Source organism: Sphaerisporangium sp. NPDC088356, assembly GCF_040685555.1.
GTDB lineage: Bacteria > Actinomycetota > Actinomycetes > Streptosporangiales > Streptosporangiaceae > Sphaerisporangium.
Genome location: NZ_JBFBIK010000050.1, coordinates 1 through 51,372, shown reverse-complemented (window position 1 = coordinate 51,372; position 51,372 = coordinate 1). Strand labels below are relative to the sequence as shown.

At 68.6% G+C, this 51,372-nt stretch carries 50 protein-coding genes and 7 pseudogenes; 24 read left to right on the top strand and 33 right to left on the bottom strand.

Annotation, left to right across the window (positions count from 1 at the left end; translation table 11 throughout):
- Window positions 1–278 precede the first annotated feature (278 nt).
- From AB0O34_RS19865 to AB0O34_RS19845, 5 genes are all read right to left on the bottom strand, one after another.
- A complete protein-coding gene (locus AB0O34_RS19865; protein ID WP_363917215.1) occupies window positions 279–1,835 on the bottom strand; it encodes an FAD-dependent monooxygenase in 1,557 nt (518 codons plus the stop codon).
- Window positions 1,836–1,919: 84 nt separating this feature from the next.
- Window positions 1,920–2,549: a TetR family transcriptional regulator gene (locus AB0O34_RS19860; RefSeq protein WP_363917213.1), complete on the bottom strand. Its 630-nt coding sequence runs from the start codon at window positions 2,547–2,549 to the stop codon at window positions 1,920–1,922.
- Window positions 2,550–2,837: 288 nt separating this feature from the next.
- On the bottom strand, window positions 2,838–3,659 hold the full coding sequence (locus AB0O34_RS19855; protein WP_363917211.1) for an alpha/beta hydrolase: 822 nt from the start codon (window positions 3,657–3,659) through the stop codon (window positions 2,838–2,840).
- 19 nt (window positions 3,660–3,678) lie between these two features.
- Window positions 3,679–4,248 carry a DJ-1/PfpI family protein gene (locus AB0O34_RS19850; protein ID WP_363917209.1) on the bottom strand — a complete coding sequence of 190 codons (570 nt, stop codon included), beginning with the start codon at window positions 4,246–4,248 and terminating at the stop codon, window positions 3,679–3,681.
- An 87-nt stretch (window positions 4,249–4,335) separates the two neighbouring features.
- On the bottom strand, window positions 4,336–5,079 hold the full coding sequence (locus tag AB0O34_RS19845) for a GntR family transcriptional regulator (protein ID WP_363917207.1): 744 nt from the start codon (window positions 5,077–5,079) through the stop codon (window positions 4,336–4,338).
- A gap of 441 nt (window positions 5,080–5,520) precedes the next feature.
- Between AB0O34_RS19845 and AB0O34_RS19840 the strand changes: the two genes are divergently transcribed.
- The 9 genes from AB0O34_RS19840 to AB0O34_RS19800 all read left to right on the top strand — a co-directional run bounded on the left by AB0O34_RS19840 (window position 5,521) and on the right by AB0O34_RS19800 (window position 14,363).
- A complete protein-coding gene (locus tag AB0O34_RS19840; protein WP_363917205.1) occupies window positions 5,521–6,903 on the top strand; it encodes an extracellular solute-binding protein in 1,383 nt (460 codons plus the stop codon).
- A complete protein-coding gene (locus AB0O34_RS19835) occupies window positions 6,900–7,850 on the top strand; it encodes a sugar ABC transporter permease (protein WP_363917203.1) in 951 nt (316 codons plus the stop codon). The genes AB0O34_RS19840 and AB0O34_RS19835 overlap by 4 nt, the downstream gene beginning before the upstream one ends.
- Window positions 7,850–8,761: a carbohydrate ABC transporter permease gene (locus AB0O34_RS19830; protein ID WP_363917201.1), complete on the top strand. Its 912-nt coding sequence runs from the start codon at window positions 7,850–7,852 to the stop codon at window positions 8,759–8,761. The genes AB0O34_RS19835 and AB0O34_RS19830 overlap by 1 nt, the downstream gene beginning before the upstream one ends.
- A complete protein-coding gene (locus tag AB0O34_RS19825) occupies window positions 8,761–9,828 on the top strand; it encodes an ATP-binding cassette domain-containing protein (RefSeq protein ID WP_363917199.1) in 1,068 nt (355 codons plus the stop codon). Before AB0O34_RS19830 ends, AB0O34_RS19825 begins: the two co-directional genes overlap by 1 nt.
- On the top strand, window positions 9,828–10,904 hold the full coding sequence (locus tag AB0O34_RS19820; RefSeq protein ID WP_363917197.1) for an ABC transporter ATP-binding protein: 1,077 nt from the start codon (window positions 9,828–9,830) through the stop codon (window positions 10,902–10,904). Before AB0O34_RS19825 ends, AB0O34_RS19820 begins: the two co-directional genes overlap by 1 nt.
- Before the next feature lie 35 nt (window positions 10,905–10,939).
- On the top strand, window positions 10,940–11,104 hold the full coding sequence (locus tag AB0O34_RS19815; protein WP_363917195.1) for an FAD-linked oxidase C-terminal domain-containing protein: 165 nt from the start codon (window positions 10,940–10,942) through the stop codon (window positions 11,102–11,104).
- A 76-nt stretch (window positions 11,105–11,180) separates the two neighbouring features.
- On the top strand, window positions 11,181–12,641 hold the full coding sequence (locus AB0O34_RS19810; protein ID WP_363917193.1) for an NAD-dependent succinate-semialdehyde dehydrogenase: 1,461 nt from the start codon (window positions 11,181–11,183) through the stop codon (window positions 12,639–12,641).
- The gene (locus tag AB0O34_RS19805; RefSeq protein WP_363917191.1) at window positions 12,638–13,126 is read left to right on the top strand and encodes an Ldh family oxidoreductase; all 489 of its coding nucleotides are present in this window, start codon (window positions 12,638–12,640) and stop codon (window positions 13,124–13,126) included. Before AB0O34_RS19810 ends, AB0O34_RS19805 begins: the two co-directional genes overlap by 4 nt.
- Before the next feature lies 1 nt (window position 13,127).
- Window positions 13,128–14,363: an iron-containing alcohol dehydrogenase gene (locus AB0O34_RS19800; RefSeq protein ID WP_363917189.1), complete on the top strand. Its 1,236-nt coding sequence runs from the start codon at window positions 13,128–13,130 to the stop codon at window positions 14,361–14,363.
- A gap of 234 nt (window positions 14,364–14,597) precedes the next feature.
- Here the strand turns inward: AB0O34_RS19800 and AB0O34_RS19795 are convergent, their stop codons facing one another.
- The 3 genes from AB0O34_RS19795 to AB0O34_RS19785 all read right to left on the bottom strand — a co-directional run bounded on the left by AB0O34_RS19795 (window position 14,598) and on the right by AB0O34_RS19785 (window position 17,531).
- Complete coding sequence (locus tag AB0O34_RS19795) at window positions 14,598–15,602, bottom strand: MerR family transcriptional regulator (protein ID WP_363917187.1); 1,005 nt, start codon at window positions 15,600–15,602, stop codon at window positions 14,598–14,600.
- Between the two features lie 6 nt (window positions 15,603–15,608).
- Window positions 15,609–16,271 carry a HEAT repeat domain-containing protein gene (locus tag AB0O34_RS19790; protein ID WP_363917227.1) on the bottom strand — a complete coding sequence of 221 codons (663 nt, stop codon included), beginning with the start codon at window positions 16,269–16,271 and terminating at the stop codon, window positions 15,609–15,611.
- Between the two features lie 381 nt (window positions 16,272–16,652).
- Window positions 16,653–17,531, bottom strand: a complete 879-nt coding sequence (locus AB0O34_RS19785) for a helix-turn-helix transcriptional regulator (protein WP_363917185.1) — start codon at window positions 17,529–17,531, stop codon at window positions 16,653–16,655.
- 103 nt (window positions 17,532–17,634) lie between these two features.
- Between AB0O34_RS19785 and AB0O34_RS19780 the strand changes: the two genes are divergently transcribed.
- Entirely contained in the window at window positions 17,635–18,330 is a 696-nt protein-coding gene (locus AB0O34_RS19780) for an SDR family NAD(P)-dependent oxidoreductase (protein ID WP_363917183.1), read from the top strand.
- A gap of 294 nt (window positions 18,331–18,624) precedes the next feature.
- On the opposite strand, the gene AB0O34_RS19775 is transcribed toward AB0O34_RS19780, so the two are convergent.
- The 3 genes and pseudogenes from AB0O34_RS19775 to AB0O34_RS19765 all read right to left on the bottom strand — a co-directional run.
- The gene (locus AB0O34_RS19775; protein WP_363917181.1) at window positions 18,625–19,563 is read right to left on the bottom strand and encodes an NADP-dependent oxidoreductase; all 939 of its coding nucleotides are present in this window, start codon (window positions 19,561–19,563) and stop codon (window positions 18,625–18,627) included.
- Between the two features lie 97 nt (window positions 19,564–19,660).
- On the bottom strand, window positions 19,661–20,089 hold the full coding sequence (locus AB0O34_RS19770; RefSeq protein WP_363917179.1) for a hypothetical protein: 429 nt from the start codon (window positions 20,087–20,089) through the stop codon (window positions 19,661–19,663).
- A gap of 9 nt (window positions 20,090–20,098) precedes the next feature.
- A pseudogene (locus AB0O34_RS19765) lies at window positions 20,099–20,203 on the bottom strand (helix-turn-helix domain-containing protein); the annotation flags it as partial.
- A 297-nt stretch (window positions 20,204–20,500) separates the two neighbouring features.
- Here AB0O34_RS19765 and nhaA point away from each other — a divergent pair.
- A pseudogene (gene nhaA, locus AB0O34_RS19760) lies at window positions 20,501–21,798 on the top strand (Na+/H+ antiporter NhaA).
- A gap of 114 nt (window positions 21,799–21,912) precedes the next feature.
- Window positions 21,913–22,044 carry a hypothetical protein gene (locus tag AB0O34_RS19755; RefSeq protein ID WP_363917177.1) on the top strand — a complete coding sequence of 44 codons (132 nt, stop codon included), beginning with the start codon at window positions 21,913–21,915 and terminating at the stop codon, window positions 22,042–22,044.
- A gap of 10 nt (window positions 22,045–22,054) precedes the next feature.
- Here AB0O34_RS19755 and AB0O34_RS19750 read toward each other — a convergent pair whose 3' ends face one another.
- On the bottom strand, window positions 22,055–22,708 hold the full coding sequence (locus tag AB0O34_RS19750) for a recombinase family protein (protein ID WP_363917225.1): 654 nt from the start codon (window positions 22,706–22,708) through the stop codon (window positions 22,055–22,057).
- Window positions 22,709–23,111: 403 nt separating this feature from the next.
- Here AB0O34_RS19750 and AB0O34_RS19745 point away from each other — a divergent pair, with 403 nt between their 5' ends.
- From AB0O34_RS19745 to AB0O34_RS19735, 3 genes are all read left to right on the top strand, one after another.
- Window positions 23,112–23,750: a DUF998 domain-containing protein gene (locus AB0O34_RS19745; protein ID WP_363917175.1), complete on the top strand. Its 639-nt coding sequence runs from the start codon at window positions 23,112–23,114 to the stop codon at window positions 23,748–23,750.
- 119 nt (window positions 23,751–23,869) lie between these two features.
- Window positions 23,870–25,012, top strand: coding sequence for an FAD-dependent monooxygenase (locus tag AB0O34_RS19740; RefSeq protein ID WP_363917173.1), 1,143 nt, complete (start codon window positions 23,870–23,872; stop codon window positions 25,010–25,012).
- Between the two features lie 309 nt (window positions 25,013–25,321).
- Window positions 25,322–25,510 (top strand): hypothetical protein, encoded by a 189-nt coding sequence (locus tag AB0O34_RS19735; RefSeq protein ID WP_363917171.1) that lies wholly within the window; start codon window positions 25,322–25,324, stop codon window positions 25,508–25,510.
- 44 nt (window positions 25,511–25,554) lie between these two features.
- Here AB0O34_RS19735 and AB0O34_RS19730 read toward each other — a convergent pair whose 3' ends face one another.
- From AB0O34_RS19730 to AB0O34_RS19710, 5 genes and pseudogenes are all read right to left on the bottom strand, one after another.
- Entirely contained in the window at window positions 25,555–28,446 is a 2,892-nt protein-coding gene (locus AB0O34_RS19730; protein ID WP_363917169.1) for a Tn3 family transposase, read from the bottom strand.
- A gap of 465 nt (window positions 28,447–28,911) precedes the next feature.
- Window positions 28,912–29,181 carry an aldo/keto reductase gene (locus AB0O34_RS19725; protein ID WP_363917223.1) on the bottom strand — a complete coding sequence of 90 codons (270 nt, stop codon included), beginning with the start codon at window positions 29,179–29,181 and terminating at the stop codon, window positions 28,912–28,914.
- Window positions 29,182–29,210: 29 nt separating this feature from the next.
- Window positions 29,211–29,525, bottom strand: coding sequence for a hypothetical protein (locus tag AB0O34_RS19720; protein WP_363917229.1), 315 nt, complete (start codon window positions 29,523–29,525; stop codon window positions 29,211–29,213).
- Window positions 29,526–29,535: 10 nt separating this feature from the next.
- Window positions 29,536–29,982 (bottom strand): annotated as a pseudogene (locus tag AB0O34_RS19715) (alpha/beta hydrolase); the annotation flags it as partial.
- Window positions 29,983–30,089: 107 nt separating this feature from the next.
- Window positions 30,090–30,344: a hypothetical protein gene (locus AB0O34_RS19710; RefSeq protein ID WP_363917167.1), complete on the bottom strand. Its 255-nt coding sequence runs from the start codon at window positions 30,342–30,344 to the stop codon at window positions 30,090–30,092.
- A 237-nt stretch (window positions 30,345–30,581) separates the two neighbouring features.
- Between AB0O34_RS19710 and AB0O34_RS19705 the strand changes: the two genes are divergently transcribed.
- A complete protein-coding gene (locus AB0O34_RS19705) occupies window positions 30,582–30,761 on the top strand; it encodes a hypothetical protein (RefSeq protein ID WP_363917165.1) in 180 nt (59 codons plus the stop codon).
- Here AB0O34_RS19705 and AB0O34_RS19700 read toward each other — a convergent pair.
- From AB0O34_RS19700 to AB0O34_RS19690, 3 genes are read right to left on the bottom strand one after another with little or no spacing between them, the layout of a single operon-like run.
- Complete coding sequence (locus AB0O34_RS19700) at window positions 30,730–31,056, bottom strand: DUF1048 domain-containing protein (RefSeq protein WP_363917163.1); 327 nt, start codon at window positions 31,054–31,056, stop codon at window positions 30,730–30,732. The two genes, AB0O34_RS19705 and AB0O34_RS19700, sit on opposite strands and share 32 nt — an antisense overlap.
- A gap of 1 nt (window position 31,057) precedes the next feature.
- Window positions 31,058–31,414: a DUF1048 domain-containing protein gene (locus tag AB0O34_RS19695; RefSeq protein ID WP_363917161.1), complete on the bottom strand. Its 357-nt coding sequence runs from the start codon at window positions 31,412–31,414 to the stop codon at window positions 31,058–31,060.
- On the bottom strand, window positions 31,411–31,737 hold the full coding sequence (locus AB0O34_RS19690) for a PadR family transcriptional regulator (RefSeq protein ID WP_252841205.1): 327 nt from the start codon (window positions 31,735–31,737) through the stop codon (window positions 31,411–31,413). The genes AB0O34_RS19695 and AB0O34_RS19690 overlap by 4 nt, the downstream gene beginning before the upstream one ends.
- Window positions 31,738–31,985: 248 nt before the next feature.
- Between AB0O34_RS19690 and AB0O34_RS19685 the strand changes: the two genes are divergently transcribed.
- Window positions 31,986–32,426, top strand: a complete 441-nt coding sequence (locus AB0O34_RS19685) for a WYL domain-containing protein (RefSeq protein ID WP_363917159.1) — start codon at window positions 31,986–31,988, stop codon at window positions 32,424–32,426.
- 89 nt (window positions 32,427–32,515) lie between these two features.
- Here the strand turns inward: AB0O34_RS19685 and AB0O34_RS19680 are convergent, their stop codons facing one another.
- Window positions 32,516–33,430, bottom strand: a complete 915-nt coding sequence (locus AB0O34_RS19680) for a methyltransferase domain-containing protein (RefSeq protein ID WP_363917157.1) — start codon at window positions 33,428–33,430, stop codon at window positions 32,516–32,518.
- Between the two features lie 158 nt (window positions 33,431–33,588).
- On the opposite strand from AB0O34_RS19680, the pseudogene AB0O34_RS19675 reads away from it, so the two are divergent.
- Together AB0O34_RS19675 and AB0O34_RS19670 are read left to right on the top strand one after the other, a co-directional pair.
- A pseudogene (locus tag AB0O34_RS19675) lies at window positions 33,589–33,855 on the top strand (Tn3 family transposase); the annotation flags it as partial.
- Between the two features lie 315 nt (window positions 33,856–34,170).
- The gene (locus AB0O34_RS19670) at window positions 34,171–35,178 is read left to right on the top strand and encodes an RNA polymerase subunit sigma-70 (protein WP_363917155.1); all 1,008 of its coding nucleotides are present in this window, start codon (window positions 34,171–34,173) and stop codon (window positions 35,176–35,178) included.
- A gap of 306 nt (window positions 35,179–35,484) precedes the next feature.
- Here AB0O34_RS19670 and AB0O34_RS19665 read toward each other — a convergent pair whose 3' ends face one another.
- Window positions 35,485–36,048: a dihydrofolate reductase family protein gene (locus AB0O34_RS19665; RefSeq protein ID WP_363917221.1), complete on the bottom strand. Its 564-nt coding sequence runs from the start codon at window positions 36,046–36,048 to the stop codon at window positions 35,485–35,487.
- 434 nt (window positions 36,049–36,482) lie between these two features.
- Entirely contained in the window at window positions 36,483–37,709 is a 1,227-nt protein-coding gene (locus tag AB0O34_RS19660; protein ID WP_363917153.1) for a hypothetical protein, read from the bottom strand.
- A 155-nt stretch (window positions 37,710–37,864) separates the two neighbouring features.
- Between AB0O34_RS19660 and AB0O34_RS19655 the strand changes: the two genes are divergently transcribed.
- Complete coding sequence (locus AB0O34_RS19655; protein WP_363917152.1) at window positions 37,865–38,026, top strand: hypothetical protein; 162 nt, start codon at window positions 37,865–37,867, stop codon at window positions 38,024–38,026.
- A gap of 135 nt (window positions 38,027–38,161) precedes the next feature.
- Window positions 38,162–39,199, top strand: a pseudogene (locus tag AB0O34_RS19650) (transposase); the annotation flags it as partial.
- A gap of 5 nt (window positions 39,200–39,204) precedes the next feature.
- Here AB0O34_RS19650 and AB0O34_RS19645 read toward each other — a convergent pair.
- On the bottom strand, window positions 39,205–40,116 hold the full coding sequence (locus AB0O34_RS19645; protein ID WP_363917150.1) for an SDR family oxidoreductase: 912 nt from the start codon (window positions 40,114–40,116) through the stop codon (window positions 39,205–39,207).
- 122 nt (window positions 40,117–40,238) lie between these two features.
- On the opposite strand from AB0O34_RS19645, the gene AB0O34_RS19640 reads away from it, so the two are divergent.
- Window positions 40,239–40,829, top strand: a complete 591-nt coding sequence (locus tag AB0O34_RS19640) for a TetR family transcriptional regulator (RefSeq protein WP_363917148.1) — start codon at window positions 40,239–40,241, stop codon at window positions 40,827–40,829.
- A 645-nt stretch (window positions 40,830–41,474) separates the two neighbouring features.
- On the opposite strand, the gene rox is transcribed toward AB0O34_RS19640, so the two are convergent.
- The 7 genes and pseudogenes from rox to AB0O34_RS19605 form a co-directional block, all read right to left on the bottom strand.
- Entirely contained in the window at window positions 41,475–42,899 is a 1,425-nt protein-coding gene (gene rox, locus AB0O34_RS19635) for a rifampin monooxygenase (protein WP_363917219.1), read from the bottom strand.
- Window positions 42,900–43,291: 392 nt separating this feature from the next.
- On the bottom strand, window positions 43,292–44,092 hold the full coding sequence (locus AB0O34_RS19630; protein WP_363917146.1) for a recombinase family protein: 801 nt from the start codon (window positions 44,090–44,092) through the stop codon (window positions 43,292–43,294).
- A 36-nt stretch (window positions 44,093–44,128) separates the two neighbouring features.
- Complete coding sequence (locus tag AB0O34_RS19625; RefSeq protein WP_363917144.1) at window positions 44,129–44,398, bottom strand: VOC family protein; 270 nt, start codon at window positions 44,396–44,398, stop codon at window positions 44,129–44,131.
- A gap of 112 nt (window positions 44,399–44,510) precedes the next feature.
- Window positions 44,511–44,834: an aldo/keto reductase gene (locus AB0O34_RS19620; RefSeq protein WP_363917142.1), complete on the bottom strand. Its 324-nt coding sequence runs from the start codon at window positions 44,832–44,834 to the stop codon at window positions 44,511–44,513.
- Window positions 44,830–45,621 (bottom strand): annotated as a pseudogene (locus AB0O34_RS19615) (IS256 family transposase); the annotation flags it as partial. The gene AB0O34_RS19620 and the pseudogene AB0O34_RS19615, both read right to left, overlap by 5 nt.
- Before the next feature lie 223 nt (window positions 45,622–45,844).
- Window positions 45,845–47,440 (bottom strand): MFS transporter, encoded by a 1,596-nt coding sequence (locus AB0O34_RS19610; RefSeq protein ID WP_363917140.1) that lies wholly within the window; start codon window positions 47,438–47,440, stop codon window positions 45,845–45,847.
- A gap of 105 nt (window positions 47,441–47,545) precedes the next feature.
- Window positions 47,546–48,553, bottom strand: coding sequence for an NAD(P)/FAD-dependent oxidoreductase (locus AB0O34_RS19605; RefSeq protein ID WP_363917138.1), 1,008 nt, complete (start codon window positions 48,551–48,553; stop codon window positions 47,546–47,548).
- Between the two features lie 95 nt (window positions 48,554–48,648).
- Between AB0O34_RS19605 and AB0O34_RS19600 the strand changes: the two genes are divergently transcribed.
- Together AB0O34_RS19600 and AB0O34_RS19595 are read left to right on the top strand one after the other, a co-directional pair.
- A complete protein-coding gene (locus AB0O34_RS19600) occupies window positions 48,649–49,242 on the top strand; it encodes an XRE family transcriptional regulator (RefSeq protein ID WP_363917136.1) in 594 nt (197 codons plus the stop codon).
- A gap of 127 nt (window positions 49,243–49,369) precedes the next feature.
- A complete protein-coding gene (locus AB0O34_RS19595) occupies window positions 49,370–50,239 on the top strand; it encodes a class I SAM-dependent methyltransferase (RefSeq protein ID WP_363917134.1) in 870 nt (289 codons plus the stop codon).
- Window positions 50,240–50,281: 42 nt separating this feature from the next.
- On the opposite strand, the pseudogene AB0O34_RS19590 reads toward AB0O34_RS19595, so the two are convergent.
- Both AB0O34_RS19590 and AB0O34_RS19585 read right to left on the bottom strand, forming a co-directional pair.
- Window positions 50,282–51,018 (bottom strand): annotated as a pseudogene (locus tag AB0O34_RS19590) (VOC family protein).
- Window positions 50,994–51,332 carry a hypothetical protein gene (locus tag AB0O34_RS19585; RefSeq protein WP_363917217.1) on the bottom strand — a complete coding sequence of 113 codons (339 nt, stop codon included), beginning with the start codon at window positions 51,330–51,332 and terminating at the stop codon, window positions 50,994–50,996. The pseudogene AB0O34_RS19590 and the gene AB0O34_RS19585 overlap by 25 nt, the downstream one beginning before the upstream one ends.
- Window positions 51,333–51,372: the final 40 nt, after the last annotated feature.

Here is a 51,372-nt window from a genome sequence, read left to right as displayed (position 1 = left end):
TCGCCGCGGCGTACGCGAAAGGCTGGGAGCTGGACGCGAAGACGGCCATGACCACAGCTGACCCGGCCTCGGGGATGTACGGCACCGTCAAGAGGTTGCTCGACCACCGGAGCCGCCCGCCCCACTCTGACCAGTAGCTCTTTCACTCTGCGGCCCGTCTCTGCCGTATTCCGTTGGCACCCGACGATGGCAGCCTGACCGGTGAGCGGATGGTGATCGGTCTGGCCGCCACCCTCAGCGGCCGGGCGGGCGATCCGGGCGGGGCGGGCGCGGTGTTGTCAGCCGGCCGCGCCGAACCACCGCGCCAGGGCGGCGCGCAGGGCGTCCCGTTCGTGAGAGTCCGGGCGGGGGGAGGCCGAGGCCCAGGCGACGTAGCCGTCCGGGCGCAGTAGCAGGGCGGTGGCCGGGGGAGCGGAGTCCTGGGCGCGGGCGGTGATGGCGTCCACCCGGTCGTGCCACGCGGCCGATTCCTTGGCCGGGGATGCGTCCTCGGTCAGATCCAGCAGCAGCGGCCGGGCGGTCGTGGTGAGCCCGGCGAGCCGGACGTGGCCGTTCCCGGTGTCCAGCAGCAGGTCGGGAGCCCACCTGCCGACCAGCGGGTGAGCGTCATCGGCCCCCATGTCGTAGCGGATGTCCGCGCCGGCCACCATGTCGGCGATGCGCTGGACGTTGCGCCGGTCGGCCAGCAGTTCCATGAACAGCTCGCGCAATGCGGTGACCTCGCCGCCTGGGGCGATGAGCGCGGACTGCGCCTGGGTGTGCATGACCACACGCTGAGCGGCCGGTCGTCGTTCGGTCTCGTAGCTGTCCAGCAGTCCGGGCGGGGCCCAGCCGTGGATCTCGGCGGCGATCTTCCATCCGAGGTTGACCGTGTCCTGCAGGCCCAGGTTGAGCCCGGGTCCGCCGATCGCGGAGTGGACGTGGGCCGCGTCGCCGACGAGTAGTACCCGGCGGTCGCGGAATCGGCCGGCCAGCCGGGTGTTGCCGCCGGTCAGCCGGCGCAGGAGGTGCGGGCCCGGACTTTCGGGCGGGCTGATCGGCAGGTCGGCTCCGAGCACGCGCTGCGCGCTTTCCCGCAGTTCGTCCACGGTCAGCGGCGGCCGGTCGCCGGTCTGGGCCGGGTCCCATTCGGTGGTGCTCAGCAGGGGCGGGCCGGAGGGGAACGGCGCGAACACGAACAGCCCGCGTTCGGTGCGGTGGTGCATGAACGGCGGGATGGTCCCGTAGCCGGGCACGTTGAGCCCGCCGGTGGCCGGGTCGATCAAGGCGGCCGGGACGGTGACGTGCGCGGTGCGGGAGACCGTGCTGTCGGTGGTGACGCCGGGGAAGTCGATGCCGGACAGCTTGCGCGTCAGGCTGCGCCCTCCGTCGGCGCCGACCAGGTAGCGGGTGCGCAGCCGGTAGGGGCCGGTGGTCCCGTTGACCTCGGCGGTGACCCCGTCGTCGTCCTGTGACAGTCCGGTGAGCTCGTGGCCTCGGCGGATCTCGACGCCGAGCTCGGTGGCGCGTTCCTCCAGCACCTGCTCGACGCGGCGCTGCGGCACCGGCAGTCCGTACAGGGGGTTGTCGTCCAGCGTGCTGAGATCCAGCGGCAGCGCGCCGAACACGAAAGACGGTCCTGGACGGGGTGGTTGCGGGCCGCCGCTGAGGCGTTCGTACAGTCCCCGCCGGTCGAGCATGCGCACGACCTGGCCGACCAGGCCGTTGGCCCGGTTCTCCTCGGTGCGTTCGGGCAGGCGTTCCAGCACCACCGGCCGTACTCCGGCCAAGCTCAGCTCGCAGGCCAGCATCAGCCCGTTCGGGCCGCCTCCGGCGATGACGACGTCGGCAGACATGGCAGTCCTCCTTGCGATCGGGGGAAAAGGGCATGGCGGATCGATCCGGCCACGCCGGATTTCTCGGATGTGTTGGCGGGCGGGTTACGGGACGGGAAGCCCCGCGGCGAGCTGGCGGAGGGCGTCGCTCAGCAGCGCCATGATCGGGACAGGCGGGTCGGCGCGCATCCACTGCTCCATGACCACGGCGATGGCCGCCCCGACCGCGCCCGCCACCAGCCGCGGGTACAGGTCATGGGTGACGTCGGTGCCCGTGCGCTCGGCGACCGCCGCGGCGAGCTCGGCCTCGGCGATTGCGCCGGCCTTGAAGAACTCGCCCTGCAGCGCCGGCTCGGCGAGCATCAGGCGGAGCCCGGCGACCCACTGCTGGTCGGGCGTGTGCTTCCCGTCGCCTTCCTGGCCGAGCGCGAACCGCGCCAGCGCCGCGTCGGTGATGGCCTCCCACAGCGGCTTGGACGCGGGCTGGGCGCGCAGCTCCGCCGCGATCCACCGGGCTCGATCGAGGTGCCGGGCGGCGATCGCCTCGCCCTTGCTGGAGAAGTAGTTGTTGAAGGTGCGGGGGGAGACGCCGACTTCCGCGGCGATGTCCTCCACGCGGACGTTCTCCAGCCCGCGCTCGACGGCGAGACGGATGGCCGCCCAGCTCAACGCGATGCGGGTCTCCTGCTTCTTGCGCTCCCGCAGCCCTACGCGTTCGCCGTCTTCGGTGCCCATGCCGACCACTCTACCCGTTTTTGCGTGTCACGCAAAAATTCTTATCACGCAAAATATTTTGGGCGGACGCGTCGACTAACGTGCGCGACGGGCGGCCTGCGCGACCGCTGCCCGGACACACTGGCCCGGGGAACTGCGCGCGGGCGATGGAGCGGACGATTCGAGCGATGGACCTCGGCCACTGCCTCGTCATGGCTCGGGTCTCGGGGGAGGGCGCTAGCTTCTGCGCGGATCACGCCTGCTTCATGCTGATCTGCTTGAGCACGGGCTGCGGACCTGTCGCAGCAATTAGTGACCTCGTTCCCGGCCGAGGAAGCACGACAGGAGTCGCCTGAAGTCGTGCGGGTGCTCGAGCGCCGGCACGTGCCCGCATCGGCCGAGCACGTACAGACGGACATCGGCCAGGTGTTCGAGCAGGGGCAGGGCTGCCGTCCCGAGCGGGGTGACTCGGTCCTCGGCGCCGTGGACGAGCAGCACGGGCGCGCGGACCCCTGCCAGCGTTTGCGCCGAGAGGGTGAGATCGTCGGCCCAACGTGCCCTAGGTGGAGGGAACAACGACGCGAATGCGGCCGCCCCCGCTCGCATCGCAGCTGCACGGGCGGCGACGGCCGATTCGGTCACGAGCGCTTGGTCGAGGACGAGGCGACTCAACATGTCTCGTGCCCCGAGCGGGCCGGCGGGGGCGGCCCAGACCGCGTCGAGCTCGGCGGACAGCGGCGCCCCGGGGGCGCCCATCGTCGAGACCGCCACGACACGGGTGACCTGCTCGGGACGTGCGGCCGCCAACGCCAGCGCCACGGCACCGCCCATGGAGTGACCCACCACGGCGTAGTGCTCGACACCGAGAGCATCCATCAGGCCCGCGGCCTGCTCCGTCCACAGCCGGAGCCCACCCCTGGAGCCCGCCGGGATTGGTGTACGGCCGAACCCCGCCTGGTCAGGAGCCACCAGGTGCCAGGACGTGCCCAGCGCCTGTGCCGTCGTTGCCCAGGCGCCGGATCCGGTCGTACCGGGTCCGGAGCCGTGCAGCATCAGCACCGCGGGCCCGGTGCCGCTCTCCAGGACGTGGACGGGGGAGCCGTCGACTGTGACGGTCCGAAGTGCCGTCACCGAGACAGGCCAGGTGTGCTCATGCCGATGCGGAGTTGATGGACTTCGAGAAGACCTCCATCATCGCCCTGCCGAATTGCGGCATGTCGGGCCACCCCCGGCAGGAGACGAGGTTGCCGTCCACGACGTCGGGAGCGTCGATGACCGTCGCGCCCGCGTTCTCCATGTCACCGGTGATGGGGGGGAAGCACGCCGTCTTTCGACCCTTCAGCAGCCCGTACACAGCCGGCACCTGCGCGCCGTGGCACACCAGCGCGATCGGGAGGTTGCGCGCGAAGAAGTGCTCGGTGATGCGCCTGACGTCGGCGTCGACCCGGATCCACTCGGGGGCACGTCCCCCAGGGATGATGAGGGCGTCATAGAGCTCGACGTCGACCTCGGCCCAGGGCACGTCGACCGGCAACTTTCGGCCGTTCTTCTCCACGTAGGCGTCGGAGTTGGGGTCGAACTCGTGGATGACCAGCTGAACGTCACGCATCGTCCGTGACGAGACGTCAACGTCCCAGCCGCCCTCCTGCACGCGATAGTAGGGATACATGGTGTCGAGCTCCTCGGCGGCGTCGCCGGTCAGGAGCAGCGCTCTGGGCACCTGCTTCTCCTCGCATCTGGGGCGGGTGAGGTGGATCCGATCCAATCCGATCTGGTTGAGTTAGCATTCCTCGGCCCAGCCCGCCCGTCAAGCCTTTACCGCCATTCCGTCAGCGCCCTTGACCTCGTCGAACAATCGTCGGAATCGGTCGCCGGACAGCAGGATGTGCCGACGCATGGCGTAGGCGGCGGCGTCGGGGTCACGCGCGGCGATCGCGGCCAGAACTTCTTCGTGCTCGGCCATGGCCAAGTGAGTGACCTGGGTGTCGTGGAGAAGCCGGAACAGGTGCACGTGTGTGTGCAGGCGAGCGAGCGCTTCGCGGATGACCTGGTTCTCGGCGCTCAGGGCGACGAGATCGTGAAAAGCGGCGTCGCGTAGCCCGAAGGCGCCGTAGGCCATGGGCCCGTTGCCCCCCTCCAGCTCCGCCATCTCCTCCAGCATTCGTCGCAGACCGGCCACCTGCTCCGAGGATGCGCGTTCGGCGGATCTGCGCGCCGCTGCCGGCTCGAGGAGCAGGCGGAGCTCAAGCATGTCCTCGAATCGGTGACGGGTGATTTGGGGGGGAATGCGATAGCCAGCATGGGGCACACGCACGACCAGGCCCTCGGCCTCCATGCGGTTGAGAGCGTCTCGGATCGGCGTCTGCGAGACCCCCAGCTCTCGCGCCAGGACGTCGATCGTGACGCGGGAGCCAGGCTCGATCCGTAGCGACATCAGCTGTCCGAGCAGCGTGTCGTACACCTCGTCGGCAAGCCGGCCGCGAGATCTTCCCGGCGGCGTTCCACCCGTCATGGCCCCACGGCGCCGCGCGCTCATCGCTTCGTCGTCCATCTTGACGTGAGGTCCTTTCTTACGTCTTCGGGAACCTGTTGACATCGGTCGCAACGCTGCGGGATATTGACGCCCCCATTCGGATCGTATAGGAAAGGTGGCGGATGCCAGCCATCCTTCACCCATCGCGGAACCGCCCGCCATCGCTCCGCTTCGATCAGTTGGAGCTCCTATGAGCTTGCTCTACGTCCTAATCGATTCGCCACCGGGCCGATAAGGACCGAAGGACTTCTCGACTGCTTGAAGCCCCATTACGTCGCGGCGTACTCGTGACGCCGGTCTGCGGGTCAGCCCCTGCGACAGCCGGCAACACGCCTGAACAACCCCCCAGCACCTGCTCGGCGAAGCACGCAGCAAGGCTCCAGAGGTCCCCCCCAGAAAGCAGGCAAGAAGATGCGGTATCCAAGGCGAATAGGACGACTGTCCGTTCCCGGTCGAAAGGTGCAGCTGGCGACGGCGGCCATGTTGGTGGCCACGACCGTGGCGGCGTGCGGCGGCGGCCAGGACGACGGCGCGAAGGCGAGCGCCCCCAAGGCACCGGCGACCATCCCGGAGCTCACCAAGGACCCGCTGACCCTCAGCTTCATCTGGTTCGACTGGCCCCCCGCCCACGCGCTGGAAGCCTTCGCGAACGCGGAGTACACCAAGGAGCGGTCGAACGTGACCGTCAAGGTCAAGACCGTGCCGAACGCGAACTGGCACGACGCGATGTTCACCCAGTTCGCAGCGCACAAGACCGACTTCGACATCCCGATCCTGGACTCGCAACACATCGGCGAGGCCGTGACGAACGGCAACATCCTCGACCTCACCGACTTCGTCAAGAAGAACATCGACGTCAAGGCCTACAACCCGTACCTCCTGGCGGCCTACGGCCAGTTCCCCCAGGCCGAGACCGGGAAGCGCGACGAAAACGCCAGCCTGTACGGACTGCCGCTGCTCGGCGACACCTGGACGATGATCTACCGCAAGGACCTGATCGGCGACAAGCCACCGCAGACCTGGGACGAGATGATCTCAGTCGCCGAGAAGTGCCAGGCGGACCACCCTGGCGTCAGCGGGCTGGCTTTCCACCAGGCCAACGGCTCCGACGCCGCGGCCGTAACCTACAACACGGTCAACGGCGTCTACGGCGGCAACCTCTGGGACGCCAAGACGCGCAAGATCGACGGCGTCCTCAACGACGCTGCGGGCCAGGAGGCGATGGACGTCCTGGTCAACAAGATGAAGCCGCTGACCGCCAAGGGCTCCGGCAACTGGTTCATCGACGAGGTGAACGCGGCGGTCGCCCAGGGCAAGGCATGCATCGCGTTCAACTGGATCGCCGCGAGCGGCGGCCTGCTTGACCCGAAGCAGTCGACGCTCGGCACCACGCGGGAGCAGATTCTCGACAAGCTGGGTTTTGCCCCCCTGCCGAGCCAGAAGACGAACCTGGTGCCTCTCGGCGGCATGGGGATGCACGTGTCGGCCTACTCGCCCAAGGCGAACCAGGCGGAGGCCCTGAACTTCATGAAGTGGTTCGAGCAGGCCGACATCCAGAAGAAGTGGGCAGCGGCTGGTGGCGTGCCGGCGCGTACGGACGCCCTGGAGTCGCCCGAGTTCCTCAACGCCGGGCCGTTCAACAAGGTGTACACCGACTCGGTTCCGCGGATGCGGGACATGTGGAACGTGCCCGAGTACGCGCGCCTCATCGACATTGAGAACACCAACGTGAACGCGGCTCTCAACGGCGCGAAGAAGCCGAAGGACGCGCTCGACGACATCGCCAAGGAGCAGCAGAGCGTGCTCGACTCCGGCAGCCGCAAGGGCGGCGGCGGACTGTGAGTGAGCCCGCCCCTCTGACGACCGACCACCCCGGGCAGGCGGCGTCCGCGACGCCGCCTGCACCGGGCTGGTCCCGCCGCTTGAGCGACCGCGGGCTCGCCGTGACCTTCATCTCCCCCGCGCTGCTGCTGTTGCTGGCGATGTCGGTGTTCCCGTTGCTGTGGGCGTTGTACCTGTCTTTCACCGACTACTCGGCGACCCGCGGGGGGCCGGCCCATTTCGTCGGGTTCGAGAACTACACCGCCATCCTGACTTCGGCGCAGGTCCACCTGAGGGCCTTGACGACGTTGATCTACGTGGTCGGCGCGGTCGCTTTGCAGACCGTGCTGGGTTTCGCCATCGCCTACCTGATCTCACGGCGCACGCACGGGCGAGGACTGCTGACCACTCTGTTCCTGGTTCCGATGATGCTGTCGCCGGTCGTGGTCGGGCTGTTCTGGCGATTCATGCTCGACGCGCAGTTCGGCGTGGTCAACAGCATGCTCGGCTCGCTCGGCCTGGGGCAGGTGGAGTGGCTCACCCGGCAGCGAACGGCACTGATCTCCCTGATCGTGGTCGACACCTGGCAATGGACGCCGTTCATCATGCTCATCGCACTCGCGGGCCTTACCGCGGTCCCCAAGTACTTGTACGAGGCCGCCTCGATCGACCGGGCGTCCGAGTGGTTCCGGTTCCGCACCATCACTCTGCCGCTGGTGTGGCCGCTGCTCCTCATCGCCGTGTTGTTCAGGGCCATCGAGGCCTTCCGGCTGTTCGACCTGGTCTACATCCTCACCAGCGGAGGTCCGGGGGTCTCCACCGAGACGTTGTCGTTCCACGTCTACAAGGTCGCGTTCCTGGGCTTCAACACCGGAACCGCCTCGGCGTACGGGATCCTCATGGTCCTCGTCGTCATCGTCCTTGCGCAGCTCTACCTGCGCTACTTGAACAAGCTCAAGGAGGACTGATGGCCGTCTCCGTCGACGAGGCCGTGTCCACAGGTCCTGGCCGGGATCACACGCCCCCCGCGCGCCGCTTCGGCGGCCGGGGCCGCTCCGTGCTGGAGGTCGCGCTGCTGACCGTGCTGGCCGTCGTGATGCTCTTTCCGGTGCTGTGGATGATCGAGACGTCCATCAAGGAGAACCGGGACGTCTACGCCATCCCGGCCAAGTTCTTCGACTTCAAGGTCACCTTGGACCATTTCAAGGACGTGTTCGCCGCCTCCGGCGGCGGTCGCTCGGCCTTGTCCGTCTCGTTCCTCAACTCCGTCGTGGTCGCCGGGGTCTCCACGGCGCTGGCCACCGTGCTGGGGGTCCCGGCGGCCTGGGCCTACTCACGCTTCGCCGTGAAGGCCGAGAAGGACCAGCTGTTCTTCATCCTGTCCACCCGCTTCATGCCGCCCGTGGTGGTCGTGATCCCGATCTTCCTCATGTACCGCCAAGTCGGGCTCATCGACTCCAAGCTCGGCCTGATCCTCATCTACGCCGCGTTCAACGTCCCGTTCACGATCTGGATGATGAAGGGGTTCGTCGACGAGGTGCCCGCAGAGTACGAGGATGCCGCCATGCTCGACGGCTACACCCGCCTGCAGGCGTTCTGGAAATTCACCCTTCCCCTGCTCCTGCCCGGAATCGCCGCGACGGCGGTCTTCGCACTCATCTTCTCGTGGAACGAGTTCGTGTTCGCCATCTTCCTCACCTCCAGCGACAGCGTGCGGACGGCCCCACCCGCCATCGCCGGCCTCATCGGTGGAACCACTGTGGACTGGGGTCTCGTGGCCGCCGCCTCCGTAGTGTTCGCCCTACCGGTGCTGGTCTTCGCCTACCTGGTACGCAAGCACCTCATCGCCGGTGTGACGCTCGGGGCGGTGCGACGCTGATGGCGGGCATCGAGGTGACCGCCCTGCACAAGCGCTACCCGGACGGGACGGTCGCAGTTGACCACGTGGACCTGTCCATCGGCGACGGCGAGCTGTTCGTGATGCTCGGCCCTTCGGGTTGCGGCAAGACGACCACGCTGCGGGCCATAGCCGGCCTGGAGAGGCAGACGACGGGCGACATCCGCATCGGCGACACGCTGGTCAACGACCTGCCGCCCGCCGAGCGCGACATCGCCATGGTGTTCCAGTTCTACGCTCTCTACCCGCATCTGAGAACCCGCGACAACCTGGCGTTCCCACTGCGGGCCGAGGGACTGCCCAAGGCGGAGGTGCGCGAGCGGGTCGAGGAGGCCGCCCGGCTGATGCGGCTTGGTCCGCTCCTGGACCGGCGACCGAACCGGCTGTCCGGCGGGGAGCAGCAGCGCGTCGCGCTTGCTCGCGCCCTGGTGCGACGACCGCGCGCATTCCTCATGGACGAACCTCTCACCAATCTGGACGCGGAGCTGAGGGCGGACATGCGCACGGAGATCAAGCACCTGCAGGGGGAGCTGGGGACGACGATGGTCTACGTCACCCACGACCAAGTCGAGGCGATGTCGCTCGGTCACAGAATCGCCATCCTCAACAAGGGCCGCGTCGAGCAGATCGGCACGCCGCTGGAAGTCTACGACCGTCCGGCGAGTCTTTTCTGCGCCGCGTTCATCGGCTCCCCGCCGATGAACCTGATCGAGGTGGAGGTGGCCGACGGGCAGCTGCGCAGTAAGAGCGGACTGGTCCTCACGCCACCGCCAGGCCTGCCGCGCGACCGTTCCCTGGTCGCGGGCGTCCGGCCGGAGGCGCTGGAAGTCACAGAACCAGGGGCGGAAGGTTCGGTCCCGGCCCGCGTGGTCTCGGCGGAGTGGCTGGGCGACGAGATCATCTACGTGGTCGACCACGGCGGCCAGCGCGACGTACGGGTTCGGATGCCACCGACTGTCCGTTTCGCCGCTGACGCACCGGTCGGGCTACGGCACACCGGCGGGGCCCCGGCGGTCTACGACGTGAGCACGGAAGAGCTGGTGGCCTGATGGGAACCGTGGCAGTGCACGGGCTGTGCAAGTCCTTCGGTAAAGTCCAGGCCCTGGACGGGGTGACGCTGGACGTGCCGGACGGCTCGTTCTTCGTCGTCCTCGGGCCCTCCGGGGCAGGCAAGACGACGACCCTGCGAGCGATCGCCGGCCTTGAGAAGCTTGACGCCGGGTCGGTGCACCTGGACGGGAGGGACGCGACCGGTGACGCCCCGGCCGCACGCGACCTGGCCATGGTCTTCCAGAGCTACGCCCTCTACCCGCGACACACGGCGTACGAGAACATCGCTTCGCCGCTGCGGGCACGCCGCTGTTCTTCGAGCGAGGTCGCCGCTGCCGTCGAGCAGATGTCGAGCCTGCTGCACATCGAACGTCTGCTGCAGCGTCGTCCCGCGCAGTTGTCGGGCGGTGAGATGCAGCGTGTCGCCCTGGCCCGGGCGCTGGTCCGGCGCCCGCGCGCGTTTCTCATGGACGAGCCGCTGACGAACCTCGACCTCAAGCTCCGCGTCGAGATGCGCACCGAGCTCACCCGCATCCACCGGAGCCTCGGGGGAACCTTCGTCTACGTGACCAACGACCAGGTCGAGGCCCTGTCCATGGCCGACCAGGTCGCGGTCCTCAAGGATGGGAAGGTGCAACAGGTCGGAACGCCGACCGAGGTGTACGAGCGTCCAGCCAACCAGTGGGTCGCAGGCTTCGTCGGGAGCCCGCCGATCAGCCTGCTCGCCTGCCACGCCGAGGGGGATCGTCTGGTCGGGGCGGAAGGCTGGACGCTGCCGCGGCCCCGCTGGACCACAGCTGAGGACGGTCGTCCGCTGCTGCTGGGCCTGCGCGCAGAGGACCTGTCCGTCGAGCAGCGTGGGAACGCGTCGTTGTCGGGTGAGCTCTACGGCCTTGAGCCGCTCGGTGACCGAACGGTGGTCGACGTCCGAGTGGGGACGGAGATCCTCAAGGTCAAGGCACGACCCACCCTCACCGGTACGCCGGGCGAGCGGCTGCTTGTCACGGTCGACCTGGACCGTGCGCACCTGTTCGATGCCGGCACCGGGCTGGCGCTGTCCGAGGCCGGGAGGTAACCGCGCAGGGCGGCGACGTCAACATGCGCCCGCACGTGGCAATCGGGCCTCGGCGGACCGTCACCGGTGAGCACGGCCTGACGACGCTGAAGCAGCCATGGCCCGAGAAGGCGATCGGTGGCGCGGGGCGTCGCCCTGCAGCCAGGGCCAAGGCCACGTTCGACCCGCTCGGCAACCTCGACCCCGGCGATGTCGTGTGACCCGTTCGTCAACGCGCGTGGCGCGATCGCTGAGGTCACGCTGGACATCACCAAGAACATCACAGGAGGCGACGCAATGAGTGACCCGATGAACGTCCTGGCCCCCGAGCACCGGCGGCTCCGGATTGGCGACGCCTGGCGCGACGCCGCCAGCGGAGCCACCTTTGTCGTCGAGGACCCGGCCACCGGCAAGACCATCGCCGAGGTGGCGGACGCCGACGTCGTTGACGGGCTCGCCGCTCTGGACGTGGCGAGCAAGGCAATGGCGCAGTGGGCGGCGACCCCGCCGCGAAAACGGTCAGAGTTGTTGGCCGCGACGTACCGGGCACTGACCGAGCGATCCGAGGAGGTCGCCCGGCTGATAACGCTCGAGATGGGCAAGCCGCTCGCCGAGGCTCGGGCAGAGGTGGCCTACGGCGCCGAGTTCTTCCGGTGGTTCGCCGAGGAGGCGGTGCGCGTCGAGGGGCGCTACAACACCGCTCCCGCTGGTGGATATCGCATCCTCACGGTGCCGAAGCCGGTCGGACCGTGCGTCTTCGTGACGCCCTGGAACTTTCCGTTGGCCATGGGTGCCCGCAAGATCGCTCCTGCGCTGGCGGCGGGCTGCACGACGATCACCAAGCCAGCAGCCCAGACGCCACTCACCATGCTGTTCCTGGCCCGCATCATGGAGGAGGTCGGCGTTCCCCCGGGCGTCGTCAACGTCGTGACAACCAAGCGTGCCGGCGAGGTGGTCTCAGCACTGCTAGCCGACCGCCGGACCCGCAAGCTTTCGTTCACCGGGTCGACCGAGGTCGGGCGCGTGCTGCTACGACAGGCGGCGGACAACGTGCTGCGCACCTCCATGGAACTGGGCGGCAACGCGGCCTTGATCGTGTGTGCCGACGCGGACCTGGACGTCGCGCTCGACGGTGCCATGGTGGCCAAGATGCGCAACATCGGGGAGTCCTGCATCGCGGCCAACCGAATCTACGTCGAGGAGCCGGTGCGCGAGGAGTTCACGGCGCGCTTCGCCAAGCGGATGGGCGCGCTCTCGGTGGGCCATGGTCTCGACGACGGCGTGGACGTCGGGGCGTTGATCGACGAGGCCTCGGTCACCAAGATCGACGAGCTCGTCGCCGATGCGGTCGATCGCGGCGCCCGTGTCTTGGTGGGCGGCGAGCGTCCGGATGGGCCGGGCCACTTCTACCCGCCTACGGTCCTCGTCGACGTGCCCGAAGACGCGCGGATGCTGGAGGCGGAAATCTTCGGCCCGGTGGCGCCGATCATCTCGTTCACTTCCGACGACGAGGTAATGGCGAAGGCCAACGACACCGAGCACGGCCTGGTCGGATACGTCTTCACCCGTGACCTGCAGCGGGCGCTCCGGTTCACCGAGGGGCTACAGACGGGGATGGTCGGCGTCAACCGTGGTCTGATCTCGGACCCGTCGGCTCCGTTCGGAGGCGTGAAGCAGTCCGGGATCGGCAAGGAGGGGTCGCACGAGGGCATCCTTGAGTACCTCGACGTCACCTACGCGGCGATCGACCTACCGTGACCGGCCTGCTGCTCCGGGTGCCCGCCGAGGATCACCGCGCCCTGTGCACACATGACCTGACCGGCCTCCACCCGTGGGGCGGGACCCGGGCCATGGTCGGCACGAATCCGCTGGCACCCGGGGACGCCGTCGACTCCGCCGGTGTGCGCGCCACAGACGCGGCGGCGGCGGTGGATGGGGCGATCAGCCCTTTCGGCGGTCCCAAAGGCTACGCCCTCAGGCTCATGATCGAGGTGCTGGTCGCGACCTTGACTCGTACCGCCCTTGGCGACGATGTCCGCGGGACCCTCGACCCGACCGACCCGCCCACCAAGGGCGACGTCTTCATCGCGATGGACCCGAGGGCGCCCGGGCACGACCGAGTCTGGGAGCCCGGCGCGCGCCTGCGCCACCCGGCAGCCAACCTTGCCGACGCCGTCCCGGTCTCGCAGGTGACCTGGACGTCCGCCCAGCAAATCACCGCCGACGTTCCAGAGAGGCACTGACATGCTTGAGACCGTCCGCGGACCACGCCAGCTGATAGTGGGCGAAGGGGTCGCGCAGAACATCCCACGAGTGGTGGCCGAGTGTGGCTCGCGAGTCCTCATCGTGACCGACCGGGTTCTTCTGGGGCAGCCGGGCGTGGCCGAGATCGTGGCCGCCGTGCGGGAGAAGGTCGCAGTCGTCGGGGTGTTCGCCGACGCGACTCCGGAGGTGCCACTCGCCGATGTCGCCCTGGCCGTCTCGGTCGCCGCAGAGGTGGACGCCGACGTAATCCTCGCCATCGGGGGTGGCACGGTGATCGACCTCGCCAAAATCGTCGGCGTCATCCGGCGCCACGGTGGGACGCCGCGCGACTTCTACGGCGAGTCGAAGGTGCCGGGGCCGACGATTCCTCTCGTCGCGGTCCCGACGACGTCAGGCACCGGCTCCGAGCTCACGCCCGTCTCGGTGTTGACCGACCCGGACCGCGAGCTGAAGGTGGGGGTCTCCAGCGTCCACATCGTGCCCGACTTCGCCATCGTCGACCCCGAGCTCACCTACACCTGCCCTGCGACCGTCACTGCCCACTCCGGCATCGACGCGTTTTGTCACGCGGTGGAGAGCTACACCGCGCGACCCCGGGCCCACGGACCGCGCGACCCGGTGGAGCAGGTCTTCCTCGGCCGCAACCCGATCACCGATCACTACGCGCTCCTGGCCGCGGAGCGGATCGCCCGCAGCTTGCCCCATGTCGTCAGGGACGGAGGCGACAAGGACGCGCGCGCGGACATGTCCTATGGGTCCATGCTAGCCGGGCTCGCATTTTCCCACGCAGGCAACGCGGCTCCGCACGCCCTCCAGTACCCCATCGGCGCAGCCACCCACACGCCGCACGGCCTGGGCGTCGGGCTGCTGCTGCCCTACGCGCTGGACGCGGCCAGGGATGCCATCGGCGACCGGTTGGCCATCCTCGCCGGGGTGTGCGGGCTCGACGTGACCGACGCCTCGGATGCCGAGGCCGCAGATACGTTCCTCACCTGGCTCGACGGGCTCCTTGCCGACATCGGCATCCCTGCCACCTTGGCGGACATCGGCGTGGCACGCGCCGACCTCCCGCGCTTCGCGGAGATGGCCAGTGGCGTCACCCGCTTGATCCAGAACCATCCAGGCCCGACCGACACCGCCAGCCTGACCGCGATCCTCGAAGCGGCCTGGACCGGGGACCGGACCCGACACGTCCTGACTCCGGAGCAGACATAGTGACGGGCCTTTCACATGACGACGAGTTCCCTGCCCCACCCTGGGTATCGGGATTGTCAGAACCGAAACAACTCCTCCCGGCCGATCTCCGGGAACCCCCGTAGACGCTCCAGCTCCTCATCCGCAAACACCCGCGTCGCCACGAACGACCTCCAGCCAGGCCCCACAGACCACCAGCAAAGAAGCCATTCAGCCATATCCGCCCGATTTACGGCGAGTACTACGGCGACCCCGTCATGGTGCGTCGCGTATCCCGAGAATGTATGTCGCGGTAAGCGCGACGGCACGGTCTTCGTCATGTGACAGATCCGCGAGGGCTCGTGACGCTGTGGTTCCCGGGATGTCCGCGAGCGCCTGTGTCAGCCGTCGACGTGCAGACGATTCAACGGTGCCGTGGGCGAGGCGATCAACGAGCCTGGTGGCGATCTGATCCGCCAACGCGGGACGACTCGCCAGCGCGCTCAGGGCGTCGGCCGCGTCGACGTCATTCGTCCCCTCGACGACGATATCGATGAGCGTCGGGACCGCGTCGGCCACTCCACGTGCCCCGAGCGCCAGAGCCGCATACCTGCGGACCACGATGTCGGGGTTCGCGAGGGCGTCCCGCAGCAGTGTGGTCGCCCCACCGTTCGGAATCTCGGCGATGGACTGGACGGCACGTTCGCGCACCTCGGCTACTGGTGAGCCGAGGCCCTCCGCCAGCAGCGCCAGGCCGTCATCGCCCGATTGCGCCAAAGCCCAGCGAAGGGCTCCGGCGACGTTCGGGTCCGTCTCGCTCAGCGCTGCCTCGACCAGTGCTTCCACTGGCACCGGAACCTCTTCGACTGAGGACAAGGCCGCGCGCTGGCGCTTGCCGGCGTTCTTTGACCCCAACGCCTGCAGGAGTGCGACGATCTGTAGGACGTCCTCCCAGCCGGCGGGTTCCGCGGCACCGATCCGACGCAGTCGCGTGAGCAACTCCGTCTCAGCCGCAACGCGTTCTCGCGTCTGGCGGATGAGGTCGTCGACGAGCTCCGAGGGCGTGAACCCGGGATCATCGAGCGCGCGCCTGACGTCACGCAGCGACAGCCCCAAGGACCGCAGGCTCTCGATATGGAAGATCCGCCGGATGTCCTCGCTGGAGTACTCCCGATAGCCGGCGTCGGTACGACCCGTCGGCCGCACCAGGCCGAGCGAGTCATAATGCCTGAGCATGCGAGCGCTGACCCCGGACCGTCGTGCTACATCACCGATCAACACTGCCTATCACTCCTCCTTGCTGGTGCTGCCGAGGGCTACGACGCGCTTGGCCTCCTCGATCGCGAATTCGAATCCGGCATCAGGGTCGCGCGACAGCCGTTCCGTGGCGATCGCGTGCGCGCGCACGCGCGGGTCGAGATCCGTCATCGCGGCGCGCACCGTTGGCACAATCACCTCACCGAGCGCGATCAGCGCCCGGCTGAGGCTCAGCTGCGTCTGACGTCCGCCGCGCCCGAGCTGTGTCGACAACACCGCGGCCAACTCGGGCTCTTCACCTTCGGGCACGAGCACGACCGCTGCCCGCCAAGCGCTCCGCGCCACCTCATCGTCGGCGTCGGACAGAAGCGCCCGTGTGATCGCCGGCCACGCTTGCCGATCCCCGATCTTGGACAGCGTGTGCAGCGCCTGGCTTCGTGCCTGCGCACGCTCCGAGCGGAGTTCATTGAGAAGCTCTGGGACCGTCATTGATGCTGGGTGGCGGGTGAGTGCCCACGTCAGCATGTCGCGCACGTAGAATTCGGGTTCGATCGCGCACCGTTCGATGAGCTTGTCGATGAACCGCGGGTCAGGGGTCGTGCCGGCCGCCATCGCCGCCCGCAGCCGCACTGACGAGCGGCTGTCCTCCAGCCCCTGGAAAGCTCGAATCGTATCCGTGTCCTGTTTCGGCATGGTCATCGGGACCACCTCCTTGGCAACAGTGAAGACCTTGTCACTGTGTCAAGGTCAAGAGAGGTCACGCCACGAGATCACCAGGCACCCTCTGTGCCCATGAACACATCTGGCGCTCCGCGCCGGCGTCGACATCGTCGTCGTCGCCGAGCTACTCGGCCACGCCCGCCTCGACACCTTGCCCACCCACGCCGACCTCGAAGACGCGGTTGGGCATCTGCCAACCGACCAATAGTGCCCCCCTGAGCTGGGCGAACTCAATCGCGTGTACCTGGTGACACCACTCTTACCGACACCCCAACCCTCCCGAAGTACGCACTAGAGGTGCCGCAGGACGCCCAGGGAGCTCAAGGGTTATTCGTTAAACGACGCGGCCGTGTGTCAGGTGCGCTTCTGGCTCGTCATCGGCTGGGTCCCGACCACGTTCAGCAGCTCGAACTGGTCAGCGGTCGCGGTGCCGGGCGGCGCCGAGTAGACGACGATGCGCAGGTCAGACCCCGGCACGGTGAGGACATCGCAGTCCACGGTCACCCCACCCACGTCCGGGTGGTGCACGACCTTGGTGTCCCCAGTGCCGTACCTGCCGACCGCGTGCGTGGCCCAGAGCTCGCGGAAGCGCTCGCTGTGCTCCCGAAGGTCATCGACGAGCATGCGCAGCCGCCCGTCCTCCGGGTAGGCGGCGAGGGAGGACCGCAGGTCCGACACCAGCGCCGCCTCGAACCGGGCCAGTTCGCCGGGCAGGTGGGCGACGCGTGAGGGGGCGCCGGCGAAATGGCGCCATATGACGTTGCGGTCGCGGCCGCGCAGCAGCGACGGGTCGCCGGTCAGCGCGCCCCACAGCGGGTTCCACGTGAGGAGTGTCCAGGACGCGTCGTAGACGCTGAGCGGGGTGCGCGCCAGTTGGTCGCACAGGCGCTGCACGCTGGGCGGTATGTGCTGCGAGACCTGTCCTGCGCCGGGCGGGCGCCGGCCCGCGAGCAGGTACAGGTGATCGCGTTCGGACACCGATAGGCGCAGTGCGCGGGACAAGGCGGCCAGTACCTGGGCCGACGGGGAGGTGGCCCGGCCGCGTTCGAGGCGTACCACGTAGTCGACTGACAGCCCGGCCAGCTGGGCGAGTTCCTCGCGGCGCAGGCCTGGCGCGCGCCGCACCCCGCCCGACGGCAGCCCGGCATCCCCGGGCGGCAGCCGGTCCCTCCAGTGGCGCAGGGCCGCGCCCAGGTCGGCGCGGTCCGTGGGTCCGGTGGGTGCACTGGTCATGCCGCCTATTGTCCGCCACTTCCGGCAAAACAGCCTGGTACAGGCGGTCCCCCCGTCGAAGGGTGCTCTGTCTGTCCCGGCGTCACCGGACCATGGTGGCTGCATGACCATCACAGTGATCACCGGCGCCAACAAGGGCCTCGGCCGCGAGACCGCCCGGCGACTCATCGAACTGGGACACACCGTCTACGTGAGTGGCCGGGACGCGGAGCGAACCAAGCGGGCCGCCGCCGACCTCGGCGCACGCCCCCTGCTCCTCGACGTCACCGAGGAGGCGTCGGTGCGTGCCGCGGCCGCGACCGTACGTGAGGAGGCCGGCCGGGTCGACGTCCTCGTCAACAACGCGGGCGTCTCCGTGCCCCGCGCCACAGCGGAGGACCTGACCGCGGATGTACTGCGGGCGATGTACGAGCCGAACGTCTTCGGACCTGTACGAGTAACCAGCGCGTTCCTGCCGCTGCTCGCAGCCGCGTCGCACCCGGTCGTTGTCAACGTGAGCAGCGGGCTCGGCTCACTCGCCATCAACGAAGACCCTTCGCGTGCGCCCGACTACGTGCCGGCGCCGGCGTACGCGTCGTCGAAGGCGGCGCTGAACATGCTCACCATCCACTACGCCAAGGCCCTGCCCGGAATCCGGTTCAACGCCGTGGACCCCGGCTACACGGCCACCGACCTGAACGGTCACCGCGGGCGGCAGACGGTGGAGGAGGGGGCGCGAGTCATCGTCGCGGCGGCGACTGCGCCTCCGGGTACCCCAACCGGCACCTTCACGAACATGGCGGGCAGGGTGCCATGGTAGGCCGGTAGCACCGTCAGCCGGTCGAGCGGCTGTCAGCATGGCGTCGACTGGTCGAGCCGAAGCCTGTACCAACCGCTACCTACCGTCACACAATGTAGATCAAAGTTGCGCTATGCGATCGAGCGGAGTCGGCGTTAACCACGTCCGGAAGACCGCAACGGGCAGGGGTTCACTGACCTCGGGAGAACCCCGTTAACGCCGGATTCCGTGCCAAATCTCTCTGGGCCATCTTGGGAATCCGCCGAGCGGTGACGGCGCTTTCGGGAGTCATGTGCAGCCCTCCGCGAGGATCGGTCAGCCGAACCGCAGGACGAACCGCCCGCGAACGCCGCGCCGTTCGAGCGAGCGATGCGCGTCGGCGGCTCGGGAGGCTGGCAGTTCGCCGGCCACGCGGACGGTGAGCCGTCCTTCACCGGCGAGTTCGGCGAGCCGGTCGAGCTCGGCGGCGGCCTCGACGTAGTCGCGGACGAAGATCGGGGCGACGCGGACCCGGTCGGTCCCGTCGCCCTGGTAACCGCGGACGGTGACCACGGTGCCGCCGTCCTTGACGGCAGGGAGCACGGCGGCCTCCAGCACGGCGGCGTCGACGAGCCCGTCGAAGCCGCCCGGGTGGTGGCGGCGGACCATTGCGGCGAAGTCGTCCCCCCGCGGCACGACCTCGTCGGCTCCGCACTCGCGGATGAAGGTCTCGTCCTGCCGGGCGGCGTCGGCGACGACGACGACCAGCCCGGCCTGCTTGGCGAGCTGGACGAAGTACCCACCGACGGTGCCGGCGGCGCCGGTGACGGCGACCGTCGCGCCGGCCGGGAGCGCCAGCGTGTCGAGTGCGAGCCGGGCGGTGAGCCCGTTCATCGGGATGGTGGCGGCCTGAACGTCCGAGAGCCCGGCCGGGATCTTCGCGACCGAGCGTGCCGACATGACGAGGTCTGCCCGGTAGCCGCCGTGCGCACCTGAGGGCACCACGATGGCCATGACGGCGTCCCCGATCGCGAACGGGCGGTCGACGGCGGGTCCGATCTCGGTGATCACACCGGCGACCTCCATGCCCGGCACCCGCACCGCGTCCGCCTCATCCTGCCGCGGACGAGAACGGATCATCGCGTCGGTCGGGTTCACCGTGGCGCTGGTCACCCGGATCCTGACCTGACCGGGACCGATCGGTTGGGCCGCCAGGTCGAACTCGCCGAGAGCGTCCGGTCCGCCTGGCTGCGTCACTCCGATCGCTTGAACCATGGTCGTTCGTCACTCCTCATTCGTTGCCGCCTGGGTGGCGATGGGCAGGGCCGACCGCGCCGCTGACGAGTCGCGGCGTGTGCTCGACCCGGTTCGGCTACGGCGATGTGGGGGCGTGAAGACCCTCGAGCAGCAAGCTGCACACCTCGTCGAGTTCGGCGCCGATGCCGGGGTTCTGCCATTCGGCCGCGTGGGCGAGGTGGTTGAACTTGGCAGTGGCGTTGAAGACCACGCGGGCGGTGGCCTCCGCGTCGTCGGTGCGGAGGCTGCCGTCGGCGGCGCCGTCGGCGATGATGGCCGTCAGCTGGCCCAAGAGGTCGGCGACGTGGTCGGTGGCGACGCTGCTGTGCGCGGCCGCGAGGATTCCATAGGCGGTGAACAGCTCCGGGTCCTCGCGAATCTTGGCCTGCTTCACGGCCAGGACGGCGTGCAGCCAGGTACGCAGTCTCTGCACTGGCGGGACCGCGCTGTCGGCGGCAATGACGGCGAGGGCGTCGCGGTTGCGGTCGAGCCAGCGCCGGGTCACGGCCTCGCGCAGCGCCTGCTTGGAGGCGAAGTGCTTGTAGACGGCGGCGTGGCTGACCCCGAGTGCCCGTGCGACGTCGACGACGGTTGCCTTGTCCGGTCCGTGGCGGCGCAGGATCTCGGGGGTCGAAGTGCAGCGGAACGAAAACGTACGCTAAGCCTGTTCGCGCAGGTCACCTGTGACGGTTGAACGCAGGATCCGGTGGAAGGCGTGTCCAGACAGAGTCGAGCCGGCCAACGATCGCGGCCCCGTTCCGAGCACTCCCCGGACCGCATCGCGTGGCCGGCTGCCGTTGACCGTGCTATCCCGCCACGTAGATCGTCACGTCGCGTCTTGATATCTTGGTGACAGGTGCGCCGGGAAGTCTGGTCGGCATGTGATCGTCCCGACTCTGCTGCAGGACGGAGTTCCATGCCCGGCACCACCGACCATCGCGCCCCTCGTCTGCTCGCCAGAGGTACCTGGCCCGAGGTCCGGCGGATCGCCGGCATTCTGCGCAAGGAGACCATCGGCGGAGCGTTGCTGCTGGCCGGCGCGATCGTGGCGCTGGTGTGGGCCAACTCGCCGTGGGCGCAGGCGTACGCGGATCTGCGCGCGTTCCGTGTCGGCCCGGCAGCGTTGCACCTGGACCTGCCTCTGGCCACCTGGGCCGCTGACGGGCTGCTGGCGATCTTTTTCTTCGTCGCCGGGCTGGAGCTCAAGCGTGAGTTCGTCGCCGGTGACCTGCGCGAAGCGCGGCGGGCCGTGGTGCCGGTGGCGGCTGCGTTCGGCGGAGTGATCTCCCCGCCCTGCTGTACCTGGCGGTCGCCGGCGCCGAGGCGCCTCGCGGATGGGCGATCCCCACCGCGACCGACATCGCCTTCGCCCTGGCCGTGCTCGCGGTGGTCGGCCGGCACCTGCCCGCGGCGCTGCGCACGTTCCTGCTGACGTTGGCGGTGGTGGACGACCTCATCGCCATCGTCATCATCGCCACCTTCTACACCACCCACCTGTCGGTGCTGCCCCTGCTGGGCTCCCTGGTGCCGCTGGCTGCTTTCGCCGTGTTGGTCCAGCGGCGGGTGCGCTCGTGGTGGCTGCTGCCGCTCGCCTTCACCTGCTGGGCGCTGGTGCACGCCTCGGGCGTGCATGCCACCGTGGCGGGGGTGCTGCTGGCGCTGACCGTGCCGGTACTGCGCAGCAGGCAGGCCGGTGGACCTCAGGCCGGGCCAGGTCTGGCGGAACACTTCGAACACCGCCTGCGGCCGATCTCCGCCGGCATCGCCGTCCCCGTCTTCGCCTTCTTCTCCGCCGGGGTGAGCCTCGGCGGGTTCAGCGGGCTGGCGCGGACGCTGAGCGACCCGGTCGCGGTGGGTATCGTGATCGGCCTGCTGGCCGGCAAGCCGATCGGCATCATGGCCGCGACCTGGTCGGTGGCCCGCTTCACCCGCGCCACCCTGGACGAGGGCCTGGCCTGGATCGACATGGCCGGGCTGTCCGTCCTTGCCGGGATCGGTTTCACCGTGTCCCTGCTGATCGGAGAGCTGGCTTTCGGAACCGGCAGCGACGCCGACGCCCGGGTCAGGGTCGCCGTCCTGGCCGGTTCGGTGGCCGCCGCCGGGGTGGCCGCGGTGATCCTGAGGCTGCGCGCCCGGGTCTACCGGCGCATCCACCAGGCCGAGACCACCGACCTCGACCGCGACGACATCCCTGACCTGTACCAGGACACCTAACACCAACGATCCCGTGCCCCGCAGTCACCCTTCGGCGCTCGCCCAGCCTGCCGGGCCGCTCACCCTGACCAGCGATCAGAGGCACAAGTCATCAGTCCACACGGTATGGCGAACGTGTCCGCTGATCCTCGGCTGGGCAGCCCGTGCCTCGGCGTCGAATTCGGCATCGTCTGCGTACGGGCCGAGGGCCCGTACGCGCCCGGCGCGCTGGCACCGAGCAGCAGGGCGCCGGCCTTGGCCCGGTGAAGTGAGGGGATCATCGCGGTACCGCTTCCAGCGATCGTGAGGCAGCGGCGGCTCGCAGCTCCTGCAGATCGGGGATGTGGTTGTACAAGGTGCCGGCGGAGACCCCCAGCAGCTTGGCGATGGAGGTGATGGAGTGCTCGGGGTTGGGCAACATGTCGCGGGCGGCACGCAGGATGTCGGAGTTGACGACGGTGGGGCGGCCACCGACGCGGCCACGGGCACGGGCGGCGGCCAGCCCCTCGCGGGTGCCGACCACGATGAGCTCCCGGATGAACTCCGCCAGGGCGGCGAAGACGTGGAACACCAGCCGGCCGCCGGGAGTGGTGGTGTCGAGGTTCTCGTGCAGCGAGGTGAAGCCGACCTCGCGGCGGCGGAGGTCTCCCACCATGGTGATCAGGTCCTGCAGCGACCGGCCATAGCGGTCCAGGGAAGGCACGACCAGGGTGTCGCCCGCGGTGAGGAAGGCGTGGCAGGCGGCGAGCTCGGGCCGGTCGGCGTTCTTGCCGGACTTCTTGTCGGCGAAGATACGGCGGCATCCGGCCGCCTTGAGCGCGTCCAGTTGGCGTTCGAGCTTTTGCCCGCCGGTGGAGACGCGGGCGTAGCCGATCCGGATCTCGGTGCGCTGGGCGGGGAAGGCGGCCAGCGGGTCGTCGAGAGGATCCAGGGCGTGAGTCACGCCGTGGGTTCTCTCAACAAACGGTGCCTGAAGGTTGTTGAACGGCTGAGGTTGTTGAAGGGGTTTTTGAAGGGCTGGCGGCCCCTTCGATGCCCTCGTCGGCTGGTCTTCAATAAACGATGGTTTCTTGAAGGCTCTGGCACCGCTCCCGCCGGACGGCGATCAACGGTCGCCACTAAAAACGTAACTTCGATTACCCACAGCTACTTTGGGCTAGGGACTTGAGTGGAGGGCCTAGACACCTGGCCGGACGGGCGACCAGGTGTTACATTCCTGGCAACTGGAAGATCGCACCCAGGTTGGGGTGCGGGTATCGGTGAGCCGGGAAGCCTGGTCGGCCCGCGATCCGTGGGATCGCGGAGCGAGGAGGCTACTTCCGATGCGCCCGACCATGACCCTGCTCGGCTGCGGCATCGCCGCCGGCGTGCTCGTCCCGGCTCTGATCCTGATCGATGGTGCCACCCGGCCCGGCTACAGCCTGCGGCATCACGGCGCCAGCCAACTCGGCACCGGCGAGCGCGGCTGGCTGCAAACGGCCAACTTCGTGATCGGTGGCCTCCTGCTGCTCGCCTTCGCCGCCGGGCTGCGCGGCATTCTTCCCCCCGGACGCGCAGCAACCTGGGGGCCCATCCTTCTCGCTGGCACCGGCCTGGCACTGGCCGTGGCCGGGATCGTGCCCACCGATCCCGCGCTCGGCTACCCGCCCGGCCAACCCGAGGTGGTCACCGCCACCGGCCGCCTGCACGGGCTGGCCGGCCTGGCGCTGTTCACCGGGCTGGCGGCCACGCCGTTCGTGCTGGCACAAGCGCTGAGCGGCGGCAGCCGCCGGTGGGCGGCCTACTCGCGCTGGTCGGGCGCGCTGGTCATCACCTTCGCCGTCGCCGCCGGACTCGTCTTCCGCCTGGACGTCCAGGATGTGCTGCGGCCCGCACCCGCCGGATTGCTCGAGCACGCCGCCCTGCTGGCCGGTTTCGCCTGGATCACCGCAGTCGGCGTTCGCCTGCGCCGTCATGCACCCGCTCAGGCCTGAGCGATGGAGATCTGGGGTTGGCCTTGCTCATCACCAGGGCAGCGAAGGAGCACGGTATGGGAGGCAGTTAGGTATCCGTGGAGATGTCCGGAAGATCTTCCTCAGGCTAGTGAGGTGCCATGACCGAGCGGACAGTCCTGATCTCCGGAGCCGGCGTCGCCGGGCCAACAGCGGCCTACTGGCTAGCCAGGCACGGCTTCCACGTCACCGTCGTTGAACGTGCCGGAACGCCGCGCTCCAGCGGGAACCCGGTAGACATCAAAGGCCCCGCCGTAGGCGTCGCTGAACGGATGGGCATCCTGCCCCGGCTGCGCGAGGCCGCCACCGGTACGACAGGCCTCACCTTCGTCAACGCGGCCGGCAAGCGGGTCGGCCGGATGGACATGCGCGCCTTTCAACGGCCGGGCGAGATCGAGTTACCGCGCGGCGACCTCGCCTCGATCCTGTACGAGGCCAGTCGTGACCATGCCGAGTACCTCTTCGATGACTCCATCGCGAGCCTTGAGCAGGATGGGCACGGAGTCGAGATCACCTTCGAGCGCGCCAGGCCCCGTCGATTCGACCTGGTGATCGGTGCCGACGGTTTGCATTCGATGACGCGTCGACTGACGTTCGACACCGAGAACGGGTTCCTGCGTCACATGGGCCTCTACGTCGCGACATTGCGGCTTCCCGGCTTGTCCGGGGTCGGTCGGGACATCCTCATGCACAACGTCCCTGGCAAAGCGCTCGCCGTCAGCTTCACACCCAGCGGCGCGTTCTTCCTGTACCGCAGTGCGGCCGAACCCGGCTTCGACCACCGCGACCACGAGCAGCACAAGCGGCTGCTGACGCGCGCGTACCAGGACGTCTCCTGGCGCGCGCCCGACCTTCTTGAGCACGTGCGCACCGCTGACGACCTCTACTTCGACTCGGTGAGTCATGTACGCCTGCCGCGCTGGTGGAACGGCCGGATCGTCCTACTCGGTGACGCCGCATCCTGCGTGTCACTGTTCGGAGACGGCTCCACCCTGGCCATGGCGGGAGCGTGCACCGACGCCGAGGAACTGTCCGCGGGTCCGGGCGATCCCGAGGCGGCCTTCCGCCGTTACGAAGCCGCTCACCGGCGCCTGGTCGACCCCAAACAGCGCACCATCAGACAGGCGTCGGCGCTCCTGGTCCCCGCGACGCGGGGCGGCATCCTGGCGCGCAACCTCGCCACCCGCCTGTGGCCCGCCGTGGCCGCCGCCGCCCGCCTGCAGCGCGCTTTCCGTTCGGCATAGGCTGCGGGCCGGTCGGAAGAATAGGAATCCGAACTGGTCACCCGGATCCAACAGATCACATCCACCGTCGACGGCCGTCTCCTCGGTAGACCACCTCACCGCGGAGGCCGACGGGCCATCATCGCGGAGAACTACCCGGCATATGTCGCCGAATACGGCGAGCCCGCATACTCAGGGAGGTACCTGGCGGCTGGGACACATTCGTGAGCGGAGGGCCGGTCAGAACCTACTTTGGGGCTGAGGACATCTCGGGAGTGGAGGGCCGGCGTCGGCGCGGTTGAGACCGCCCAGCACGCCGCGGCGGCCGCCTTGGCGCCCACAGATCTGCGCGGCTCGGCCTTCGGTCTGCTGGCCACCGTCCAACCCCTGGGCAATCTGGCCGCCAGCAGCATCGCAGGCATCCTGTGGACCCTCATCTCCCCGGGCGCCGCGTTCTCCTACCTCACCATCTGGATGATCCTGGCCTTGATCGGCCTACTGATCACCCCACAGCGCTGAGATACGACACCAGTCGAAACCGACAGGGGCCGCTGCACAGCGACTCAGTCCTCCTCGTCCTCGGCGTCGGGATCGGGCGTCTCGGGGTCACGGAGGGGGCGCCGGGCTCCGCCGAGCTCGTGGCGGTAGAAGGAGTAGCGGCCGTGCACGTTGATGTGCTTGCAGATGAACGGTGACAGGCGGGCCACGTCCGCCTCCTGCACCGGGTAACCCTGCTCGCGCAGCTGGATGAGAGCGTCGTCGATGTAGGTGGTGTTCCACAGCACCAGGCAGTTCAAGACGATGCCCAGTGCGCCGAGCTGGTCTTCGAGTCCGTCGTAGTAGCGGTGGAACAGCTGCCCTTTGCGGCCGTGGAAGACCCGTTCGGCCAGGGCGTGCCGTCCCTCCTGCAGGTTGCGAATGCCCTTGATGTCACGCCGCAGTTCCTCATCGTCGATCAGAGCCAGCACGTGCAGGGACTTGAAGACGCGGCCGTAGATGTTGATTGCTTCGCCCAGCGCGGTGGGATGGCCGTCGCGCTGCAGCATCCGCACCACGTCGTACGGGCTGACCTCGCTGGTGTAGATGGAGGCGACCAGCCGGGTGATGTCGTCCCAATGGTGAGCCACCTTGGCCAGGTCCAGGCGTCCGCGGGCCAACGAGTTCAGCGCCCCGTAATCGGCCTCAGGCTGGGTCTTCCACAGTTTCTGATCCGGCAGGTCGGCCAGCGCCGGCCGGTACTCGCGATCCAGCAGGTGCGCGAGCCCGAATACCAGGTCGGAATACGATCCGGTGTCGGTCACGATCACATCCGCGCGGCGGCCCTCACCGCTGGAGAAGATGACGTCCAGGGCGTGCAGGCAGTCGCGGTCTGTGCCGGAGACGACCTTCGCCGCGACGCCGAACGCCTGATCGTTGATCATGTTGAGCCAGGTGACACCACGCTTGGGGCCGAAGTACTTGCGGTTGGGGCGGGCGTAGGCCGACGGGACCGGGACGATGAAGCGCATCCCGTCGATCGCCGCGACCAGGCCGCCACCCAGCGCCCGGGCGAAACCGATCTTCGCCTGATGGGCGATCAGATGCGGGTTGCCCGCCGCGTAGTTCTCCGCCCGCAGGTAGGTGTGGTCGACGTGGCCCAGCCGGTGCCGCTCCAGCGCGGGCACGCCCTTGACCGCGATCGGCGTGTAGGTAATGTTCAGCGCCTGGGCCGTCAGGCAGGCGGCCACCGAGATGTCGAGGTCCTCCAGCTGGGAGGAGGCGCCCGACAGCGACGTCAGGGACGCCAGGAACTGCGGGCACCACGACAGCACCTCCAAGATCGCCTCGGAGATGTCCACCCGCGGCATCATGGCCTGGATCCGGGTGCGCAGGTCGACCAGCGACGGCGGCTCCTCGATCGCCTTCACACTGGCCACATGGATCTTCCCCGCCTCGTCGATGCTCACCGAGGTGTTGGCCGCCAGCCCCGCCCGCACCACCCGGTAGCTGCGATCGAGCACCTCCTCCAACTCCGCCAGGTGCTCGCCGGGGTCATGCGGCAGACCGAGGTCGGTCAGCACGCTGTCCTTGATCGCCTCCCACTTGGCGCCCTCCAGCAGCTGGGCGTTCGGATCACGCCACCGACTGGAAGCCGGGGCGTGAATCTCCCGGCGCTTCAACCTCCGGTGGAACTGCTCCAGCACGCAGAACACATACGCGTTGCGGTCGGCCAGGCCGTCTTTTCGGGCCGGGTGGCCGTACACCAGCCGCTTCCACACCCCGCCCACCACCTGCGGGTCGACGAACCGGACCGGCAGCAAGGTTGCCGAATGCTCGCGTGGCTTGTGCGCCAGCGCGACCGGCAGCGCCTTCATCGCTGCCATCACCCGCTTGCCCTCAGGGTTGGCCTCGAACGCGATCGCCTCGGTGAGCACCTTCACAAACCCCGACACCGTCGGATACCGCGAGGCCATCTCCGCCCGCCACCCGCCGTCGTCATCGGCCTCCGGCGGCGGCACCATGTCGGTGACCACCTCCACCGCATCGCGCAGCTGCGCGCGCGGGATACGCGCCTCGATCATCTCCCACACCTCGAACAGGCGGACCTCCTCACCCCATTCGGTCGCCTCCAGCAGCACCTCCACCGCCACCGCGAGCCGAGCCGAGGCCTTGGCCAGCTTCGAATGCCGCTTCACCTTCTGCTTGTCGGCCTCCCGATGCGCCTTGCCCAGCAACTCGGTGACCATCAGCAGATCCAGCAGCTCCAACGCGTCGTCGATCGTCTTGGTCTCCAGCCGGCGCACCGAGGCCACCAACGTCGCGATCCGCCGCTCATCCGGATGCCGCTTCAGCTGCGCCGAACGCGCCCCCAATCCGTAGCGAGCCAGATCCACCACCCGCCGCCCGGGCACCGCCGGATCCAGCTCCACCCGGCCCAGAGCCGAGGTGAGAATCTCCTCCACGAGGCCCAGCGCCTTGACCATTCCCGGCCCCGAGGCCTTCGACGGGCCGGTCCGCCACCGCTCCAGCTCCGACATCCGCTTGCCCGGCGGCACCTCCAACAGCAGCTCCAGCCGCTCCACCTGCTCCGGGGTCGGCGCCGCCGCCAACGACTCATACAGGCGCTGCGTGGCCGCGTCCCGCTCGCGCGCCACCAGCCGGGTCAGCGTCGTGATCCCCGGCAGCAGCACGTCGTGCTCGCGCAACCAGCGCACCGCCCACTGAAACAGCGCAGTGGGGCCGTCGCCGGAGTTCCACGCGTGCGCCGCCAGCACCGACACCAACTCGGCCTCGCCTTCGGCGAACTCCCGCAACGGATGCATCTTCTGAATCTGCCCCGCGTGCTCGCGATGGGTGCTCTCGCGCTGAGCGTAGGTCTTCACACACGACGCATCGGAGATCCCCATCTGCTCGGCCAGACAGTCCAGGACCTCGGTCGGCACCCCTTCCAGCGGGTCGGCCAGGAAACGACCCAAGTACCGCACAGTCGTGAGCTGGAGCGCATAACCCAGGCGATTGTGTGGCCCGGGGACACGCCTTGATCAGCTTCTTGTCCGCGTCGTCGAGGAAGAACACCTTCTCCAGCTCGACCTGCGACGGCGGCCCGCAATACCGCCCATACCGCGCGGCCTCGCCATCACTCAGGAAATCAACAGGCATCCACGGAAAGTAGAACCAACCTATACGCATCGTCATCGAAGTGATTGAAGAGTTACATCGCGATCACTCAACGTACGGAGGAGCCCGCCGCCGGAGAGGCAACGGCGGTCTGTGCGATGGAACGGGAACGTACGCCAAGCCTCTCCGGGCCCGCGTTCAGCTCTCACGGTTGACCTGCGTGAACGGGCTTAGCGTACGTTTTCGTTCCGCCGTACTTCGACCCCGGATCTCCTGGGTGGCCGCCAGGATGGCGTTCGCGTCCAGCGGGGTTCGGGTAGGCATCAGCGTCTGCCGCCCGTTCGCTCGCTGTCCAGTAGCGCGAGCAGGGCGGGGGAGTAGCGTTCTCCCGCGACCGCCCCTCGCGGGACGGCCTGCTCGATCGCGTCCTGGTCGTCCTCGGTCAGCCGCAGGCCGGCGGCGTCCACCGCCTCGGTGATGCTGCGCGGTCGGCTGGCCCCGACCAGCGCGACGATGTCCCGGTGCACGCGACCCTGCGCGAGCACCCAAGCGATCGCGAGCTGTGCGACCGTGGCGCCGCGGGCGATGGCGATCTCCCGCAGCCGATCTCAAGCTCGGTTGCTCAGCGAGGGCCCCCGCGGTCGAGGGCGGCGACCTCTCGGACCGCGTCGGCGATGGCCGGGGCGTCCTTGCGCAGGATGGCACCGTGGTTGCTGGAAACCTTCGCGCTGATCTTGATGTTCGGGTTGCGCTCGACCACCTGATGGAGGCTGGCGCGAATGCGTTCCTGCTCATCACCCTTGCTTCCGAAGGACGACCCCGACGCGACCACATACCGGGCCGGGACGGTGATGTTGTCCAGCACGGGGCCCAGCTCGCGCTCGCGGGCGATCACGCCGACCTCGATGTTGCTGTTGGCGATCTGTTCGGCGGTCATCCGCGGGGGTCAGGCCTGTCGGGCGCAGCAGTGGCAGCAGCCAGCTCATCCCTCGAAACAGCTTCCGGATCCGCTGCTCTACGGCCTCGTCGAGCCAGTCGTACGGCTGCGCGCCGTCAACCAGGACCGCACCCACGGTACGGGCGGGATTGCGGCTGGCCCAGTGCGCCGCGACGAACGCCCCGTAGGACCAGCCCACCACCAGCGCCCGGTCCACACCCCTGGCCGCCAGAACGGCATCGACATCCCGCACGTTCGTCTCGAACGAATAGTCCGCCGAACGCTTCGATTTGCCGCGAGCCCGCATGTCGTAGGTGATGTGCCGCCACCCCATCCCCAGGTCAGCGATGACCCGCCGCCAGTACCCCTGAGTGGCGGTGTGGCCATTGAGGTAGACCACAGGGATACCGGCACCGCCGGTGTCGGTGACGGCCAGGACCGTATCGTCAACCGGCATCACGCCGGTCCACTTCGCACTGGTCATGGTTCCTCGTCTCTGTCTTCGTTGTCTTGTGGGTTCGCCGGAGTCGCCGGAGTCGCCGGGCAGAGACCGGGAGCACCATGTCACCGGTGTTGGTGTGCGCGCGCCTTGACGATCTGCTCCCTGGGGCCGTCGGCGGTGCCCAGCTCGTTGCGCACGTTGCCGGCCATGGCGTTCACGTCGAGCCGGCCGGCGGTGCTCTCGCGGATGCCGACCTCGCGGTTTCCGACGTAGGTGTGGAGGAACACCTGTCCGACCCGGATGGCGCCCGAGGCGGTCTTCGCGGTGAGCGCGCCGTGCGCACGCTCGACGACGATGTCGCCGCTGGGCGAGTTCACCCGGCAGGTCGCCGGTGGCCTCGCCGGTTCGGGGTATCCGCGAAGTTCATTGACGGGGCCGCGCCGATGAGGGGCTAGAGTTCAGATTCAAGATGACCGAGGCCGCGCTGGAGGCACCGACCGAGACGGTCGAGGACGTCATCTATCCCGCGCGGTGCCCGGCGGCTACAAGACTCTGGTGACGCTGCTGCACGAGTAAAGGCCAAGGGATCTTCGTACCGGCAGCACGAGCAGCGCGTGTTCAAGACCTCCTACACCAATCGCTACCGCACGGGCTTGATTCAGATCATCGAGGCGCTGGAGTTCGGGTCGACCAACACCGTGCATGCGCCGATGACGCAGGCGCTGGCGCTGATCAAGCGGTATAAGGCCGGGTCGACGGGTGTTACTTCTCGGCCGTGCTGGGTTCCCCTCTGATGGACTCCTGATAGATGTCCGCGTAGGTGCGCGAGTCCTTGACCAGGTCGTCGCAGAAGGCAGCGACGTCGTTGCCGATGAGTTCCAGGACTCCCTTGCGGGCCGCGACGCCCTCCTCGAAGAAATCGACGGTCCCCGAGAGCAGGGACCCGTCAAGCAAGTCGATCGGTCCAACCTTGAAGAAGTACCTCTGAATCTCCTTGTAGACGATCTGGTAGTCCGGCGGGAGCGCCTTGACCCGCGCCATGTGCGCCCGCCACTGCTTCTTGCCCTCGATGATGTCTTGGATGCCCACGTCAGCCTCCTAGCCGGCCCAATTTCCTCGCGACGTTCCTGTTCAACTGCTCGCGCCACCGGTCGCGAAAGCTCCGAGCCCCTTCTCCGCCGGCCAGCGCCGCGCAGAAGCCCTCGATGTCGTCACCCAGCACCTCGTGAATGCTCCGCCCGTCGGCCGCTGTCTCTTCGAGCAGCCCCAGAGCACCGTCGAGAATCGGCATCAGGTTTCGACCGGTGAAGTCCGAGTAGGGAGAAAGATGACCCTTGATCTCTTCCCATGCCGCCCGGTAGTCGGCTGGCAATGCCTCGGCCCGAGCTTCGAACGCCTTCCATTCCCTGGTGAGATCGCTGCCTGTCATGGTCTCCCAGAAGTTCATCTCCCGCCCTCCTTGAGCTTGTCGATCCGTGACGTGATGTACTCCCATTTCGCCCAGAACGTCGCGAGTTCTTCGCGCCCCGCGTCGTTGAGCGCATAGAACTTGCGCGGCGGGCCCAGCCCGGACGGTCGTTTCGTCACCTGGACGAGCCCGTTCTTCTCCAGTCGCAGCAGGATGGTGTAAACCGTCCCCTCGACGACGTCGGCGAAGCCGAGTTCGTTCAGCCGACGCGTGATGGCGTACCCGTAGGTCTCCTCGCTGCCGATGATTTCAAGCACGCAGCCCTCAAGCGTGCCCTTCAGCATCTCCGTCAGGTCGTCCATCGTGAATCCTCTTCCGCCCTCCTGGTACTCAGTGGTACTGGGTACCACTACACGGTACCACTGAGTAGTGGACCATGCCCAGCAAGCGGCGAGCACAGACGCCCACCGTCAGGCGACGGTGTCCGCGGCGGGTGGCGGGCCGACCGTGTGACGCCTGCACGCTCACCACCATCGCCGGCGCCTGCCGCGACCACGAGTAGCTGCGCTTCGACTACCAGGGGCGCGGCGGCCAGACCGGCGTTCGCCGCATGGAGCCGCACCGCCTCGTCTACACCGGGCGCCGCTGGTACCTGCTCGCGTGCGACCACGACCGCGACGACTGGCGCACCTTCCGGGCCGATCGCATCCGGCCGCGCCTGCTCACCGGGCCGAGGTTCACGCCGCGCGAGCCGCCCGAGGACGCCGCGAGCCACGTCGTACGCGGGACCGGGTCGCTGGCGTGGAAGCATCCTGCGGGGGTCCGCCTCCACGCGCCCGCCGAGGTCATCGCCGAGCGTGTCACGCCTGCGGGCGGCCTGCTGCGCCCGGGCACAGCTGCGTCCTTGAGACCGGGGGCGATTCCCTGCGTGACCTCGTCGGCTTCCTCACCGGCCTCGACGTCGCGTTCGAGGTGCTGGACCCGCCGGAGCTGGGCCCTGCCGCGCGAGCTCGCCGCCCGCTACATCGCGGCGGCCGGCGGCCCGCCGTAGGGGCCACCGTGCGCAGGAGAGATTCCGGGTTCATTCCGCCCGGCCCTCTGCGTGCAGGCCGGTTCCGGCGCGGCCCTATGTCCGGCAGGTCACCGCGCCGAGCGCACGCCCGTGAAGACCGTTGTGGCGGAGAGGAGGAAGGCGTCTGGCCGCCGCAGGATGCCCTCCGGTGCCCCGGGATCGAGCAGCACGTCGAGTGTCCTGCGGTCCTCCATGTCCAGGGACTCGCTCGCCGTCTCACGCAGCCGGGTCAGATGGGCGTGCAGGAAGGCGCGGGCCGTCTCGCCCAGAGGTGCCGGCAGGTCGAGGAGGGAAGCGAAGCCGCCGACGCCGGTGAGCCCGGCGCGGCTGAGCATCGCGAGCCAGTCCTCGACCACAGGGATGCTGCCGGGCAGCTCGGCTCGCATGATGTTGAACCAGCGCTCCTGGGCGACGTCGAGCCGTGCCTGGAGGCCCGGCCTGCCGATGCCGATGTCACGTGGGAGGAAGCGCATCGGCAGGCCGCCCTCCGCTATGGCGAGCAGCCCGCCGGGCCTCAGCACACCGGCGAGCTCGTTCAGCGCCGCCTGCTGATCGCCGAGGTGATGCACGGCCTTGCTGCTCCAGACCAGATCCGCCGAGCCGAGGCCGCCTTCCCGGTGCTCGTCACCGCCGTCCAGGCCCCTGGGCAGTTCTGCGTGCCGGACGGTCACCCTGCCAGCGAGGCCGAGCCGCTCGGCGCGGGCCTGGGCTCGGTGCAGCAGCCCGGGCGCGCCGTCCACGGCGACCGTCTCGGCGTCCGGGAAGGCTTCGGCGAGCACGCAGGTCATCACGCCCGGCCCGCTGCCGATGTCGAGGATGCGCCGGACCTCCTTCTCCGGGTCGAGCAGCTCCCTCAGGCGGGCCGCCGTCCGGCGGAGGACCGGGAGCTGCAGTTCGCCGCTGTTTTCCAGCTGGGCGGCCATGACCTCCCAGTCGACGTCGGTGTGGTCGTGTCCGTGTCCGGAATCGTGGTGTGGGCTCATGCCGAGGAGCGTGCACCCGCCGGGCGGAGACGGCAAATTCTGGTGCCGATATCGGGAAAGCGGGAAGGAATGCCCGCATGGAGAAGACACCGCCCTACCAAGCGGTCCTCCACAAGCTCGCCCCCGGCTCAGACGGCTGCGTGCCAAACGCCACCGCGGGCCGCCACGACCTGGCGCGACGCGTGTTTCACGGCAAGAAGGGCGAGGTCACCAAGGTCTACTACGACGGCATGGAGGACCAGCTGTCCGCGTTGGGCCTCGTGCTCAACCGCATCGTGCTGTGGAACACCGTCTACATGGACCGCGCCCTGGCCGAGCTGCGCGCCCAGGGCTATCCGGTGCTCGTCGAGGACGTGCCGCGGTTGTCGCCGTTCGTGCGCCACTACATCAGCATCGACGGGCACTACACCTTTCACCTACCCGACCTTGGCGGCAGCCACCGTCCGTTGCGTGACCGGACGCCGAAGACGACGCATAGGGCTTGCCGCCGGCCGGCCGGGATCGGCCGCTGCACTGGGCGATCAGCCAGACCAGCCATATCCGCCCGATCTTCTTTCCCCAGTACTACGGGGACCCCACCTCGACATCGAGGGTGTGCCCGACCCGAACACGTCCCCTGGATCGACCCGACCCATCCGGCCTGACGAACGGCCCGGTGTCAGCGGCTGCACCGCTCAGAAATCCTCCGCCACGTCGTCAGTTCTGGTAGCCCCTCGCCACCCGTGGAAGGATCGACGACCATGACCGACGCCAGGCTGCTAGGCGACGACGAGGCCGCGTTCATCGCGGCGGCCCGCTCAAATGACGCAGCACAGTTCGCGCTCATCACGGAGCGCTACCGGCGTGGGCTGCAGGTGCACTGCTACCGGATGCTCGCGAACTACGAGGACGCCCAGGACATGACGCAGGAGACGTTCCTGCGGGCGTGGAACAAGCGGGAGTCGTTCAAGGGCCACGCTGCGCCGCGGACCTGGCTGTATCGGATCGCGACGAACGCCTGCCTCGACTTCCTGGAGAAGCGCAACGACCGCACACCCATGCCTGCCGAGCTGCCGGGCGCGGGCTCGGAAGTGCTCTACCTGCAGCCCTACCCGGACCGGATGCTCCCGGAGGACCCGCAGGAATCGGTGGTGGCGCGGGAGACGATCGAGCTGGCGTTCATCGTCGCCGTCCAGCACCTGCCGCCGCGGCAGCGGGCGGTGTTCATCTTGCGCGACGTCCTCGGCTGGCCGGCGTCGAAGGCCGCCAACGCCCTCGAGCTGACCGTCGCATCAGTGACCAGCGCACTGCAGCGGGCGCGCGTGACGATGCGCGAGCAGCTGCCCGACCGCCGCCTCGACTGGCGGAGCTCCGCCACCCACGAGCTGTCGAATGACGAGCGCGGCGTGGTGAAGTCGTATATGGACGCCCATGAGCGCAACGACCTCGACGGGCTGATGGCCCTGCTGCGCGACGACCTGCGTTTCGCGATGCTGCCCGAGCCGGGCACCTTGATCGTCACGGCCAAGGACGCGGTGGACGGCTGGGTCTCCGGTGGGCTCTTCCAGCGCCGCCACGACGACTGGCGCTGCATCGCCACGACGGTCAACCGCATGCCTGCCGCCGCGCTCTACCTCCGCACCCCCGACGACCCGGAGTACCGGCTATTTACCATCGCGGTCCTGCACATCGTCGACGGGAAGATCGCCGAGCTCACCGGATTCGACGCCACCGACAAACCATGGCTGGGCCTGCCCCCGACACTGTGATCAGACAAGGCCCCATCGTCGACGAGTCCAGCGCACGGGCCGCCGTCACCGAAGTCACCGCGGAATGAGCACCCCGACCAACTGAACACCACCGCCCCGCCGGCAACGCCGGCGGGGCATCTTCATGTCCGAAGAACATCGTCATGATCAACGACGCCGTCGTCCCTCATCTCCAGCAAGTCCGTCAACAGCTCACTCAGAACGCAAGGAAGGGCCCGGGGAAGGTTCCCTCATAGCCGAGGGTCACGGTGAGCACGCCAGGAAGGATTTCGACCTGGCCTCACGAGCCGAGCATCCGGCCCGTGCTCATCGCCTCGTCTCGTATCGGGTCAGCACCACGCCGCCGGGAAACGTCCGCGTCTCCACCAGGTTCAGGTTCACCCAGCTGTCCAGGGCCGTAAAGAACGGCGTGCCGCCGCCCACCAGGACCGGGTGGGTGACCAGCACGTACTCGTCGATCAGCCCGGCCCGCATGGCCGCCCCGGCGAGCGTGGCGCCGCCAATGTCCATCGGGCCGCCGTCCTCGGCCTTGAGCCGGGTGATCTCGGCGACCGCGTCGCCGGTGACCAGGCGAGTGTTCCAGTCGACCGTGCTGGTCGTCGAGGAGAACACCACCTTCGGCATGTCCCGCCAGCGGCGGGCGAACTCGATCTCAGCCGGAGTAGCGCCAGGCTGCTGGTCAGCGGTCGGCCAGTGGGAGCTCATCGTCTCCCACAGTTTGCGCCCGTACAGCGCCAGGCCGGTCGCCCCCACCCGGTCGGACCACCACTGGAACAGCTCGTCGCTCGGAACGCTCCAGCCGAGGTCGTCGCCGGGCGGGGCGATGTAGCCGTCCAGGCTCAAGTTCATGCCGAAGATCAGTTTCCGCATCGTGTCAGCCTCTCGTGAGTCGATCTCACACGTACAGACGGGCGCGGCGCGGAAACCTAATCGGTGCGCGATCTGCGTCCGCAGGTAGTCCTCGCGTTCCGGACTCAGCACGGCGTACTCGGCGGGCTCGAGCACCACCGACCGGATCTCGATTTCACCCTCGCGAACGCCGCCCGTCGGTACGACAGCCGGGCGCGGCTGGTGCGGGGGTCGACGTCGACCAGCACTGGTTCAGCAGCGCGGACGGGCAGCCCGTTGAGATCCTCAGTCTCTTCCGGAGACAGGAGGAGAGCGCATGCATGTCCGCGCGAAGCCTCGCGCATGACGGCATGACACCCCGCAGGAGGCGACGACCACCACGTCGCCGGGTCGACATGGGTCTCACAGTCGCCGGTGATGTCGTCGAAGTGTTCACCACGTCGGGGGAGAGGCCGTTACGAAGGCGGTGCTTGCTGGGCGGCGGCGTGGAGTTCCGCGGTGACCGCCCGTTCGCGTAGCTGGGCGGATTCGGTGCGAAGGGTCTCGGTCTGCGCCCGCAGGTCCGCCACTCGTGCTCGTTCCACCTCCAGGAGCGCGGCCAGCCGGTCGCGCTCGGCGGTCGCGGCGCGCTCACGTTCCCGTGCTTCGGACGTCTCCGCCGCCGCTTTCTGCTCGGCGGCCTGGACGCGGGCCGCCGCCTGGCGTTCGGCGTCCACGGCTCGCGCGCCGGCCTGGGCGGCGTCGGCGGCGGAACGGGCGGCCTCGCCCATCGCCTCCCCGCGGGCGTGCTCGGCGGCCTCGGCGCGGGCCTGGGCCCGGCCGCGTTCGGCGTCGGCTGCCTGAGCTCGTGCGATGGCCCCGGCCGCGGCCTGCTCGGCTTCCACCCGGGCGCGCCTGGCCAGCTCGGCCTCGGTACGCGCCGCGTCCCGCTCGGCTGATGCCTGCTCGGCGGCCTGCCGGGCCTGCCGGGCCTCGGCACCTGCGGCCTTGGCCTCGGCGACGGCGGCCTCCACCCGCTCGTTCATCTCGCGTGTCGCCTGGTCACGGGCGGTTTCGGCTCTGGTGGCGCGCCGGTTGGCCTCCTCGGCCGCCTGCTTGGCGTGCCGCTCGGTGGTGGCCGCCTCCCGCAGGGCCGCCAGTGCCTGCTCGCGTGCGTTCTCGGCGTCCGACAGGGCGGTGTCGCGTTCGGCGAGGGCCTCGCGTACCTGCTCGCGCATGCTCTCGCGTTGCCTGCGCGCGTGCTCGGTGGCCTCGCGCGCCAGCCGTACCTGCTCGAAGGCCTGCTCCCGCTCGGTGCGGGCGATCGCCACACGGGTGTGCGCCTCGGCCTGAACCGCGCTCAGCTTGGCCTCGACTCCGGCAGGGCTGAGCTCGTCGGCCAGCACCTGTGCCAGTGGTGCGATGGCCGCCGCCAGTCCCTTCTCCATCCGGTCGTACAGATCCTCGGCGCGGGCGAGCGTGCCTTCGAGGCCGGGGGTGGCGCGCCGCAGCTCGCGTGCGCGTTTGGCCGCCGCCTGGCAGTCGTTCTGCGGGCAGTACTCCTTCGGACGGCCGCGTCCGGCCCGCCGCTCGATCGCCGCGCCGCAGTGCTTGCACGGCGTCACTCCCGCCGTCCCCTCGCCCTCGGCCGCGTCCTCCGCGCCACCACCGCGCGAGCTCTGCCCGCCACCTCTCGTCTTCACCGCCACACTCGGACCCTAACAGATTCTAATTTCCAGAAATTGAAAATCAGTAAAGGCGATCTGTTGCGTGTCGAACGGTACACGTAACTCACGAGAAGGAGACTTCCCGCAAGTTACAACGGAAGCGGTCGCGGACGGCCAAGACGGAACGGCGAATGACCGACACGTGTACCGAGAGCGATCGAAACCGGGAGCAGGCGTGGCGGCAGGTCACCGAACACGAGGCGGCCCGCGGCAAAACCGAGGCCGTCCCTGACGCGGCGCCGGCCGCCCGCACCGTGCTGGCCGGGCACTCGGCGACCGGATCCTCCGGGTGAACGGGTCGACCCCGCGCGTGAGTAGTTGAGGTACAGGAAGTCCCGGTGAGATTGATCATGGTTGCCTAGCACACCGATCGGGGGCTCCGCTGGGGTTCGTGGAAAGCCCGCCGCGTGGGCGTCGGCGCTGGTTACGGCATCGAGCTGGCCCAGATGTGGGGTGGTGGCCTGCTCGCCTCCGTCGACGGCCTGCGCTTCGTGGTCCCTGTCCGCAGCATCAACACCGCACCCTCGCCTAAATATTCGGGGTATAAACGGGGCTTGACCTGGCTTAACGCCGTCAATGACCAGGTCGCGGGAATCGGCGCGATGGTCGTGCGGGGCACCCCGCGCGACAGCCTGTACACGCTGGACACCCTCCGCAACCTCGACGGCGGGGTGCGCCCGGAGATGGTGGCGACCGACAACGCCTCGTACTCGGACATGGCGTTCGGCCTGTACAAGATGCTTGGCTTCCGCATCGCCCCACGCTTCCGGGACCTGGAGGACCAGCGGTTCTGGCGGGCCGACCTGCCCGACGGCGAGGCGCCGGCCGCCGGATACGGGCCGCTGGAGGCCATCGCCCGCAACGGCGTGAACCTGAAGCGCATCGCCACGCACTGGCCGGACATGCTCCGGGTCGCCGGATCGCTCAACACCAACCAGGTCCGCGCCTACGACCTGCTGCGGATGTTCGGCCGCGAGGGCCACCCCACCCCGCTGGGGCAGGCATTCGCTGAGTACGGCCGCATCGACAAGACCATGCACCTGCTCGCCCTGGTCGACCCGGTCGACGACACCTACCGCCGCCTGATGAACCGGCAGCTCACCGTCCAGGAATCCCGGCACCGCCTGGCCCGCGCGATCTGCCACGGCGGCCGGGGCCAGCTCCGCCAGGCGTACCGCGAGGGCCTGGAGGACCAGCTCGCCGCCCTCGGCCTGGTCCTCAACGCCGTCGTCCTGTGGAACACCCGCTACCTCGACGCCGCCGTGGCGCAGCTCCGTGCCGAGGGCCAGGACATCAAGGACGAGGACGTCGCCCGGCTTTCCCCGCTCAAGGACCGGCACATCAACTTCCTGGGTCGCTACCTGTTCAACATCAAAGACAGTGGCCCCAGCCAGGGTCTGCGGCCACTGCGCGACCCGGACGCCCTCGAGGACACCGACGACGAAGGGGGCCTCGTATCGGTGTGAGCGGGTCAGGAGGCCGGCGTGGCCAAGTAGTCGCCGTGCTCCAGGTCCTCGAGCAGTGTCGGGTGGGTGGGCGACCAGCCGAGCAGCTCCTGGGTGTAAGAGCTGGAGACAGGCCCGTCGAAGCCGTAGGCGGTGGCCATGAACGGGCTTACGAAGTGCGTGGCAGCCTCGTCGGGGGTCAGCGAGACCGTGGGCAGATCCAGGCCCTGGGCGATCGTCTCTGCGATGCTCTTCAGAGTGACGCCGCTTTCGGCCACTCCGTGCAGCACGCTGCCCGCAGGAGCCTTCTCCACTGCTAGACGGAACAGGACCGCCGCGTCGAGCCGGTGCACCGCAGGCCACCGGTTGGTGCCGTCTCCGACGTAGGCCGAGACGCCGGTCTTTCGCGCGGTGGCGATGAGCATGGGGATGAAACCGTGGTCTTCGGGGCCGTGGACGGTAGGAGCGAGGCGGACCACGCTCGCGCGCACTCCCCGTGCGGCGAAGCCCAGACAAGCTCGCTCACCCGCGATGCGGAAGGCGGCGATCCCGGCCGTGTCGGGCTCGTCCTTCTCGGTGGCCTCCCGGCCGGCGGGCATGACCAGGGTGCCCGAGGTGACGACGAGCGGCTTGCCCGAGTATTCCAACGGCTGGCCGAGCGCCTCGATCGCGGTCCGGTCGCGCCTCATCATGTCGTCGAGGTCAGAGAAGTCGCCGCCGTAGGCCATGTGCAGGACGCCATCGGCGGCTTCGGCGCCGCTGCGCAGACTGTCGAGGTCGTCCAGGGCGCCGCGGTGTGGTGTGGCCCCCAGTGACTCCAGCCGGGCTACGGCGGTGTCGGAGCGCGCCAGACCGGTGACGGTGTGGCCGGCCGCGATGAGCTCGGCGACGACTGCGGGGCCGGTCTGGCCGGAACCACCAGTGACAAAGACATGCATGAAACACTCTCCCACTTAACGCCAGTGACTGGCACTATGTAGCGCCGGTCACTGACTCTAGGTAGCGCCAGTTACTGGCGTCAAGTAGCGCCAGTAACTGACACATGCGGTATCCTCGGGGCATGCCACGGAGCGGAGTAGAAGCGCGCCGCCGCCTTCAGCAGGCGGCCCTGGAGCTGTACCGGGAACGCGGGTTCGACCAGACCACTACGGCTGAGATCGCCGCCCGGGCCGGCGTCAACGAACGCACGTTCTTCCGGCACTTCCCGGACAAGCGCGAGGTGCTCTTCGACGGCGAATCCGACCTGCGCGCCGCGCTGATGCAGGCGGTGGCCGAAGCGCCCGAGGGTCTCCAGCCGCTCGAAATACTGCTCTGCGCCTTCCGGAAGGTCGAACGGATCCTTGAGGGCAATCGCCCGTTCGCCGAACCACGACTACAAGTCATTGCGGTGACACCGGCACTCCGTGAACGCGACCTGGCCAAGGCCGCGTCGCTCGCCGACGCCGTAGCGGAGGCGCTGCGGCAGCGCGGTGTCGCCGACCGGCTGGCCGGCCTGGCTGCTCAGACCGGGTGGGCCGCCTTTCACCAAGCGGCCCAAGCCTGGGTCGACGACCCCTCGCAGAGCTTGGACGCACATCTCCTTCAAGCCTTCGACGACCTGCGCGCCCTCTCTGCGAGCACCCTCCCAGCACAGGCACGGCCTGAAAGCTGATACCACCCCACCTACGGCCATCGATCACCGTGAGCAGACGGGTTCCAGACACGACGCAAGTGGGACCCGAACCCTCCCACAGAACCAGCCCCGCCTCTCGGACAGAGCTATGCCGCTCCCGCACGGCACCGCATCGGCCTGCTCACGCGACCAGAGGTGACCGCCTGACCGCCGGTAGAGCTTCAATAAACCTTCGTTTTCTGAAGATCACCAGGCGGGGGGCTGCGCACCCCCGCAGACCCTTCAGAAAACCCTTCAAAAACCTAGGTTGTTCAGGAACCCCGGACCACCGTTTTCTGAACCCCGTCAGCTCGAAGCCCCCGCTTAGTAGGCCGACCCCAGCAAGATCAATCTCACCGGGATTTCCTGTGCCTCAACTACTCACACCCGTCACACCAGACACCCCGCCCACCCACAGACCTTCACCCGTGTCAGCCCGACACGAACATCAGACTCGCCGGGGCCCTGGTCGAGACCCGGACAGCACGACTGGCTACCGCCCGCTGGCATGGCCGTTTTCCGCCATGCCGGCGGGGGGTAGATGTCCGAGGAGAACGCCGACCACGCCCAGTTCTGGCCGGCAGCGCCGCAGATCTAATCGCCACCTCGCCACCTATGTGCGCGATGACCACTGCTCAGGCGAAATCAGTTGGCGGGCTTGCCGAACCAGCGGGAGAGGTGGTCGTCCAGGTCCTGCTGATCGTCACCGATCCAGGCGACGTGGCCGTCGGGGCGTAGCAGGACGCACGGAACATCCAGCACCGCAGTGGGATCCGCGAGGTAATCGACCCGGTCTGACCAGCCGCCGACGGTCAGGCGTTCGGTGCGGTCCAGCAGCAGGCCGCGGCCGCGATGCAGCAGACCGTAGAGGTGGCCCTGTTTCACGTCGATGTCGCGCAGGCGGCGGCCAAGCAGGTCGTGGCCTTCGCCGAAGTCGTAGCGGATGCCGATCGCGGTGATCTTCTCGATCAGATAGCGGTTCACCTCGTCGAAGCCCATCAGTTCGGTGAGCAGCCTGCGTACGGCCTGCGGGCCCGGTTCGGCGGACAGCAGTTCCATCTGGGCGCGGGTGTTGTCCAGCACGTCCTCGGCGACCGGATGACGTTCGGCCTGGTAGGTGTCCAGCAGCCTTTCCGGCGCCCAGCCGCGGATCTGTGCGGCCAGTTTCCAGCCGAGGTTGAATGCGTCCTGAACGCCCAGGTTGAGGCCCTGTCCGCCGGTGGGTGGATGGATGTGTGCCGCATCGCCGGCCAGCAGCACCCGCCCGACCCGATAACGTTCGGCTAGCCGGGTGGCATCCCCGAAGCGGGACAACCAGCGCGGGGAGTGCACGCCGAAATCGGTTCCGGCGATGGTGCGCAGCTGTTGTTTGAAATCCTCGAGGGTGGGCGGTTCCGCGCGGTCGCTGACTCCCGCGGCGGGGACTACGACGCTGTAGACCCCTTCGCCGAAGGGCCGGAGCCAGAATGGCTGATGGGTCTCGTGGAATTCGGTCACCTTGGCGGTGATCTCCTCCTGCGGTACACCCACTTCCATCTCGCCCATCAGCGTCTCGGTCCGCGAGGGCTCGCCGGGGAAGCCGACGCCGAGCAGTTTGCGCACCGTACTGCGCCCGCCGTCACAGCCGACGAGATAGCGCGAACGCAGCTGTTCCCCGTCGGCCAGCTCGATGGTCACACCCTCGTCGTCCTGGTCGAAATCGGTCACCGCACAACCGCGCCGGACCTGCGCACCCAGTTCGATCGCATGTTCTTCGAGCAGACGTTCGATGACCGGCTGTGGGATGCCCAGCAGATAGGCGTGCGCGGAATCCAGGCCCTTGGGCGCGGGTTTGGTGATGGCGGCGAAGAAACCGCCGGCCGGACGCTGCCTTCCGTGTTCGAGAATGCGACCCAGCAGTCCGCGCATTGCCATCAGCTCGATACTGCGAATATGCAGACCGACTATACGGGCGAACGACTTGGGCTCGGTTTCCTTCTCCAGAACGAGTACCCGCACGTCGTGCAGCCGCAGTTCGGCGGCCAGCATCGCGCCAGTCGGCCCGCACCCGGCAATGATCACGTCGAACATGAGGGGCGCGCGATCGGCGCCAGAGGCCGGCGACCAGAGTCCGGGGACGTCGCCCACGGTGAAGTCGCGCTCGTCCCTATCGTTCGACGACGGCTCGGCGGTGAACTGCAGAGAGTGCATAGGTGTTGCCTTTCGGGAGTGCCTTGTTGGCGAGGCTCCCGGCGACACCTACGTCAATCGCCCGACCGTGACGGGAAGGGGGAGCACCCACATCGATACAGCGTTCATGGGTCTCACCTCCTCGGGCGGTGTCACGGTCAGCTGGAAAGCTACAAGCCCGAGCATCATCCCGTCCAATCCTTTTCCAGCCACGTGATCACGACTCCAAACGGGCCCGTGCGGTCGCAGGGCGAATCTGACAGAGAGGGGCGGCGCGGCTGGCAAGCTCACCATCAAGGCCGGGAAGAACGCGGGCAAGTCGCCGTCGGTCGCCTCGCTCTACCGGGCACTCGCGAGGCCTTCGCGATGTCGGGGACGGGGACGCCCTTTTCCTTCAGCGCGTCGGCGAAGGTGAGCATGTCGTCGTCGATGACCTTCGGCCGTCCGCCGTGGCTGCCCTTGGACGCGGCGATGACCTGGCCTTCGAGGGTCTTCTCCCGGATGTAGTTGCGCTCGATCTGCCCGGCGACGGCGAGCACGGCGAAGAACATGGCGCCCATGCCGTTGCGGTCGTAGATTCCGGTGAGCGGGCCGGTGAGGAGTTCGAGCTGGATGCCGCCGGCCTGGAGCTCGGCGGACAGCGTCATCAGCTCGGCCGCGTTGCGCGCGAGGCGCTTGAGCTCGTGCACCGTGAGGATGACGGGCGTCTCGGGGGCGGCCTCCTTGAACTGGTGGGCCAGGGCGAGCGCCTTCTCCAGTTCGGGCCGGACCTTGACGCGGGTGCTGATCTGCTCCTTGAAGACCTTGTGGCACTCCGCGCGGTGGAGTGCTTCGAGCTGGCTCGCCAGTTCCTGCCGGGCGGTGGACGTCCTGGCGTAGCCGATGCGGACCGGGCGCTCGGTGTGGGGCGCGGGAACCACGGCGAGCGCCGGGCCCTGCTTCCACGCGCGGCCTGGATGCCGGTCGGCGGGGACGAGGACTTCGAGTTCCTCGCGGAGCGCGGGTACGAGGGCGAAGCGGGGGTGGTACTTTGCGGCGGTCTTCCCGCCCCTGGTGAGGACTTTTGCGAACGGCACCTGCGGAAACGTGATCACCCTGGGGGCTCTCGCAGAACTCTCACAGATGAACATTTATGCGAGCGCGAGGCACTCGGCCCTCTCCAGGTCGTTGACGGCCACGTCCAGGTGGAACTGCTTCGCTTGGTCGTCGGGCCAGTGTGGCGGCCGATAGTCGGGTACACGGACGGTGACCAGCAGCAGTTTCCCGAGTTCGACAGCGCAGAAGGCGTCGGAACCGGCTGTGACGTCTCCGCCGAGCATCGTCGCCCAGAATTCGGCGAGTGGTCGCGGATCGGCACAGTCCAGCGCCACGGACCCCAGCCGCCCTACGGGTTCGGTCATTTCTACACCTCAGTTGTTGGGGGTGGTGCAGCACGCGTGCGGCCCGGCCCGTCCTGGAACTTTTCGGTCCGCAGCCGCTGCGGTGACGGCGCCGTTGCGTGTCGGCGCGGTGTCAGAGGTTGGCGTAGCCGGGGATGGATGCCTTGATGCGTTCCATCTCGCGTTCGTCGGAGATGCCCTGGAAGTCGTGCCGGGGGGTGTAGGGCATCTCCAAGCGGCGGGCCTCGTCGTCGGTGAGGTTGATGTCGAGGGAGGCGATGGCGTCGTCGATCTGCTGGGCGGTGCGGGCGCCGACCAGGGGGGCGGCAACGACAGGGTTGCGGCGCAGCCACGCCAGTGCGATCTGGGCGCGCGAGACGCCGCGCTGGTCGGCGATGGCGCCGAGGGCGTCGATGATCTGGCGGTCGCTGTCGGCGTTGGCCTTGTAGAGACACATTGACGACCACCTCAGGCAGCCCTTTGAGCCCGTCACAGACGACGAAGAACACATCACGCACCCCGCGGATGCGCAGGTCGGTCAGCACGCTCATCCAGAACTTGGCGCCCTCACCACCCGAGCCGGCCCACAGCCCAAGGACGTCTTTCCCCCCAAGGGTGACCCCGATCGCGGCGTAGACGGGCCGGTTGGCGACCTGGCCGTCACGAACCTCCACCACGATGGCATCGATGAACACCGCCGCGTAAACCGCCTCCAGCGGGCGGACGGTCCAGTCGTTCATCTCCTCGATGACCTCGTCGGTGATCCGCGAGATCGTCTCCTTCGACACCGACGCGCCATAGATCTCAGCGAAGTGCGAGCTGATCTCCCCCGTCGTGAGCCCTCTGGCATACAGCGAAAGCACGATCTCATCAACGCCATTCAGCCGACGCTGCCGCTTCTTGACGATCCGCGGCTCGAACGTGCCGGCCCGATCCCGCAGCACGTCGATCCCGACATGGCCGGTGGCCTCGGTCAGCACCGTCTTCGGCCTGGTCCCGTTGCGGACGTTGCCCGACCCGGCACCGGCCGGATCACGCTTCTCATAACCGAGGTGCCCGGTCATCTCCTCATTCAGCGCGGTCTCGAGCACGGTCTTGGTGAACTGCTTCAGCAGTCCTTCCGGCCCGGTCAGCGACAAACCCTGTTCCTTGGCCAGCCGCACCAACTCCGCGGCGGCCCGCGCCTCCGCCGACGGCTCCGGCTTCTTCTTCCTCGCGGTCACATCGTCAAGTGTCGTGGTCATCACGGCACCTTCCTCACCGGGCGCCACGCCCAGTGGGTCAGGCCGGAAACACCCTTAGATCCACAGGCCCTCTTCCCACCCACCACAGCGGTGACGGCCTCTGTTCTGCGACTGGGCACAGTGGGAAGCCGGCCTGCGCGGGTGTCCGGCACCGCGAGTATGGTGCCGGACACCCAGCAGAAGCGCGAGCGGTCTGCTTGCTGTCCGCTTAGCTATTCTGTGATCAGCGGGCGGCGACGGTCTCGGTGGCTTCTGTCTCGTCCCCGACGGCGGGGGTGGTGTTCTTCGGGCCGGCCAGGGTGACGTAGACGAAGAGCGCTCCCATGACGGCGACGCCGGTCCACATGGCCTGCTGCCATCCGTCGACGAAGGACTGCTGGGCGGCATGGAGCAGGTTCTGTGCGTGTGAGCCGGTGCTGGGTGCCACCTCGACGGCGTTGGCGATGCCTTCGCGTGCAGTGTCCGCGGCGCCATTCGGGATGCCGTCGAGTTTGTCGTCGATGGCGTTGCGGTAGCCGGCCGACAGGAGCGCGCCGAGCATGGAGACGCCGAGTGCGGTGCCGAACTCGCGGGTGACGTCGTTGAGAGCGGAGGCCACGCCCTGCTTCTCGCGGGGCAGGGAGTTGGTGATGGCCTCGGTGGAGGGCGTCATCGACAGGCCCATCCCGGTGCCCATGGCGAGTAGCCCGGGCAGGATGGATAGGTAGCCGCCATCGACGGAGACGAACAGGGCCATGAGGGCCAGGCCAAGGGCGGCCAGCGCGGTTCCGGTGGCCATGGTCGAGCGGGCGCCGATGCGTGCGGCGAGCTTGGGGGCCAGGCCGGAGGTCATCATCATCATGGCGGCCATGGGCATCATCGCGACCGTGGACAGCAGGCCGGACCAGCCGAGGACGGCCTGGAAGAAGGGGAAAAGGACCACGGCGATGCCCGCCTGCACGCCGAAGACGATCAGCAGCGTGATGGAGCCGCCGGCCAGGCTGCGCTCACGGAAGAGGCGTACGTCCAGCAGGGAGGCATCGCGGCGGTGCAGTTCCCAGGCTACGAAGCCGATGGCGGCAATGAGGCCGACGGCGAGGCTGATCAGCGTCACGGTGGCGGTCCAGCCATGCTCGGGGCCTTGATGCAGGACGAAGATGAGCCCGGTGACCGCGACGGTGGAGATCAGCGCGCCGATGGTGTCGAAGGAATGCCCGGCGTGTTCGCGGGAGTTGGGGACCGACTTCAGGGTCATGGCCAGGGCCACGATGACCAGGACCACGGGCAGGACGAACAGCCAGCGCCAGTCGGCGACGTCGACGAGGAGGGCGGAGAGGAACATGCCGGTGATGCCGCCGCCTCCGGCGACGCCGGTCCACACGCCGATCGCCTTGCCCCGCTGCTCCTCGGGGAAGGTGGAGGTGATGACGGCCAGGGTGATCGGCATGATCATCGCTGCGCCGATACCGCTGGCCACACGCGAGGCGAGCATCACCTCGGCCGTCGGCGCCAGACCCGCGGCGACGCTTGCGACGCCGAAGACACCCAGCCCGGCGATCAGCATGGGCTTGCGGCCCAGCCGGTCACCGATCGCGCCCAGCGGCAGCAGCAGCGCGGCCAGGGCCAGGGTGTAGATATTGATGATCCACAAGACGGTGTTCTGCGAGGCGCCGAACTCCACCGCCATATGGGTCTGGGCGACGTTCAACCCGGACACCGATGCGATCACGGCCATCAACGCGATCGAGACGGCGATCAGGATCGTGCGCAGCTGACGCGCATCCGGCGCGCCCCCGTCTCCTGCGTGATCGGCTGCCCCCGGCAGCTGGTTCGTACTCATGGGTTCCTCTCAGACAAACGGGCAGGCAGGGCTCGGCGCCGGACCGGGTCCGGTCGCCGAAAAGGGGAGGGGAAAGTCGTGCGGCTTGCAGGCGCCGCGGAGGCGTCAGTTGGTGGTGGCCTGTACTGCGGCGAGGGCCGCGGCAGTGTCCGCAGTGGCCAGCACGGCGTTGATGTGGGAACCGGCCAGGGCGCCGGCCGCGGCGGACGCGCCGACCTGGGCGGTGAGGTCGGTGGCGTTGCCGGCCACCCACACGCCCGCGATCTCGGTGATTCCGGCCATGGCGGAGGCGAAGCGGTGGCCCATGTTGTCGGGCAGGTCCTCCATCGGCAGCTTCAGCCCTTCCAGGCCCTCGGTGCGGGCTTGCATCTGCGTGGCGACGGCCAGGACCCGGCGCTCCACGATGGTGCCGTCCGTCAGGCGCACGCCTGCGATGGCGCCGTCCTGGTCGTCGATGACTTCCTGCACCGGGGTGTCGAGGACGCGGATGTGGCGGGCGGTGAAACGTGCGCGGGTGTCCGCGTCCAGGTCGGTGCCTTGAGTGAAGTAGATCAGGTCGTTGCTCAGTTGCCGGAACAGCAGCGCGTGAGGCACGGAGGCGGGCCCGGTGGCGAGGATGCCGATCGGCTTGTCGCGTACCTCCCAGCCGTGGCAGTAGGGGCAGTGCACCACGCTGTGGCCCCAGTGCTCGGCCAGGCCGGGCACCTCGGGCAGCACATCGCGCAGGCCGGTGGCCACCAGCACACGGCGCGCCGTCAGAGCGCGGCCATCAGCCAGGCTGATGGTGAACCGCAGATCACCTTCGGGCGAGGGGGCGGCAGGCGCGGCGGAGACCACCTCGCCGAAGACGATGCGGCCGCCGTACTGGCGTACCTGCTGGCGGCCCCGCTTGAGGATCTCGGAGGGCGGGGTGCCGTCCAGGACGATGAAGCCGTGCATTGCTGCGGCGAGCGCGTTGCGCGGGGTGCCGCTGTCGATCACGACGACCGAGCGGCGGGAGCGGGCCAGCATCAGCGCACCGTTCAGACCCGCGGCCCCGCCACCGATCACCACCGTGTCGACCGTCCCGCCGGGCAGCGTGTCACTCTCGTACGCCAGAGCCGTCTCAGCCATCGTCCTACCCTTTCCTCGTGCGTGGCCCGAGATCTTCCGGACCATCTGCACACGACGCTAATCCCAGTTTGCATCAAGGGCATACGATGTTGCCCATGACGCAAGAAGATAGAGAGCTGGACAGCCTCGTACGCAAACGCATCCGCGCTCTGCGGGTGGCACAGGGCTGGTCCCTGGAGGAACTGGCCACCCGCGCGAACCTCAGCCAGTCCTCGCTCAGCCGCATCGAGAACGGCCAGCGCCGCCTCGCACTGGACCAGCTCGTCACCCTCGCCCGCGCCCTGGACACCACCCTCGACCAGCTCGTCGAGACGGCCGCCGACGATGTCGTCACCAGCCCGATGATCGACGGAGCCCACGGCCGGATGCGCTGGGCCGTGAAGGGCGACCCCGGCATGAGCGTGGTGCGTCAGCGCATGACCCAACCGCCGCCCGAGAACCCGGCGCGCATGCGCGCCCACCCGGGGCGCGAATGGCTCGTCGTCCTGTCCGGCACCGCGATCCTCATGCTCGGCCACCGCCGCTTCCGCATCGAGACCAACCAGGCCGCCGAGTTCCCCACGATGATGCCGCACGCCATCGGCGCCGAAGGCGGGCCCTGCGAGATCCTGGGCATCTTCGACCGCGACGCCCGCCGCGGCCACCAGAACGAAGACCCCGACCGCGACGCACAGGACACTCCCGAATGACGGCGTGGCCGCACGACGGCCCCGGCCGGGAGCGACATCTTGCGCGCCAGGCAGCAGACTCGACCATCATCTTGCGCAAACTGGGATCTGGCATGCCAAAGGCGCATAGCCGTCCTAGTGTGAAGGCATGACCCAAGCACACCCGTACACCCCCCACCACGACGCTCCGCACGGACACCAGCAGCACGGAACCGGCGGCCAGGCGGAGATCCTCGACCTGGACGCCGAGGTCCTCGCCGAGCACACAGCCTCCATCACCGCATGGCTCCCGCTGAAAGCCGGCCCCCGCCAGATCATGGATCTGGGCTGCGGCACCGGGGCGGGGACCTTCGCCCTCCTCGACCGCTTCCCCGATGCGCACGTCACCGCCGTCGACACTTCGGCCGAGCACCTTCAGCGCCTGCGCGCAAAAGCGTGCGCCCGTGGCGTGGAGGAGCGCGTGCGCACCGTGCAGGCCGACCTCGACGCCGCCGGGTGGCCCGACCTCGGATCACCGGACCTGGTGTGGGCGTCGGCCTCGATGCACCACATGGCCCACCCTGACCGCGTACTGCGCACCGTCCACGACCTGCTCACCCCCGGCGGTCTGTTCGCCGTGGTGGAGCTGTCCGGCTTCCCCCGCTTCCTGCCCCCAAGCGCCCCCAGGGACCGGCCCGGCCTGGAAGAACGCGTCCACGCCGCGACCGACCGCATGCAGGCCGAGCACATGCCCCACCGCGGCGCCGACTGGGGCCCGATGCTCACCGACGCCGGATTCACCGTCGAGGGCGAACACACCATCACCCTGAACATCGAGAGTTCCCGCAACGAAGTGATCGGCCGATACGCCCTCGGCGGCCTGCAGCGCATCCGCAGCACCGTCGCCGAGAGACTCTCCCCCGAGGACCTCACCGCGCTCGACCAGCTCCTCGACACCGACAGCCCTCACAGCATCCTGCGCCGCGACGACCTGACCATGCGCACCGAGCGCACCGTCTGGGCCGCCCGCCGCACCTGATCCCCAACCGCTGTCCGGCACGCAGGCGGGGGAGGCTCCGCGTCAGGCCGGGCCGAGGACGCAGAACTCGTTGCCTTCCGGGTCGGTCAGAACCTTCCACGGGACGTCGCCCTGGCCTACGTCGGCGAGCGTCGCACCGAGGGCCTCAAGCCGGGCCACCTCCGCCGCTTGACCGTCAACGGGGTAGGGCAGCAAGTCGAGATGAACGCGGTTCCACGTGTCCTTCAGGTGGGACGTGCGAAGGAACTCCAGATATGGGCCGACACCCTTGGCGGAGCGCAGCAGCGCATGATCGTCGGTCACCTCGTGCAGGGTCCAGTCCATCGCCTCGCCCCAGAACCGGGCCATGGCCCGCGGGTCCGCGCAGTCGACGACCACCGCGGCGATCGGCCCGGTGTCCCGATAGATCTCCCGAGGCTCCAGGACGCAGAACACGTTGCCCTCCGGGTCGGCCAGAACTGTCCACGAGAGGTCGCCCTGGCCCACATCGGCGGGCGTCGCGCCGAGCTCCTTCAGGCGCGCGACCAACTCCGCGTGATGGGCCGCAGAGGTGGTGGCGAGTTCGATGTGCGCGCGGTCTTTCACTGTTTCGGGGTCCGGGACGGTGACGACATCGACGCAGACGGCGACAGGGTCCGGCCAGACGAAACCCACGGGTTCAACGTTGGTCACACCGGGCCCTTCGCTGGAACGCCCCAGCCGAGCGCCTCCGCCCAGAACCGGCCGAGCGCCGAGTCATCCCGAGCCTTAAAATTCACCTGAACAAGTCGCAGCGCCATGCCGCCAACCCTATGCCCGACGGATGAACCACACCTGGCGAGTAATGGGCAGGTCGGGGACTTCGCCGAGCTGCCGAAGGCCTTGCGGGTGCGGAGGCGGTGATGGCGTAGGCGGCCCCGGAAGTCGATGTGGGCGTGGCCGAGGGGGTGGCTGAGGCGGGGCGACGTCCTCGTCCTTGACTGGGACGTCCTGGGCGCGGAGCTGGTCGACGGCAGGCCGACAGGTAGCGGGTGTTCCACAGCGCGACGGCGTTGACGACCAGGCCGAGCGCGGCGAGCTGGTCTTCATGGCCTTCGCGGTAGGGCTGGCGGATCTGGCCGCCTCCCGGCGCCGGCCGGCCACCAGGACGCTCC

Excerpts from the sequence above, each read along its gene's own strand:
- AB0O34_RS19865 (WP_363917215.1), bottom strand. The coding sequence starts at position 1,835 with ATGTCTGCCGACGTCGTCATCGCCGGAGGCGGCCCGAACGGGCTGATG.
- AB0O34_RS19860 (WP_363917213.1), bottom strand. The coding sequence starts at position 2,549 with ATGGGCACCGAAGACGGCGAACGCGTAGGGCTGCGGGAGCGCAAGAAG.
- AB0O34_RS19845 (WP_363917207.1), bottom strand. The coding sequence starts at position 5,079 with ATGGACGACGAAGCGATGAGCGCGCGGCGCCGTGGGGCCATGACGGGT.
- AB0O34_RS19830 (WP_363917201.1), top strand. The coding sequence starts at position 7,850 with ATGGCCGTCTCCGTCGACGAGGCCGTGTCCACAGGTCCTGGCCGGGAT.
- AB0O34_RS19825 (WP_363917199.1), top strand. The coding sequence starts at position 8,761 with ATGGCGGGCATCGAGGTGACCGCCCTGCACAAGCGCTACCCGGACGGG.
- AB0O34_RS19820 (WP_363917197.1), top strand. The coding sequence starts at position 9,828 with ATGGGAACCGTGGCAGTGCACGGGCTGTGCAAGTCCTTCGGTAAAGTC.
- AB0O34_RS19810 (WP_363917193.1), top strand. The coding sequence starts at position 11,181 with ATGAGTGACCCGATGAACGTCCTGGCCCCCGAGCACCGGCGGCTCCGG.
- AB0O34_RS19800 (WP_363917189.1), top strand. The coding sequence starts at position 13,128 with ATGCTTGAGACCGTCCGCGGACCACGCCAGCTGATAGTGGGCGAAGGG.
- AB0O34_RS19790 (WP_363917227.1), bottom strand. The coding sequence starts at position 16,271 with ATGCCGAAACAGGACACGGATACGATTCGAGCTTTCCAGGGGCTGGAG.
- AB0O34_RS19785 (WP_363917185.1), bottom strand. The coding sequence starts at position 17,531 with ATGACCAGTGCACCCACCGGACCCACGGACCGCGCCGACCTGGGCGCG.
- AB0O34_RS19780 (WP_363917183.1), top strand. The coding sequence starts at position 17,635 with ATGACCATCACAGTGATCACCGGCGCCAACAAGGGCCTCGGCCGCGAG.
- AB0O34_RS19775 (WP_363917181.1), bottom strand. The coding sequence starts at position 19,563 with ATGGTTCAAGCGATCGGAGTGACGCAGCCAGGCGGACCGGACGCTCTC.
- AB0O34_RS19745 (WP_363917175.1), top strand. The coding sequence starts at position 23,112 with ATGACCCTGCTCGGCTGCGGCATCGCCGCCGGCGTGCTCGTCCCGGCT.
- AB0O34_RS19740 (WP_363917173.1), top strand. The coding sequence starts at position 23,870 with ATGACCGAGCGGACAGTCCTGATCTCCGGAGCCGGCGTCGCCGGGCCA.
- AB0O34_RS19720 (WP_363917229.1), bottom strand. The coding sequence starts at position 29,525 with ATGACCGCCGAACAGATCGCCAACAGCAACATCGAGGTCGGCGTGATC.
- AB0O34_RS19695 (WP_363917161.1), bottom strand. The coding sequence starts at position 31,414 with ATGAACTTCTGGGAGACCATGACAGGCAGCGATCTCACCAGGGAATGG.
- AB0O34_RS19690 (WP_252841205.1), bottom strand. The coding sequence starts at position 31,737 with ATGGACGACCTGACGGAGATGCTGAAGGGCACGCTTGAGGGCTGCGTG.
- AB0O34_RS19685 (WP_363917159.1), top strand. The coding sequence starts at position 31,986 with ATGGAGCCGCACCGCCTCGTCTACACCGGGCGCCGCTGGTACCTGCTC.
- AB0O34_RS19680 (WP_363917157.1), bottom strand. The coding sequence starts at position 33,430 with ATGAGCCCACACCACGATTCCGGACACGGACACGACCACACCGACGTC.
- AB0O34_RS19670 (WP_363917155.1), top strand. The coding sequence starts at position 34,171 with ATGACCGACGCCAGGCTGCTAGGCGACGACGAGGCCGCGTTCATCGCG.
- AB0O34_RS19665 (WP_363917221.1), bottom strand. The coding sequence starts at position 36,048 with ATGCGGAAACTGATCTTCGGCATGAACTTGAGCCTGGACGGCTACATC.
- AB0O34_RS19655 (WP_363917152.1), top strand. The coding sequence starts at position 37,865 with ATGACCGACACGTGTACCGAGAGCGATCGAAACCGGGAGCAGGCGTGG.
- AB0O34_RS19645 (WP_363917150.1), bottom strand. The coding sequence starts at position 40,116 with ATGCATGTCTTTGTCACTGGTGGTTCCGGCCAGACCGGCCCCGCAGTC.
- AB0O34_RS19640 (WP_363917148.1), top strand. The coding sequence starts at position 40,239 with ATGCCACGGAGCGGAGTAGAAGCGCGCCGCCGCCTTCAGCAGGCGGCC.
- rox (WP_363917219.1), bottom strand. The coding sequence starts at position 42,899 with ATGTTCGACGTGATCATTGCCGGGTGCGGGCCGACTGGCGCGATGCTG.
- AB0O34_RS19625 (WP_363917144.1), bottom strand. The coding sequence starts at position 44,398 with ATGACCGAACCCGTAGGGCGGCTGGGGTCCGTGGCGCTGGACTGTGCC.
- AB0O34_RS19620 (WP_363917142.1), bottom strand. The coding sequence starts at position 44,834 with ATGTGTCTCTACAAGGCCAACGCCGACAGCGACCGCCAGATCATCGAC.
- AB0O34_RS19610 (WP_363917140.1), bottom strand. The coding sequence starts at position 47,440 with ATGAGTACGAACCAGCTGCCGGGGGCAGCCGATCACGCAGGAGACGGG.
- AB0O34_RS19605 (WP_363917138.1), bottom strand. The coding sequence starts at position 48,553 with ATGGCTGAGACGGCTCTGGCGTACGAGAGTGACACGCTGCCCGGCGGG.
- AB0O34_RS19600 (WP_363917136.1), top strand. The coding sequence starts at position 48,649 with ATGACGCAAGAAGATAGAGAGCTGGACAGCCTCGTACGCAAACGCATC.
- AB0O34_RS19595 (WP_363917134.1), top strand. The coding sequence starts at position 49,370 with ATGACCCAAGCACACCCGTACACCCCCCACCACGACGCTCCGCACGGA.